The organism is Brevibacillus reuszeri (assembly GCF_002897295.1).
Taxonomy (GTDB): Bacteria; Bacillota; Bacilli; order Brevibacillales; family Brevibacillaceae; genus Brevibacillus; species Brevibacillus reuszeri_A.
In genome coordinates this window covers 55,234-112,904 of record NZ_BEXF01000011.1, presented here as the reverse complement: position 1 = coordinate 112,904, position 57,671 = coordinate 55,234, and the positions used below count along the sequence as shown (strand labels likewise).

Annotated in this window: 56 protein-coding genes (2 of these 56 only partly in view); 40 read left to right on the top strand and 16 right to left on the bottom strand. The window is 47.6% G+C overall.

Going from position 1 to position 57,671, the window contains the following annotated elements; translation table 11 throughout:
* The 17 genes from C3B52_RS18635 to speD form a co-directional block, all read left to right on the top strand.
* Positions 1-1,028: the 3' portion of a fatty acid desaturase gene (locus tag C3B52_RS18635; protein ID WP_103107902.1), read on the top strand. Its footprint begins 28 nt before the window's first position; 1,028 of the gene's 1,056 nt are visible here — the last part of the coding sequence; its start codon lies beyond the left edge, outside the window; its stop codon occupies positions 1,026-1,028.
* Between the two features lie 64 nt (positions 1,029-1,092).
* Positions 1,093-2,232 carry a sensor histidine kinase gene (locus tag C3B52_RS18630; RefSeq protein WP_103107901.1) on the top strand — a complete coding sequence of 380 codons (1,140 nt, stop codon included), beginning with the start codon at positions 1,093-1,095 and terminating at the stop codon, positions 2,230-2,232.
* On the top strand, positions 2,229-2,828 hold the full coding sequence (locus C3B52_RS18625; RefSeq protein ID WP_049736718.1) for a response regulator transcription factor: 600 nt from the start codon (positions 2,229-2,231) through the stop codon (positions 2,826-2,828). Before C3B52_RS18630 ends, C3B52_RS18625 begins: the two co-directional genes overlap by 4 nt.
* A 210-nt stretch (positions 2,829-3,038) precedes the next feature.
* On the top strand, positions 3,039-4,028 hold the full coding sequence (locus C3B52_RS18620) for an ROK family protein (protein ID WP_103107900.1): 990 nt from the start codon (positions 3,039-3,041) through the stop codon (positions 4,026-4,028).
* A gap of 103 nt (positions 4,029-4,131) precedes the next feature.
* On the top strand, positions 4,132-5,193 hold the full coding sequence (locus C3B52_RS18615; protein ID WP_103107899.1) for a Gfo/Idh/MocA family protein: 1,062 nt from the start codon (positions 4,132-4,134) through the stop codon (positions 5,191-5,193).
* A 73-nt stretch (positions 5,194-5,266) separates the two neighbouring features.
* Positions 5,267-6,868: a glutathione ABC transporter substrate-binding protein gene (locus C3B52_RS18610; protein ID WP_103107898.1), complete on the top strand. Its 1,602-nt coding sequence runs from the start codon at positions 5,267-5,269 to the stop codon at positions 6,866-6,868.
* A gap of 77 nt (positions 6,869-6,945) precedes the next feature.
* Positions 6,946-7,869: a nickel ABC transporter permease gene (gene nikB / locus C3B52_RS18605; RefSeq protein ID WP_103107897.1), complete on the top strand. Its 924-nt coding sequence runs from the start codon at positions 6,946-6,948 to the stop codon at positions 7,867-7,869.
* Positions 7,870-7,887: 18 nt separating this feature from the next.
* On the top strand, positions 7,888-8,781 hold the full coding sequence (locus C3B52_RS18600) for an ABC transporter permease subunit (protein ID WP_103107896.1): 894 nt from the start codon (positions 7,888-7,890) through the stop codon (positions 8,779-8,781).
* Positions 8,782-8,799: 18 nt separating this feature from the next.
* Complete coding sequence (locus tag C3B52_RS18595) at positions 8,800-9,792, top strand: ABC transporter ATP-binding protein (protein ID WP_103107895.1); 993 nt, start codon at positions 8,800-8,802, stop codon at positions 9,790-9,792.
* Positions 9,785-10,747 carry an ABC transporter ATP-binding protein gene (locus C3B52_RS18590; RefSeq protein WP_103107894.1) on the top strand — a complete coding sequence of 321 codons (963 nt, stop codon included), beginning with the start codon at positions 9,785-9,787 and terminating at the stop codon, positions 10,745-10,747. The genes C3B52_RS18595 and C3B52_RS18590 overlap by 8 nt, the downstream gene beginning before the upstream one ends.
* Before the next feature lie 72 nt (positions 10,748-10,819).
* Complete coding sequence (locus tag C3B52_RS18585) at positions 10,820-12,022, top strand: ROK family transcriptional regulator (RefSeq protein WP_103107893.1); 1,203 nt, start codon at positions 10,820-10,822, stop codon at positions 12,020-12,022.
* A gap of 41 nt (positions 12,023-12,063) precedes the next feature.
* Positions 12,064-13,008 (top strand): Gfo/Idh/MocA family protein, encoded by a 945-nt coding sequence (locus tag C3B52_RS18580; RefSeq protein ID WP_103107892.1) that lies wholly within the window; start codon positions 12,064-12,066, stop codon positions 13,006-13,008.
* Positions 13,005-13,997, top strand: a complete 993-nt coding sequence (locus C3B52_RS18575) for a Gfo/Idh/MocA family protein (RefSeq protein ID WP_103107891.1) — start codon at positions 13,005-13,007, stop codon at positions 13,995-13,997. Before C3B52_RS18580 ends, C3B52_RS18575 begins: the two co-directional genes overlap by 4 nt.
* A gap of 61 nt (positions 13,998-14,058) precedes the next feature.
* Positions 14,059-14,931, top strand: coding sequence for a sugar phosphate isomerase/epimerase family protein (locus C3B52_RS18570; protein WP_103107890.1), 873 nt, complete (start codon positions 14,059-14,061; stop codon positions 14,929-14,931).
* Positions 14,932-15,038: 107 nt separating this feature from the next.
* Positions 15,039-16,244: an MFS transporter gene (locus C3B52_RS18565; protein ID WP_103107889.1), complete on the top strand. Its 1,206-nt coding sequence runs from the start codon at positions 15,039-15,041 to the stop codon at positions 16,242-16,244.
* A gap of 112 nt (positions 16,245-16,356) precedes the next feature.
* Positions 16,357-16,728 (top strand): hypothetical protein, encoded by a 372-nt coding sequence (locus C3B52_RS18560; protein WP_103107888.1) that lies wholly within the window; start codon positions 16,357-16,359, stop codon positions 16,726-16,728.
* Between the two features lie 128 nt (positions 16,729-16,856).
* Entirely contained in the window at positions 16,857-17,669 is an 813-nt protein-coding gene (speD, locus tag C3B52_RS18555; RefSeq protein ID WP_103107887.1) for an adenosylmethionine decarboxylase, read from the top strand.
* A 67-nt stretch (positions 17,670-17,736) separates the two neighbouring features.
* On the opposite strand, the gene C3B52_RS18550 is transcribed toward speD, so the two are convergent.
* The 5 genes from C3B52_RS18550 to C3B52_RS18530 form a co-directional block, all read right to left on the bottom strand.
* Positions 17,737-18,606 carry a hypothetical protein gene (locus tag C3B52_RS18550; protein WP_103107886.1) on the bottom strand — a complete coding sequence of 290 codons (870 nt, stop codon included), beginning with the start codon at positions 18,604-18,606 and terminating at the stop codon, positions 17,737-17,739.
* A gap of 229 nt (positions 18,607-18,835) precedes the next feature.
* The gene (locus C3B52_RS18545; RefSeq protein WP_441299879.1) at positions 18,836-19,552 is read right to left on the bottom strand and encodes an ankyrin repeat domain-containing protein; all 717 of its coding nucleotides are present in this window, start codon (positions 19,550-19,552) and stop codon (positions 18,836-18,838) included.
* Between the two features lie 51 nt (positions 19,553-19,603).
* Entirely contained in the window at positions 19,604-21,085 is a 1,482-nt protein-coding gene (locus C3B52_RS18540) for an S-layer homology domain-containing protein (RefSeq protein ID WP_103107884.1), read from the bottom strand.
* 138 nt (positions 21,086-21,223) lie between these two features.
* On the bottom strand, positions 21,224-21,919 hold the full coding sequence (locus C3B52_RS18535) for a response regulator transcription factor (protein ID WP_103107883.1): 696 nt from the start codon (positions 21,917-21,919) through the stop codon (positions 21,224-21,226).
* Positions 21,894-23,396, bottom strand: a complete 1,503-nt coding sequence (locus C3B52_RS18530) for a sensor histidine kinase (RefSeq protein WP_103107882.1) — start codon at positions 23,394-23,396, stop codon at positions 21,894-21,896. Before C3B52_RS18530 ends, C3B52_RS18535 begins: the two co-directional genes overlap by 26 nt.
* A 47-nt stretch (positions 23,397-23,443) precedes the next feature.
* On the opposite strand from C3B52_RS18530, the gene C3B52_RS18525 reads away from it, so the two are divergent.
* From C3B52_RS18525 to C3B52_RS18515, 3 genes are all read left to right on the top strand, one after another.
* Positions 23,444-24,349, top strand: a complete 906-nt coding sequence (locus C3B52_RS18525) for a carbon-nitrogen hydrolase family protein (RefSeq protein WP_235615775.1) — start codon at positions 23,444-23,446, stop codon at positions 24,347-24,349.
* A gap of 183 nt (positions 24,350-24,532) precedes the next feature.
* Positions 24,533-24,781, top strand: a complete 249-nt coding sequence (locus C3B52_RS18520) for a hypothetical protein (protein ID WP_103107881.1) — start codon at positions 24,533-24,535, stop codon at positions 24,779-24,781.
* A 277-nt stretch (positions 24,782-25,058) separates the two neighbouring features.
* Positions 25,059-26,447 (top strand): L-cystine transporter, encoded by a 1,389-nt coding sequence (locus C3B52_RS18515; protein ID WP_103107880.1) that lies wholly within the window; start codon positions 25,059-25,061, stop codon positions 26,445-26,447.
* A gap of 65 nt (positions 26,448-26,512) precedes the next feature.
* Here C3B52_RS18515 and C3B52_RS18510 read toward each other — a convergent pair whose 3' ends face one another.
* The gene (locus C3B52_RS18510) at positions 26,513-28,162 is read right to left on the bottom strand and encodes a peptide ABC transporter substrate-binding protein (protein ID WP_103107879.1); all 1,650 of its coding nucleotides are present in this window, start codon (positions 28,160-28,162) and stop codon (positions 26,513-26,515) included.
* Between the two features lie 211 nt (positions 28,163-28,373).
* Between C3B52_RS18510 and C3B52_RS18505 the strand changes: the two genes are divergently transcribed.
* The 6 genes from C3B52_RS18505 to C3B52_RS18475 all read left to right on the top strand — a co-directional run bounded on the left by C3B52_RS18505 (position 28,374) and on the right by C3B52_RS18475 (position 35,939).
* The gene (locus C3B52_RS18505) at positions 28,374-28,829 is read left to right on the top strand and encodes a MarR family winged helix-turn-helix transcriptional regulator (RefSeq protein WP_103107878.1); all 456 of its coding nucleotides are present in this window, start codon (positions 28,374-28,376) and stop codon (positions 28,827-28,829) included.
* A gap of 64 nt (positions 28,830-28,893) precedes the next feature.
* Positions 28,894-29,706 (top strand): NAD(P)H-binding protein, encoded by an 813-nt coding sequence (locus tag C3B52_RS18500; protein WP_103107877.1) that lies wholly within the window; start codon positions 28,894-28,896, stop codon positions 29,704-29,706.
* A 127-nt stretch (positions 29,707-29,833) separates the two neighbouring features.
* Positions 29,834-31,138, top strand: coding sequence for a hypothetical protein (locus tag C3B52_RS18495; RefSeq protein ID WP_103107876.1), 1,305 nt, complete (start codon positions 29,834-29,836; stop codon positions 31,136-31,138).
* Between the two features lie 498 nt (positions 31,139-31,636).
* Positions 31,637-33,178: an AbgT family transporter gene (locus tag C3B52_RS18485; protein ID WP_201264911.1), complete on the top strand. Its 1,542-nt coding sequence runs from the start codon at positions 31,637-31,639 to the stop codon at positions 33,176-33,178.
* Between the two features lie 33 nt (positions 33,179-33,211).
* On the top strand, positions 33,212-34,471 hold the full coding sequence (locus tag C3B52_RS18480; RefSeq protein WP_103107874.1) for an amidohydrolase: 1,260 nt from the start codon (positions 33,212-33,214) through the stop codon (positions 34,469-34,471).
* 64 nt (positions 34,472-34,535) lie between these two features.
* Complete coding sequence (locus tag C3B52_RS18475; RefSeq protein ID WP_103107873.1) at positions 34,536-35,939, top strand: M20 family metallopeptidase; 1,404 nt, start codon at positions 34,536-34,538, stop codon at positions 35,937-35,939.
* Positions 35,940-36,005: 66 nt separating this feature from the next.
* Here C3B52_RS18475 and C3B52_RS18470 read toward each other — a convergent pair whose 3' ends face one another.
* Both C3B52_RS18470 and C3B52_RS18465 read right to left on the bottom strand, forming a co-directional pair.
* Positions 36,006-36,494, bottom strand: coding sequence for a hypothetical protein (locus tag C3B52_RS18470; protein WP_164684831.1), 489 nt, complete (start codon positions 36,492-36,494; stop codon positions 36,006-36,008).
* Between the two features lie 178 nt (positions 36,495-36,672).
* Positions 36,673-37,386, bottom strand: coding sequence for a hypothetical protein (locus C3B52_RS18465; protein WP_103107871.1), 714 nt, complete (start codon positions 37,384-37,386; stop codon positions 36,673-36,675).
* A 115-nt stretch (positions 37,387-37,501) separates the two neighbouring features.
* Between C3B52_RS18465 and C3B52_RS18460 the strand changes: the two genes are divergently transcribed.
* Entirely contained in the window at positions 37,502-38,374 is an 873-nt protein-coding gene (locus tag C3B52_RS18460; protein ID WP_103107870.1) for an AraC family transcriptional regulator, read from the top strand.
* Between the two features lie 90 nt (positions 38,375-38,464).
* Complete coding sequence (locus C3B52_RS18455) at positions 38,465-38,971, top strand: GNAT family N-acetyltransferase (protein WP_235615774.1); 507 nt, start codon at positions 38,465-38,467, stop codon at positions 38,969-38,971.
* A gap of 130 nt (positions 38,972-39,101) precedes the next feature.
* On the opposite strand, the gene C3B52_RS18450 is transcribed toward C3B52_RS18455, so the two are convergent.
* From C3B52_RS18450 to C3B52_RS18440, 3 genes are all read right to left on the bottom strand, one after another.
* Positions 39,102-40,460: a TrkH family potassium uptake protein gene (locus C3B52_RS18450; protein WP_103107869.1), complete on the bottom strand. Its 1,359-nt coding sequence runs from the start codon at positions 40,458-40,460 to the stop codon at positions 39,102-39,104.
* A gap of 138 nt (positions 40,461-40,598) precedes the next feature.
* Entirely contained in the window at positions 40,599-41,021 is a 423-nt protein-coding gene (locus C3B52_RS18445; protein ID WP_103107868.1) for a CHRD domain-containing protein, read from the bottom strand.
* Between the two features lie 196 nt (positions 41,022-41,217).
* Positions 41,218-42,048, bottom strand: a complete 831-nt coding sequence (locus C3B52_RS18440; protein ID WP_103107867.1) for an undecaprenyl-diphosphate phosphatase — start codon at positions 42,046-42,048, stop codon at positions 41,218-41,220.
* A gap of 190 nt (positions 42,049-42,238) precedes the next feature.
* Here C3B52_RS18440 and C3B52_RS18435 point away from each other — a divergent pair, with 190 nt between their 5' ends.
* The 3 genes from C3B52_RS18435 (at position 42,239) to C3B52_RS18425 (ending at position 44,314) form a co-directional block, all read left to right on the top strand.
* On the top strand, positions 42,239-42,565 hold the full coding sequence (locus C3B52_RS18435) for a DUF1904 family protein (RefSeq protein WP_103107866.1): 327 nt from the start codon (positions 42,239-42,241) through the stop codon (positions 42,563-42,565).
* A 221-nt stretch (positions 42,566-42,786) separates the two neighbouring features.
* Positions 42,787-43,359 (top strand): RNA polymerase sigma factor, encoded by a 573-nt coding sequence (locus C3B52_RS18430; RefSeq protein ID WP_103107865.1) that lies wholly within the window; start codon positions 42,787-42,789, stop codon positions 43,357-43,359.
* A complete protein-coding gene (locus tag C3B52_RS18425) occupies positions 43,340-44,314 on the top strand; it encodes a DUF4367 domain-containing protein (RefSeq protein ID WP_235615773.1) in 975 nt (324 codons plus the stop codon). Before C3B52_RS18430 ends, C3B52_RS18425 begins: the two co-directional genes overlap by 20 nt.
* Before the next feature lie 60 nt (positions 44,315-44,374).
* Here C3B52_RS18425 and thrC read toward each other — a convergent pair whose 3' ends face one another.
* The 3 genes from thrC to C3B52_RS18410 all read right to left on the bottom strand — a co-directional run bounded on the left by thrC (position 44,375) and on the right by C3B52_RS18410 (position 48,323).
* On the bottom strand, positions 44,375-45,643 hold the full coding sequence (gene thrC, locus C3B52_RS18420) for a threonine synthase (RefSeq protein ID WP_103107995.1): 1,269 nt from the start codon (positions 45,641-45,643) through the stop codon (positions 44,375-44,377).
* A gap of 208 nt (positions 45,644-45,851) precedes the next feature.
* On the bottom strand, positions 45,852-46,772 hold the full coding sequence (locus tag C3B52_RS18415) for an ABC transporter substrate-binding protein (RefSeq protein WP_103107863.1): 921 nt from the start codon (positions 46,770-46,772) through the stop codon (positions 45,852-45,854).
* An 84-nt stretch (positions 46,773-46,856) separates the two neighbouring features.
* Positions 46,857-48,323 (bottom strand): MFS transporter, encoded by a 1,467-nt coding sequence (locus C3B52_RS18410; RefSeq protein WP_201264910.1) that lies wholly within the window; start codon positions 48,321-48,323, stop codon positions 46,857-46,859.
* Positions 48,324-48,639: 316 nt separating this feature from the next.
* Between C3B52_RS18410 and C3B52_RS18405 the strand changes: the two genes are divergently transcribed.
* On the top strand, positions 48,640-49,275 hold the full coding sequence (locus C3B52_RS18405; RefSeq protein ID WP_103107862.1) for a GntR family transcriptional regulator: 636 nt from the start codon (positions 48,640-48,642) through the stop codon (positions 49,273-49,275).
* Between the two features lie 76 nt (positions 49,276-49,351).
* Here C3B52_RS18405 and rluF read toward each other — a convergent pair whose 3' ends face one another.
* Positions 49,352-50,038 carry a 23S rRNA pseudouridine(2604) synthase RluF gene (gene rluF, locus C3B52_RS18400; protein WP_103107861.1) on the bottom strand — a complete coding sequence of 229 codons (687 nt, stop codon included), beginning with the start codon at positions 50,036-50,038 and terminating at the stop codon, positions 49,352-49,354.
* 12 nt (positions 50,039-50,050) lie between these two features.
* A complete protein-coding gene (locus C3B52_RS18395; protein ID WP_235615772.1) occupies positions 50,051-50,698 on the bottom strand; it encodes an MOSC domain-containing protein in 648 nt (215 codons plus the stop codon).
* Between the two features lie 143 nt (positions 50,699-50,841).
* Between C3B52_RS18395 and C3B52_RS18390 the strand changes: the two genes are divergently transcribed.
* The 8 genes from C3B52_RS18390 to C3B52_RS18355 all read left to right on the top strand — a co-directional run.
* Positions 50,842-52,290 carry a nicotinate phosphoribosyltransferase gene (locus C3B52_RS18390; protein WP_103107860.1) on the top strand — a complete coding sequence of 483 codons (1,449 nt, stop codon included), beginning with the start codon at positions 50,842-50,844 and terminating at the stop codon, positions 52,288-52,290.
* Positions 52,291-52,407: 117 nt separating this feature from the next.
* Positions 52,408-52,707, top strand: a complete 300-nt coding sequence (locus tag C3B52_RS18385) for a hypothetical protein (RefSeq protein WP_103107859.1) — start codon at positions 52,408-52,410, stop codon at positions 52,705-52,707.
* 223 nt (positions 52,708-52,930) lie between these two features.
* Positions 52,931-53,848 carry a homoserine O-acetyltransferase MetA gene (metA, locus tag C3B52_RS18380; protein ID WP_103107858.1) on the top strand — a complete coding sequence of 306 codons (918 nt, stop codon included), beginning with the start codon at positions 52,931-52,933 and terminating at the stop codon, positions 53,846-53,848.
* 171 nt (positions 53,849-54,019) lie between these two features.
* Entirely contained in the window at positions 54,020-55,198 is a 1,179-nt protein-coding gene (locus C3B52_RS18375) for an ROK family transcriptional regulator (protein WP_103107857.1), read from the top strand.
* Between the two features lie 24 nt (positions 55,199-55,222).
* Positions 55,223-56,107 (top strand): LysR family transcriptional regulator, encoded by an 885-nt coding sequence (locus C3B52_RS18370; RefSeq protein WP_103107856.1) that lies wholly within the window; start codon positions 55,223-55,225, stop codon positions 56,105-56,107.
* A gap of 98 nt (positions 56,108-56,205) precedes the next feature.
* A complete protein-coding gene (locus C3B52_RS18365; protein ID WP_103107992.1) occupies positions 56,206-56,601 on the top strand; it encodes a CidA/LrgA family protein in 396 nt (131 codons plus the stop codon).
* A complete protein-coding gene (locus tag C3B52_RS18360; RefSeq protein WP_103107855.1) occupies positions 56,579-57,280 on the top strand; it encodes an LrgB family protein in 702 nt (233 codons plus the stop codon). The genes C3B52_RS18365 and C3B52_RS18360 overlap by 23 nt, the downstream gene beginning before the upstream one ends.
* Before the next feature lie 126 nt (positions 57,281-57,406).
* A protein-coding gene (locus tag C3B52_RS18355; RefSeq protein ID WP_103107854.1) for a GNAT family acetyltransferase crosses the window boundary here: on the top strand, positions 57,407-57,671 show its 5' portion. Its footprint extends 176 nt past the window's final position; the window shows 265 of its 441 coding nt (coding positions 1-265); its start codon is at positions 57,407-57,409; its stop codon lies off the right edge, out of view.

Genomic DNA, 57,671 nt, shown 5'->3' with positions numbered 1-57,671 from the left:
AAAAGAATGTAGCCCCCTTTGAAAAAACAGATACCAAATCGAGCATCAGACAGATCATCAACACGATGGTTCCGCTGCTTTTGCTTTGGTACGGTGCGTATTTGAGCTTGTCTGTTTCTTACTGGCTGGCATTTCCACTCACAGTCATCGCAGCTGGCTTCATGATTCGTACCTTCATTATTTTTCATGATTGCTGCCATCAGTCCTTTTTCAAAAGCCGTTTGGCAAACGATATACTCGGAATTATAACAGGTGTATTTACACTCGTTCCGTATGAGCAGTGGAAAAATGCGCATGCGATCCATCATGCAACGAGCAGCAACCTTGATAAGCGCGGAGTAGGCGATATTTGGATTATGACGGTAGATGAGTATTTGGCTGCTCCTGGGTGGCTAAAAATAGCGTACCGCATTTACCGCAACCCACTCGTGATGTTTGGACTTGGTCCGATCTATGTTTTCGTGTTTCAATACCGTTTTAACCGCAAAGGCGCACGTCGCCATGAGAAGCTGAACAACTATTTGATGAATGTACTGATCGTCGGAACTTACGGGTTCATGATCTGGTTGATTGGCTGGAAGGATTTCCTGTTGGTGCAAGGCCCGATCTTTTATCTTTCTGCTGTGTTTGGCATTTGGTTGTTTTATGTCCAGCATCAGTTTGAGGATTCTTATTTTGAAAATGAAGAGCAGTGGAGCTATGTGAAAGCAGCTGTAGAAGGCAGCTCCTATTACAAGCTACCGAAAGTACTCCAGTGGCTGACAGGCAATATTGGCTTCCACCATGTACACCATCTGAGTCCAAAAGTACCGAACTACAACCTGGAAAAAGCACATAATGAGACACCTCCCTTGCAGATGGCAACAACGATTACGTTTGCTACTAGCTTGGCCGCATTGCGCTTTCGCTTGTGGGATGAGCAGGGCAAAAGATTTATCAGCTTCAAAGAGTTAAAGCAGATGCCTGCTGAAAATGAGTCGATCATGGATGTACTTCATAGCCGCAAACCGAGCTTGGAAGGAAAATAACTCTGCCATAAACCCTTCGATTCCGCTACACTAAGGTGACAAGGTGTAAAAAAGGTGGGCAGCCATGCAAAAGTGGTATCACATTCTCCATAAAAATACGGGCCTTAGCCCTTATGTCTGGGTAGTTTTTTACATACTACCCTTCTATTTTATTTTCCGGTCGTCCTCGACTTATGAGATCGTCATCGGGATCGTCATGATCCTCGTGTTTTTTATTTGCTACGTGCTCTCCTTTCTTTCCAAAGGATGGCTGATTTACTTTTGGACGAGCTTGCAAATTATCATATCCATTGCCATGACTGTGCTGTTTGGCTATGTGTATTTCTCGCTCTTCCTCGCATTTTTCATCGGGAACATCCAAAACAAGATTGGCTTTATTACGCTATACACGATTCATCTGATCAGCACCGTCGTCACGATCAATATGGGCTTCATCGCGAAAAATTCGTCGTTTATCAACCAGCTGCCGTTTGTTCTCGTTAGTCTAATTGCCGTTATTTTGCTGCCAGTAACTACGTACAACTGGAACAAGCGGGAGAAGCTGCAAGGTGAGCTGGAGCATGCAAACAAGCGGATTTCAGAGCTGGTCAAGCTGGAGGAGAGGCAGCGGATTGCCCGTGACCTACATGATACGTTGGGGCAAAAGCTTTCTTTGATCGGACTCAAAACGGATCTAGCCAGCAAGCTGATCACGAAAAATCCGACCCAGGCTCAGACAGAGCTGCAGGAGATCAGACAAACAGCACGAATCGCCTTAAAAGAAGTACGGGAAATGGTCACACAGATGCGCGGCACGCGGCTAGAGGACGAGATCTTTCGGATCACACAAATCTTAAAGGCAGCTGAAATTGACTTCGTGCTGGAGGGCAATCCGAATCTGACCAATACCTCGCTAATGACAGAGAACGTACTCAGCATGTGCTTGAAGGAAGCGGTCACCAATGTGGTCAAACACAGCAGTGCCACCAGCTGCTCGATTTCAATCGAGCCATCGCGAACCGATCTGATTGTGCAGGTGAAAGACAATGGAATCGGGATGATCGAGGAAACGGTCTGCACGAAAGGAAACGGGCTGCGCGGGATGAAGGAGCGTCTGGAGTTTGTGAATGGCAGTATGGAGATCGTTTCATCGGAAAACGGAACTACCATCGTTATTCGCGTACCAAATGTCTTCAAACAACCGGAAAAGGAGGCGGGGGCATGATTCGCATAGTGATTGCAGAGGATCAGAGGATGCTGCTCGGTGCTCTGGCTTCCCTGCTCGATTTGGAAGAGGATATGAAGGTCGTCGGTAAAGCAAGTAATGGGGAAGACGCAGTGAAGCTGGTGCATTTGCACAAGCCGGACATCTGCATCATGGATATCGAGATGCCAGTCAAAAGCGGACTTGACGCTGCCGAGGAGCTAAAAGGCTGCGGCTGCAAGGTAATGATCCTGACGACTTTTGCCCGCCCGGGTTATTTTGAGCGTGCGCTAAAAGCGGGTGCCAACGGATATTTGCTCAAGGATAGTCCGAGTGAAGAGCTGGCGTCCTCTATTCGCAGCATCATGGCGGGGCGACGTATTTACGCTCCGGAGCTGGTAGATGAGGCGTACGGGCAGGAAAACCCGCTGACTGAGCGCGAAAAGGAAGTCCTTCTGCTGATTGCAGATGGCAAAAATACAAAGGAAATCGCAAGTCAGCTGTACATCACAACAGGCACTGTGCGCAACTACATTTCCGTCATTCTCGACAAGCTCGGTGTGAGCAACCGGATTGAGGCGATCATGCATTTCAAGGAAAAAGGCTGGTTTAAGTAAACAATTGAAGAGAAAGCGACGAACCCCACTTCTGTTTTCGGCAGAATAGGGGTTCTTATTTTTGGGCAAAATAGCGATTTTTTTCAGAATAATCTGGACGAAATCAGAATAGTGTGCTTAAAATAAAGCTACATGAGTTTATAAAACCATTGGAGAAAGTAACTCACCAAACAGCAATAGACAAAGAATGACCGGAAGGAGAGGTCGGCAATGGAAATGGACGAGTATGCGATTGGGCTAGACTTGGGTGGTACGAAAATCCTTGCGGGATTAGTAAATAGCGAAGGGCAAATGATCAGTCAGGCACAGCTCCCTACTGCTTCGGAGGATGGAGAAAAGGCAGTAATCGAGCGGGTACTGGCTGCCATTGAGTCAGTCATGGCAGGCAAAAACGTAAACCGCAGACGCGTACGCGGTGTAGGAATTGCCTCAGCAGGAGTGATCGACAGCAAAAAGAATGAAATCATCTTTGCAAGCAATCTGGGCTGGAGCAATGTCCCGATTGGCAAGCTGATCGAGGACAAGTTCAATCTCCCTGTTCGCCTGATGAACGATGCCAATGCTTCTGCGGTTGCAGAATGGATGTGGGGAGCAGGCAAAGGCACGGCAAACATGATCTATGTCACTGTCAGCACGGGTGTGGGAGCTGGCATTATTAGCGATGGCCGACTGTTGTCCGGAATTGATGGGAGCGCTGGTGAGTTCGGGCATATTTCGATTGATTGGAATGGACCGCTCTGCCTTTGCGGGAATCGAGGGTGTATAGAGAACTACTCGTCTGGCACAGCGATCGAAAATGCAGCGCGGATGGCATTTGCCAAGGGAGATCCAGCAATTTCTGGAAGCCTTTTGCAAGACAGCAAAGACCTGACGGCAAAGCAAATCGGGGAAGCAGCCCTGCGAGGGGATCGTTTTTCGATCGACATTTTAAAGCAGGCAGGGTTTTATTTGGGGGTAGGAGCGACAAGCTTGATCCATTTGTTCAACCCGGAGGTGATTGTTTTTGGTGGTGGAGTCATGAGTACAGCACCCATCCTTTTGCAAGAAATCGAAAAGAGTGTCCGCGAGCGCTGCATCCCGGGTATGGCGAGCCAGGTGCGCATAGAGCTGAACAGGTTAGGTACGGAATCGGGTGTTGTTGGGGCGGCAGGTCTCTTATTTTCGGAATGGGAGCACGAGCGAACACTGCAAATTTTATAGCGAAATGCTTATTGCAAAGATTAAGATTATTTTGTATCATTCAATTAATAACTCCACTGAAAAAACTAACTAACCAAGAAATTAGATAAGTAGGAGGCAAAGCATGAGCAAAGTAAAGGTTGCGGTAATCGGCGCCGGTTCTATTTCGGACATGCACTTGCAGTCGTATCAGCACAACGAACGAGTAGAGCTCCATGCCGTTGTTGATTTCAACGAAGAGCGAGCAAAGGAAAAGGCGCAAAAATTCAACGCCAAAACGTATTACAGCAATTTGGAGGATGTGTTTGCAGACAAAGAGGTAGAGGCCGTAAGCATTTGCACCTGGAACAACACGCATGCTGAAATCTCCATTGCAGCACTGAAGGCGGGCAAGCACGTACTGGTCGAGAAGCCTTTGTGCACTTCAATTGAAAGCGCTCTCCAAATCGAGGAAGCGGTAAAAGAAAGCGGCAAGGTCCTGCAAGTCGGGTTTGTTCGCCGCTACGATACGAATGCCCAATTGCTCAAGCAATTCATCGATGCAGGCGAGCTGGGAGAGATTTATTACGCCAAAGCATCCTGCTTGCGCCGGTTAGGAAATCCTGGCGGTTGGTTCGCAGATAAGGAAAGATCCGGCGGAGGACCACTGATCGATCTGGGCGTTCACGTCATCGATCTTTGCTGGTACTTGATGGGCTGTCCAAAAGTGAAGACAGTCAGCGGCAATACATACAACAAGCTGGGAAACCGCGCTAACGTCAAGAACCTCTCCTTTTACAAAGCAGCAGACTATGATCCATCTAAAAATACAGTGGAAGACATGGCTAACGCACTCATTCGTTTTGAAAACGGAGCATCGCTGATGGTAGATGTCAGCTTTACACTACACGCCAAAAAAGAAGAGCTGTCCGTCAAGCTGTATGGCGACAAGGGCGGTGCAGAGGTAGAGCCTGAGCTGTCGATCATATCTGAAAAACACGATACGATCCTGAACATCAGCCCACAGCTGGATAAGCTCTCCTTTGATTTTAAACAAGGCTTCCAAAACGAAATCGATCACTTCGTTGCATGTGTTCTCGGCGAGAAGGAGACTCTCAGCCCAGTACAGCACGGAGTAGAGATGATGAAAATTCTGTGTGGAATCTACGAATCAGCGCAAACCGGCAAAGAAGTCACATTTTCGTAAATAGCCGGGGAAAATGAGTCCAGGGACATCCAGATTGCATCTATCAGATAAAAATTGTAAGGGGGATTGGGTCATGAAAAAAGTGTCTTATTTGCGAGCAGCATCTGTATTCCTTTTTTCAGTAGCTTTACTATTTGGGTGTTCCAGTGGCAACAGTGGCACAGGAGGCAGCACAGGAGGTACTTCTGCTCCGCCAGCTGCCAACTCAGGTGAGACGCCAGCAAAACAAAAAGAGCAGCTGGTGGTGGCAGTCAACGAAAACTTCATTACGATGGACCCGCAAAATACAGGGGATGCCCTGTCAAGTGGGGTACAGACCTCCATGTTTGAGGGCCTATTGATTTACGACAAAGACTTGAAGCTTATACCAGGACTTTCGACTGAATATTCGGTGAATGATGATGCGACCGAATACACTTTCAAGCTGCGTCAAAACGTCAAGTTCCATGATGGTACGCCGTTCAATGCCCAAGCAGTCAAAATCAACTTCGACCGCATGAGCAATCAGGAAAACAATCTGCGTGCCTACCGCAACTACAAGTACATCAAAAGCACAGACGTCGTAGACGATTACACTGTAAAGGTGACGCTGAACCAACCGTTCAGTGCCATGATCAACAAATTCACGACGGGAATCATTAGCCCGCAAGCTCTTGAAAAATACGGCAAGGACATCGCGAAAAATCCGGTTGGTACTGGGCCGTACAAATTCGTGGAGTGGGTACAGGGCGATCACTTGACTGTCGAGCTGAATCAGGATCACTGGGATAAGGGTGCTGCCAAGGTTCAAAAAATCACCTACAAGCCAGTACCGGAAAATGGCTCCCGCGTAGCGATGCTCAAAACGGGAGAGGCTGACGTCATCTATCCGCTGCCAGAGCAACAAGTAGAAACTTTGAATGGCGCGGACGGAGTAAAAGTAGAGCGCACACCTTCTACGATCACCCGTTACGTCTCCATCAACATGCTGAAAAAGCCGTTTGATGATCCGCGTGTGAGACAAGCAATCAACTATGCGGTAGACAAGGATGCCTTCATCAAGGTTGTAAAAGCAGGATACGGAGCGAAGCTGGAATCCGTCATGTCTCCTACGATTGCACATTACGCCAAGCAGGGCGTCTATGAATACAACATTGAAAAAGCGAAAGAATTGCTCAAGGAAGCTGGCTACGAGAATGGCTTCACGACTGACATCTGGGGAAATACCAACTCCGATACGATGAAGGGTATGCAATTCATCCAGCAGCAATTGCAAAAGGTCGGCATCACGGTTGAAGTGAAGTCGATGGAAGAAGCGACACTGTCCGATGAGATTTACGGCATCAAATCGCCTGAGGAAGCAAAAATGAACATGTGGTATGTAAGCTGGTCGTCCGCAGACCCGGATAACGCGATGCGCTCTCTGTTCAGCAGCGAGAACTTCCCGCCGGCTGGAGCGAACACTGCATTCTACAAAAACGATCTGGTAGACAAGAGCATCAAGGAAGCGACTCAGTCCTCTGACCAAGCGAAGCAAAAAGAGCTGTATGGAGTCGTACAGGAAAATGTATTTAAAGAAGCACCGTGGATTTTCCTCGCTGTCGATGAAATCTTGTATGGAAAGCGCAGCAACGTAGAAGGTGTTTACATCACGCCAAGCGGCGGCATCTACGTAAGAGAAGCGGAATTTAAATAATACCAGAAAAGCAGCGTTGGGTCGTTGCCTGCTGCCCAGCGCTGCTTTACTTTTCTTATTTAGGAGGAACACAAAATATGTTCCGTTATATCGTGAAGAGGCTTATCGAGATCATTCCGATCATTTTCGTCGTGTCGCTGCTCATTTTCTTTTTTATTCACCTGGTCCCGGGTGATCCTGTCCGTCTGGCGGCGGGAAAGGACGCAACACTGGAAGAGATTACACGCGTTCGCGAAGAGCTGGGACTAGATAAACCGTTGTTGGTTCAATACGCCACGTATATGCAAAACTTGTTCACAGGCAATTTGGGTCATTCTCTAAAGACAGGACTTCCGATTAGCGATATGTTTGCGAATCGCTACATGATTACGATGAATTTGACATTTATGAGTTTAGGCTGGGCGCTAGTTCTGGGCTTGCTGATCGGGACCATTTCGGCTGTGTTCCGCAATAAATGGCCCGATTACGTAGGGATGCTGACAGCGATATCAGGCATCTCCTTACCTGGATTTTGGCTGGGACTCATTCTTATACAGATTTTTTCCGTGCAGCTCGGGTGGTTTCCGACAGGCGGGGCAGAAAGCTGGAAAAGCTACGTTCTCCCATCTCTTACATTAGGAGCGGGAATTATGTCGATGCTCGCCCGTTTTACGAGATCTTCGCTGCTCGAAACGTTAAAAGAGGATTTCATTCGAACTGGTCGGGCAAAAGGCTTGAAAGAATCCGTGGTGGTTCGCAAGCACGCCCTGAAAAACTCCATGATCCCTGTCGTTACGATCGCTGGCTTGCAGTTCGGCTTTTTGCTTGGCGGGTCAGTTGTGGTAGAAACAGTGTTCAGTATTCCGGGTATGGGGCGATTGTTGATCGACTCGATTGCTTTCCGTGACTATCCAGTTGTACAAGCGGTCATTCTGCTGTTCTCGCTGGAATTCATTCTGGTGAATCTCCTGGTTGATATTTTGTATAAAGCGCTAAATCCTAAGATTCGCTATGAAAGCTAAGTAGAGGAGGAGACTGTAATGGAAGCAGTAAAGGAAGTGAGCCATAGCTCGCAGGTCTCCATGGAAAAGAAAAGCTCCAGGATGAGTGAGTTTTGGACCAAGTGGAAGAAACAAAAAACGGCGTTTTGGGCTGGTTTTTTTATCCTCTTTCTACTTTTCATTGCGATATTTGGACCTTTGATTGCCCCGTATGATCCATATGAGCCTGACTATGATGCGATCCTGCAAACCCCTTCCGCCAAGCATTGGGCGGGAACAGATGAGTACGGCAGAGACATCCTGAGCCGAATCATCGTCGGAACCGGAATCTCGCTAAGTGTCAGCTTTACCTCGGTTTTGGTCGGAGCGGTGATCGGGACGATTTTGGGCTTGTGCAGCGGCTACTACGGTGGCTGGATGGATCGGCTCATTATGAGATCAAGTGACGTCATGTTTGCTTTCCCGGATCTGCTCTTGGCGATTGCCATCGTGGCGATTTTGGGACCAGGCTTAACGAATGTGGTCGTGGCGGTAGCCGTGTTCAGTATTCCGTCCTTTGCCCGACTGATTCGGGGGAACACACTGGCAGCCAAGGAAGCAGTATTTGTTGAAGCGGCGAGATCGATGGGGGCCAAAAGCAGTCGGATCATTTTCCGCCACATTTTTCCTGAAACAGTATCCAGCATGATTGTCTTCTTTTCCCTTCGTATTGGTACGTCGATTCTGGCTGCATCCAGCTTGAGCTTTCTCGGACTGGGAGCGAAGCCGGAAAGTCCCGACTGGGGAGCGATGCTAAGCATGGGGCGTGATTATCTGGCTACCTCGCCTCACGTTGTCATGATTCCTGGTTTGGCGATCTTCCTGTCGGTCCTCGCATTCAATCTGGTTGGCGATGGCCTCAGAGATATCCTGGACCCGAAAACAAAGAACTAATCGAGGGAGATGGGGCAGATGAGTGAAAACATCATCGAAGTAAAGCATCTGCAAACGCAGTTTACGAGAGATAACAAAAAGACTGTTGTTTTGGACAAGGTCAGCTTTCATATAAAAAAAGGGGAAGTGCTCGGGCTTGTCGGTGAATCAGGCTGTGGTAAGAGCGTGACCTCGCTTTCGATCATGCGCTTGTTCAAGGACACGACTGGCGAGATTACGAACGGTGAGATTACGTATAACGGAACCAACATCCTGAACATCTCTGAAAGCGAAATGCGCGGGATTCGTGGCAAAGAGATCGCGATGATTTTTCAGGAGCCGATGACTTCGCTCAATCCGGTCATGAAGATCGGCGAGCAGCTCATGGAGTCGATTCGGCTGCATCTGGGCTATTCCGATAAGCAGGCGAGAGAGCATGCGATTAGTATGCTGACCAAGGTCGGGATTCCAAGACCTCAAGAGATTATTAATGAGTATCCGCACCAGCTGTCTGGCGGGATGAGGCAGAGGATCATGATTGCGATGGCGATGTCGTGTCAGCCGAATTTACTGATTGCGGATGAGCCGACGACCGCTCTGGACGTGACGATCCAGGCGCAAATTCTCGATGTCATGAAGCAGCTTCAGGCCGATGAGCATATGTCGATGCTGCTGATCACGCATGATTTGGGTGTCGTAGCTGAGATGTGCAATCGCGTGGTCGTCATGTACGCAGGGCGAGTCGTAGAAGAGGCATCTGTCCTCGATTTGTTCGATGATCCGAAGCATCCGTATACAAAAGGCTTGATCGGCTCGGTTCCCAAGCTGGGTCAAAAGCGTTCCCGACTCGATTCGGTCCCAGGGAATGTGCCAAATCCGAATCAGATGCCAAAAGGCTGCAAGTTTGCTCCGCGCTGCAAAGATGTAATGCCCGTCTGCTGGGAGGAAGAGCCTGCGATCACCACTACAGGTCCAGAACGTTTTTGTCGCTGCTGGCTGTATCGCGAGGAAAGTAGGGATGTGCATGTCTAAGTCACTGGTAGTCGTTGACGGTATCAAAAAAACGTTTCCGATTGATAGTGGTTTTCTGGGGAGCAAGAAAAGCGTAAAAGCCGTTAACCGTGTTTCCTTTGAGATCAAAGAAGGCGAAACATTCAGTCTGGTCGGTGAGAGCGGCTGCGGGAAGTCAACCACAGGGCGGCTGGTTACACGTCTTTTGACCCCCGATGAAGGGAAAATCTGGATCAACAATGAAGAAATCTCGAAAATGAACGAAAATCGGCTGCGCGAGGTGCGCAAGCAGGTGCAGATGGTTTTCCAGGACCCGTATGCCTCGCTCAATCCCCGGATGAAAATTCGTGATGTAGTGGGGGAGCCGCTGATTATTCATACCAAGCTCTCCACGGCGGAAAGAGAAAAGCTCGTTTCTGAAATGCTGGAGGTCGTAGGTTTAAACAGCTACCATGCCGACAAGTTCGCCCATGAATTCAGCGGAGGTCAGCGGCAGCGGATCGGGATTGCACGTGCACTCATTTTGAAGCCAAAGCTGATTGTGGCGGATGAGCCGGTATCGGCATTAGACGTTTCGATTCAGTCACAAATTTTGAATCTGCTCAAGGATTTGCAGGAAGAGTTTCATTTGACGTATTTGTTTATATCCCATGACCTCAGTGTGGTTGAGCATATTAGCGATAAAATCGGCGTCATGTATTTAGGCTCACTGGTGGAATCAGGACCAAAGGAGTCGATCTTTGCGAATCCTCAGCATCCGTACACCAAGGCGCTGCTCTCATCGGTACCGATTCCTGATCCACGTGCAAAAAGGGAGCGGATTATTTTACAGGGAGATGTGCCAAGTCCGGTCAATCCACCATCGGGATGCGCGTTTCACACCCGTTGTCCGTACAAGATGGATATTTGTACAACAACAGCTCCACCGCTTAGGGAAAGTGCTGAAAGCGACCATTTCGTCGCGTGTCATCTGTAAAGAGCGCCATGCTTGCTTCCAAACATGACGAAAGTGGTTTTCATCAATCTACTCAGTAAAAGGAAGGGTTCCATGCGTAGGACGGGTGATTTAAAGCTAATTCAAGAGTTGAATCGGTCCATCATACTAGATACGATCCGTCATTACGGCCCCATTTCCCGGAGTGAAATAGCAAAGCGGCACAAGCTGAGTCCTACCACAGTGACGTCGGCTGTCAGCGAATTGATTCGTGATTCGCTCGTCAGCGAGGTGGGAACAGGAACGTCGAATGGGGGACGGAGACCGATTTTGCTTCAGTTCTCCCCCGATAGTCATTTTTTGATCGGAATCTCGATTAGTGGATCTAAAATTACGATCGCGGAAATGAACCTGGAAGCAAAGGTCCGTAAGAAGGAAGCTTATTCGATCAAGTCATATCAGGGTGACAGCGTCATTGCGTATTTGCTGCAAATCATTGAAGAGTTCGTTCGACCCTATGAGAATCTGGACAATTGTGTGGGCATTTCGATCGTCACACAAGGGATCGTGGATTCAGACAACGGGGTGATTCGCTACAATCCAAAGCTGAAATTAAAGGATACGCCAGTGCGAGAGATTGTAGAGAGCCGCTTTCAAATCAAAACCTGGCTCGACAACGATACGAACGCCTACTTGCTAGCAGAAAAAAGCATCGGTGATTTCAATCATTATCAAAACATGCTTTACGTAACCATTGGAGATGGTCTTGGTTCAAGCATATTGGTCAACGGCTCCATCTATCGGGGGTATGCCGGTGGTGCAGGCGAATTCGGGCATACCACGATTGATCGGGCTGGTGTTCGCTGTGATTGCGGGAATATTGGCTGTCTTGAAAATTATGTGAGCTGGCCGGCGATTTACTCCAAGCTGCTGTCAGGGCTGGCCAAAGGAAAGCAAAGCTGCATTATGGAGCTTGCTGGAAATGACATCAATCGCATCTCCTCCAAAACTTTTTGCCTGGCATTGGCGCAAAATGATCCTTTTGCAGAAAGCATTTTGGAAGAAACGGCTTCGTATTTGGCAACAGGCTTGGTCACTCTCGTTCATCTGTTTAACCCTGAGGTCATCATTCTTGGGGGAGACATTGCTTTAGAAAATTCACTGTTGATTTCCAAGGTCACGGAGTATGTCAACGAATATGCACACGGCATTTTGACGGAGGGACTTGCGATTCGTCCCAATTCACTCGGAGAAGACGTGGAAGTGGTTGGAGCGGCGGCAGTCTTGTTACAGGATCGATTTCACTTTTCACTATAAAAGGATCAAAACTTGTGTGATCAACGAAAGGTGGGAAGCTCATGGTGAAAGTAGTTGTGGCAGGGTCACAGGAAACTGGGAAAACATGCTGCGAGGCGTGGTCAGGGGTCAAGGCGGCAGAGGTAGTAGGCTATGCAGGCAGCTTAGAGAAGCTGCGGGAGCTTCTGCAGGAAAAGGAAGTCGATATTGTGGACATTCTTTCATCCGTAGAGGAATCTGCCGAATGGATTGCGCTCGCTGCCAAAGAAAAAAAGCATGTCATTTGCGGAGCGGGCGGGCAGCTCGGACAGATTGCCCTTCGCAAGGCCAACGAGCTGTGTGAGGCGCGAGAGGTAAAGCTGGTGCTCGGTAGCAGCTTGCGCTTTTCACCGGAATACGTGCAGGCGCGCGAGCAGGTCCGACAAGGTGCGATCGGAAACCCAGGCGTCATCCGTGTCCGCAGAAGTGCGCCTGCGCCCGAAGCAGGGAGTGCCAAAGGTTGTATTTTTCACGAGCTAGGCGTAGCGGAGTTTGATTGGCTGCGTTGGACATTTGGCGATGTTGTACGTGTCATGGCTAGACGAGTCAAGCATACGGACGATTCTGGTCAAGAGCTCGAATACGCACTGGTCATGCTGAGAATGGAAGATGGCACGATTGCACATGTAGAGCTTTCGTGGGCAGAAGCCTCTGAGCGAGCGGCTTTTGAAATAACGGGAGATGCCGGCATGATTCAGCATGACAGTCATGATAGTCAGCCGATCTTATGGCAAACGAATAAACGTCTGGAACAAAAAGTACTGGGCTGGGAGAGGTTTGCTCAATTGGCTCAACTGGAACGCGAGCGAAGCTTTAGAGAGCATGTGGTTTCGTGCCTATCCAAGCATGAAGCTCTGGCTATAGCTCCAGAAGATATTCTCCAGGCACAAAAAATCGCGCAGGCTACTAGGCAATCTGCTGAATCGGGACAACCGGTCCAGCTCATGGACGGAGGTGACTCCATATGAAGGTCGGAATCATCAGCTTTGCACATATGCATGCACATAGTTACGCGACTTATTTGCAAAAGCACCCTGATGCACGCCTCACCGCGATTTGGGATGGAGACGCAGAACGGGGACAAAAGACGGCAGCTGCTTATCAGGTCGATTACTACGAGGATCTGCAAGCCTTTTTGGAAACAGATATCGAAGCAGTCATCGTCTGTTCGGAAAATGCAAAGCACAAGGAGCACGTGATCGCCAGCGCCAAAGCAAAGAAGCATATTTTATGTGAAAAACCGATTGCGACGGAAGTAGCGGATGCAGAGGAAATGATCCGTACATGCAAGGAAGAAGGAGTCATTTTGCAGGTCGCTTATCCTGTCCGCTTCGCACCAGTGATGGAACAAGTGAAGCAGATGCTAGATGACAAGGCAATTGGAGAGGTAATCGCCATCAATGGTACGAATCATGGGCAAATGCCTGGCGGATGGTTTATTGACAAAGAACTGTCCGGGGGCGGAGCGGCTACGGATCATATCGTGCATCTAATGGATCTCGTTCGCTGGATGCTTCGGGATGAAGTGAAAAGTGTATACGCTGAGCTGGATACCCGCTTTTATGATATCGATGTAGAAGATTGCGGGATGGTATCTCTGGAATTGGAGTCGGGAGTCATCGTGACGATCGATCCGAGCTGGTCGAGACCAAAGACATTCCCTACATGGGGCGATGTGACCATGCATATTATCGGAACAAAAGGAACGCTGTGGATCGACGTGTTTAAGCAGCACGCCCTCTACTATAATGATCGCGGCAATAAATGGCAGCATCTGCCTTGGGCAGTAGATATGGATGAACGGCTGATCGCAGATTTTGTTCAATGCGTTCAGGATGGGCGCGCTCCTTCGATTACTGGAGAGGACGGGCTGCGTACCCTGGAGGTTGTCAAAGCCGCCTATGAGTCCAATCATGCAAAACAAGCTGTAACAATCACGAGGCTGCCTCTCTCTTAAGCCATCCCGAGAGATCGAGTCGAGAACTATTCACAACAAAACAAATAATGAGGTGGATGAAATGAAAATTGGACTAAGCACGTATAGCTTGTTGACTGCAATCAGAGCAGGTGAGATGGACGTACTGGATGTTGTACAATGGATTGCTGACAATGGCGGCGAGCATATGGAAATCGTGCCGTACGGCTTCACACTGGTCGATAACTACGATTTGGCTGATGCTGTTCGTGATAAGGCCAAGGCGGTAGGGATTGAGCTGTCCAACTACTCGATGCCAACCAACTTCATTCAGGAGAGCGAGGAAGCTTTCGAGGCAGAGGTAGCACGTGTGAAGACGCATGTGGACCTTTTGAACCGTATGGGCATCAAGCACATGCGCCACGACGTTTCTACTTTTACCGTTCCTGTGGAGCAAACAACGATCGAGTATTTTGAAAACAATCTGGACGTCATGGTCGAAGGAAGCCGTCAAATTGCCGATTACGCTGCGCAGTTCGGAATTACGACGACGATTGAAAACCATGGCTGGCTCGTCCAGGCGAGCGACCGTGTGCAGCGTGTACTCCAGGCGGTGAACCGTCCGAATTTCAAAACGACTGTAGATATTGGAAACTTTATGTGTGTCGATGAAGATTCGCTTGTTGGTGTGAAGAAAAATCTGCCGTACGCGTCGCTTGTTCACTTCAAGGATTTTTACTTCCGTCCTTATTACAATGAGCCAGGTGGCGGAAAATGGTTCAAGACCGTTAACGGCAATTACTTGCGCGGGGCGATCGTGGGCCAAGGGGATATCAATATTCGCGAAGTCGTCAAGCTGGTCAAACAGTCTGGCTACGACGGCTATATCACTGTTGAATTCGAAGGAATGGAAGACTGCCGGGAAGGCTCTAAAATCGGCATGGATAACCTCCGACGTTTTTGGGATGAAGTGTAGTTAGATGATCGGGAGAAGCATTGCGATAGCAGTTCGCGATGCTTCCTTTTCTATTTTGTTTGCATCAAAAAATGCCGGTTTTGCAGGAAAGAAGGTATTGTACAGCCATGTCGTTCTCCTGGAAAAGAAATCTCGCCGTACTGTGGATCGGTGTATTTTTCTGTAGTACCGCTTACTCTCTGTCGATCCCATTTTTGCCGCTATTCCTGTATAACACGTTGGGTGTTCAGGAAAATTTGGAAGCATGGTCGGGCATTTCCTTTGGGATCACATTCTTGACCGGAGCGTTCATCGCTCCGTACTGGGGATCGCTTGCAGATCGGTACGGGCGCAAGCTGATGATGATTCGGGCGGGCTTTTGTCTTGTTCTGATTTATACGTTGTACTATCTGGTTACTGACCCATATGTCTTTTTAGGTGTTCGTATGCTAGAGGGGCTATTGGCTGGCTTCGTTCCCTCTGCCATCGCGCTGGTCGCTACCAATACGCCAGAGGAACATGCTGGCTATGCCTTGGGAATTATGGCGACAAGCGGCGCGACAGGTGGCATAGTCGGACCGCTGGTGGGTGGGGTTGTCAGCCATTTGTGGGGCAATCGCGAGGCCTTTCTTTTTTCCGCGTTGCTCGTTTTGATTGCTGCACTGATTGCTACCTTTTTCGTTCGGGAGGTACATGTCCGATTGAAAAAACGCTCTTCGGTACGAGAAGACTTGCGGGTGGCGCGAATGAACCGCCCTTTTATGATGGTGCTCGGACTCAGTATGATGGTGACTGTATCCGTGATGCTGCTGGAGCCACTGCTAACCGTGTACGTTCTTCAGCTGGGTGCTTCAGAGCAGGATGCTTCGCTTAGCTCTGGAATTATTTTTTCGGCAATCGGGATTGCGACGGTCATCGCTGCTCCGCGCTGGGGGCGAGTAGGGAGCAAAATCGGCTACACAAAGATTTTGTTTTTCGGATTGCTGGGTGGCGGGATTGGCAGTGTGCTGCAGTTCTTTTTTACAAATCTGTACGGGTTTGGTATCTTGCGTTTTTTATACGGCTTGTTTTTTGCGGCTGTCTATCCGGCGATCAATGCCCTGATTGTCAAAGTAATCGAGCCCGATTTTCGCGGGAGAGCGTTTGGGTTAAATCAATCTGCTATGCAGTTTGCCAATATGATTGGCCCGGTTTTGGGCGGGTTTCTCGGTGGAATGATCCCGATTCGTGTCATTTTCATCATCAATGGTGTGGCCCTGCTTTTGACGGCGTTCTTTATTAAGGTGAAAAAGCTGGATGAGACGGCCTTCCGCAAAAAAAGCATCGAGGGATAGGCTGGAAATTGCAAATTTGTACACTTGCCTACGGGACTCCTATCTATAGGTACATATACTGTAGGGTACCTACTGGAGAATACCTCAAGCTAAAAAGAAGGAGAGGTTACCCGTGGCAATTGGACAAATGACGAGGGTAAGCTTGCCGTATCCCTCGACCTGGGAAGTACAGGCTAGATTTGGCGGTAGACCTGCGTCTCTTGGAACACTCGTCATTCATAGCGTCAGTGGCAACAGGGTAAGTGGTGCAGTCAGCTTTCGCAGAGATTTTATTCCGATCCAAGGCTTTTGGGATGAGAGAACGAGACAGCTGTCATTTGAATCGCCGTATGCTACATTCGTCGGCACGCTAGCTTTTCGAGATGATCCGCAAATCAGTCTTCGCCACTATGTGCTGCATGGAAACGTGCGGATGAAGCCACCCTCTATACGAGCAGGCGAGACAGGTACGTGGACGGCTACAACCAATACGCGAATGTGCTAGCACGAAAGGTCTCATCCGAGAGGGGATGGGGCTTTTTTGTTTTTGACCATGAGTTTTATCACAGCAATTGGGAAATGATGAAAAAGGAACTGTCGCTTCGACCATCATCAAAACAGGGGGAAACTCGCTTGGAATGGACACCGAATCAACATATTACGCTGCATGGCTTTAATAACCTGACCAAATCGCTGAGCTTTAATATGTACGATATTTGTTATACAAAAACAAAAGAAGAGCGGGAAGCGTATCTCGAATACATAGATGAGCAGTACAATGCGGAGCGCTTGACCCATATTCTCAAAAATGTATCGGATATTATTGGGGCACACGTCCTCAATGTTGCCCAGCAAGACTATGTGCCACAAGGGGCAAGTGTTACTTTCCTAGTGTCGGAGGGTCCTGTGGTTGAGGTGCCGACGGAGTCTTATGAAGAGTCGCCAGGGCCTTTGCCAGACAATGTGGTCATGCAATTGGACAAGAGTCATATTACGGTTCATACGTATCCGGAGTACCATCCCAATGTGGAAATCAGTACATTTCGTGCAGATATTGATGTATCAACCTGTGGGGAGATTTCACCGCTCAAGGCGCTGAATTATTTAATCCGTTCCTTTGATACGGACATGATGACGATTGATTATCGTGTGCGTGGCTTTACCCGCGATATTTATGGTCATAAGCTATTTATTGACCACGACATCAGCTCGATCCAAAATTACATTCCAGATGAAGTGAAGGACTTGTTTCATATGATTGACGTGAATGTGTACCAAGAAAACATTTTTCATACGAAGTGCAAGCTGAGGCAGTTTGATCTGAACAATTATTTGTTTGGTTATACAAAGGATAAGCTCACCCCGGAGGAGCAGAGTGAAATAACAGAGCGCTTGCACATGGAGATGGACGAGATATACTACGGAAAAAATATGGATCGGAGCTAAGAGACTTCCTGAGAGGGAGTCTTTTTTGTTTACGATCTGCGCTCCGGTCTTCACCCTGCAAATTGAACTATAGATTTCGAGTCATCTCCGTGCTTGTTTTTTTGCGGAGCAGAAGCACTACAGGCATGAAGGCGACGAGGAAACTACAGGCGGCGAGAAGTGGGAGCACAGACCATTCCAAAACGGCATGTCCGAGGAACGTTTGCCAACCGATTGCCACTAAACCGATCAAGTATGCGATACCTGTCAAATGAATGAGTCGATGGCAAGAAGCATACAGGTGTTTTTTGCGTTCACATAACCAAGCGACAAAAGGAACGGCTTGCAGAGCGTGAAAACCAACCCCGTGGAGCCAAATGATATTCCCATGCTGCCCAACAACTCGCCCGGCGTTGAATGAAATCCAGACGCCCGCCGCAAAAGAAAGCATGATTGCAATCATGGCATAGCGGATGCCCATCACGAGCTTTGGCTGTAGTGTATAAGCTTTTTTGCGGAAATACTGAACGGCGAGAAATCCGTAAAAAAGAACCAGAAGAAGGGCAACAAAAGTAAAAATGGAGCCAACCGCAACATCAAAAGGGGTGCCATTTTTGACGAACCTTGGATCGACTCCGCGAAAGTTTTGCATAGTCTCTGCTCCGTAGGAGTAAAGGGCAAGCAAAATATAAGACCAGCGAAAGAAAGCCCTACTTCTCTTTCCTAGTGAAGAAAACGGAATGATTGCAGCTGTAGACAGTAGAAATACGCCAAGAGCGGCATTGAACGAAAACGCTTTCGATACATCGCCTTTTGGAGCGACGAAGCCTCCATACAGCATTACCCATATCGCGCATACGCCCGCAAGCATGAAGCCGAGAAGCCCGGTAAGCACTAACCATTTTTCACCCTGAAAAAATTTGATGGGCGGATGTCCAGCCAAGGATTGATTCTTCAAGTAAGTTTCCCCTCTCTATAAAGTTTTGGTATTCCCACTCTCACTTTACAGGGAGGAAGCATAGGTAAAAACAGGCAGCAGATTGAACTCAAATTCGGTCCGTGGACGGATTTGTACTCTGACCGCGGAGGGAAGAATTCCGCAGCGTTCTAGCCACATAATTCGCACCTGACATGCAAAAAGGATAGAGCCGCAGAGATAATCTGACGACTCTATCCTTTTTCATTCATTAATTCCCGCCAGCACTAGTCAAAGCATCAATCATTTCCCGATAGCCACGTTTTTTGGCGTGTTGGAGAGGGGTGACTCCGTCGTTATCCGCCAAATTTACGTCAGCTCCGTGTTCGATCAAAAGCTTGACGATAGCCTGATGATTTTTTCCGCCGTCTCCCAAAATGACGGCTTCAAGCAATGCGGTCCAGCCAAGGTTGTTTACATGGTTTACATTTACGTCAGAGGTGGTTAGAAGCTCCCTGACAATCTCCACGTGCCCGCGATCAGCGGCAGGGATGAGGGCGGTCCCGCCAAAACGGTTCGTAACGGTCGTGTCCGCGCCTGCGGCAATCGCTGCTTTTACAAAGTCGAGCTTGCCTTCTGCTCCCGAGTAGAGCAGTGGATTATCCAAGCGGTTGTCTCTGATGTTGATATTCGCACCGTGCTCTACTAAAAGGTTAAACAGCTCCAGTTGGTTCGTGTGTACAGCGATCATGGCAGAGGTACGGCCTCTTTCATCTGTTGCATCAATATCCGCACCATCCGTGAGCAGCTTGGTGATCGTTTCCTTGTCTCCTTGATTTGCAGCTGTTAACAAAGCGTGGTTCATCTCGTTCATTTCTTTGTTCACCGCTTGGGTTGCTTGCTGCTCCGAGTTTGATAGAAAAGTATCCATATTGAACTCACATCCAGCCAGAGCGAAAGCGAAGGCCAATAGGCTAACGCGCAGCAAAGCGAACCAACACCTTTCTCGTAGATTCAAAAGCCGCATTTACTTATAGGGTTATTCTACAGTCAGCTCGATTTGGGACTTTCCAGCCCAATCGCCAACTGGAGTTACCGTATAAGTAGTACCTTCTGTCAGTTTACCATTTTGAGTCAGATCAAACACTCCCACAGCACCTTTGCGGCTGGAGAATTTATAGGTAGCGATCAGCTTCTGACCGTCTGCACTAGTCAATTCTACACTGCGACCAGAGAACAGCTCATCGCCTGGGTCCTCGGACAAAGTCACGCTGATAGAGGTTTCGCTAAGTGTTTCTGCTCCGGTCAATTCCAATGGAGCGATTTTCTCGGCTACGAATGTTGGTTTAGCAATTTCTGCCCAATCGGAAGTTACGGTGTACGTAACGCCTGGAGTCAGTACTTGGCCCTCAGGCAGGCGGAATTTCGGTTCTTGCTTGCCGTCAGTCGATTGTGTGAATGGCACGTATTTAGCAATGATTGGCTGACCGCCAGCAGGTGTGATCGTTACTTGACGCGCTTGGCCAGAAGAGATGATTTGATAGGTCTTGCCGTCCGCACGGTTGTTGTCGTCGAGAACAAATGCATCGGCTCCACGTCCACCACTGTATGCGGCGATGACATATCCGTAGTCAACTACGCCATTTTCTTGCAGCGATTCCAGCTCGAATGTATCATAGGAAACTTGTCTTGCTTCTGTCATCGCTAGCTTGGTTGCATTGCCTACAAATGTGCCAGCTTTTTGACCTTTATAGGTCAGGGTGTAGGTGGTTCCTGGTGTTTGGACAGATGTAGGAACGATATACGTATTAGTCGAGCCTGTTTTTAGGCGAGGCATGTTGGTCAAAGTCAGTCCATTCGTAAACACGAAGTCTTCTTTTGCTTTGGCAAACACTTCATTCTCAGCTGTCAACGGAGCGTCGAACGTCACAATCAATGTAATGTCGTTAATTGCACGAACGCTTTTGATTTTTGCGTTTGCGGAAGGGATTGCTTTGTGAGCCGTTTTCAACAGGAATGCGACTTCACCGCGAGTAGCGTTGCTATCTGCTGCATAAAAGCGCTCCATCCAGTAGTTAACGGATTTTACATCACGCTTCAACGCTTTAGATACGACCTGTACCAGCTCAGCATCTGTTACGGTTCCGCTAGGGTCAAAGTTACCGCCGTCAGCCTGCACGATGTCTTGTCCGACCAGCTCAGCTGCATATTTGTAGTACCATGCATTCTGGTTTACATCAGAAAAGGTAGGGAGCTTCTCTGCTTTGCCTTGCAAGCCGAATGTCAGGACGACCATTTTGGCCAGCTCTGCACGAGTGATTTGATTGTGAATTCCCATGGAGCGATCCTGATAGCCTTGGAGCACACGAAGCTGGGAAAGCTCGCTTACAGCTTGCTGAATTTCTTGTGCGGTCAGTGGCGCTCCTGCAGCGGATACGTTTTGGGCTGCCAAAGGAAGAGATACTGTACCCAGTACTGTTGCGAGCATCAGTGTAGCTAGTTTATTCGAAACTTTATTCATCAAAAAAGCCTCCTTATGATCATACAGGTATGGTAGTTGCTTGCCTTACCTGTATGATAAAGGAGACTGCTAAACTCCCAAGAAACCTGGGCTTAAAAGATTCTAAAATAGATATTAACAAATTATTAAATACAAGGATTACACCGTAAACCGGTATCCGGCGCCCCAGACTGTCTCAATATATTGAGGGTTAGAAGGATCGATCTCTATCTTTTCCCGCAGCTTGCGCACATGAACCGTTACCGTTGCGATATCCCCGCTGGAATCCATCCCCCAAATTCGTTCAAACAGCTCGTTTTTGCTAAAAACCCGATTCGGATGGCTTGCCAAAAATTCAAGCAGACTAAACTCGCGTGTCGTGAAAATGACTTCCTGATTACGGACATAAACCCTGTGGGCGACTTTATCGATGACTAGCCCGCGAATAGAAATCTCTGACTTTTGAGCCGGCTCTTTTTTTCCCAGCAGCCGCTCGTATCTCGTCAGGTGAGCTTTGGCTCTCGCTACCAATTCGCTAGGACTGAATGGCTTGGTAATATAATCGTCAGCACCGAGATTAAAGGCGCGGATTTTATCAATCTCTTCCTTTTTGGCTGAGACGATCAGGATCGGAACTTCCTTGGTCTGCCGAATTTGGCTGCACAAATCAAACCCGTTCATACCGGGAAGCTGCAAATCGACAATAATCAGGCTGTAGTCCCCATGCAGGGCGAGCTGCAAGCCTTCATCGCCTGTATGACATAAATCAACGAGAAATCCATTCAGCTCAAAATAGTCCCGCTCCAGCTGAGCGATGGTAGTCTCGTCCTCAATGATGAGGATGCGCGTCGTCATGGGAATCTGTCCCTCCTTGGTTGGTTGTCCGTTTTAGCGTAAAGAACAGGCTTGTACCGGCGCCAAGCTCGCTCTTTACCCATACCCTGCCTCCGTGTCCCTCGATGATTTGACTCGCGATGGAGAGTCCGAGTCCGCTGCCGCCCGTAGAAGAATTGCGAGACTGCTCCGCACGATAAAAGCGCTCGAAAATATGCGGAATGGCTTCAGGAGCGATGCCCATCCCGTTGTCTCTGATTTCGACTGTGACCCATTCCGGTGATTCTTGCACGGAGACACGAATTCTTTTCTCTTCTTTGTCCATAAAATTTTGGGCATTTCCTATGATATTAAGCACGGTTCGCTTTAATTTTTCCAGATCGGCGATGACTTCCATGCTTAAGCCTGGACGCTCGTCCCACTCAAGTGTGATACCTTTTTCCTCCAGAACGTAGTGGAGCTCATCAATACAATCATCGAGGAAGCGGACGATATCTACATGCTCAAATTGAAACGGCACCTGCTTTAAATCCAGCTTGGAGTAAAGAAACAGCTCGTCTACCAGTTTATCCAGATCGACTGCTTTGGAATAAATGATGTTGACGTACTTGTCCATTTTCTCTGGTGTGTCAGCGACCCCGTCACGAATTCCTTCGATGTAGCCTTTAATGTTCGTGATGGGTGTGCGCAAATCATGAGAGATGTTCGAAATGAGCTCTTTACGGTTCTCCTCGTCCTGCAAGCGGAGCTGTACGGATTCCTGCAATCTTTTGCGCATATTCTCGAACGCTTCGTTCAATTGACCGATTTCGTCCTTGGAGTGCAGATCGAGGGAGAACTGCAGATTGCCTTCTTTGATGTGCTCTGCAGAATTTCGCAGCAAATCAAGCGGCTTGACGACACTTCGGGTGATCCAGCGGTATAACAGTACATTTGCAATCACGATGACCCCGAGGAGAATAAAGATGAGGATCGGTAGCAGCCTGCGGGTGACTTCCCCGAAAGGACTGCGTTCACGGATGACAAAGACACTGCCTTTGGCCCCATCGGAAAACCGGAAATCGAATTTAGCGTAGGCATAAAAACGTTCTCCGATGTTGAATGTATTGCGTATTTGATTGTTATTCAGATCGTAAGGGGGCAAATTCGCCTCTAATTCGGGCTGATTAAATGTATGGGATTCAAATACTTGATTGCTTTCACGGCGGACATAGAGACCTGCCCGTTCTGTTTTCAGCTTGAAATCGTAGTCGAGCAACAGCTGTTGGTTTTGCAGCTCATCCGGCTCGTTTTTGGCGAGATATTTTAATTCGAGAAAAATAGATTCCTCTTGTTCCGTCAGCGGGTTCAGCTGATAGTGAACCTTATAGAAATCACGAAAGCTGTGGATGTCGCCGGTAGCAGCAATCGTGAACAAGCTGGCAGTCAATACAAATACCAGTAAGCTGATGACAAGCATGCCCGTGTAGGACAGCAGTAGTTTAATGCGGATAGACATACGCTCACCTCACTTCAAAAAGGGGAATAAGGATACCATAGTATGACATGTCCATTATATACAAGCAAAATCATCATCGACAAAAGAAAATCAGTTATACTGAGTGGTATGGAAAGCAGATGAATCAGGAAAAGACCGGGAAGGGTGGAGGAGCCATGAAAGTAGCAATCGCACAGCTAACGGCTACGATGGATAAAGCAATCAATCTGCAAAAAGCAGAAGAGTATATTGCCAAAGCAAAGGCAGCAGGAGCTGATTTTGTCATTTTGCCGGAAATGTACAGTGCGCCGGCAACACCGAAGTCGGGAGTCACGCCTGCGGAAGTAGCGGAACCAATGGACGGTCCGTTTGTCTCTGGCTTGGCCAAGGCAGCGAAGGAGCATGGCGTCTACGTTGTATGTGGTGTGTTTGAGAGCATCGAGGGCGACGAAAACCGCGCCTATAATACAACCGTTTTCCTCAATCGCGCAGGAGAGCTGATTCATGCCTACCGCAAGACACATCTGTATGATGCCTTTTCCTACAAAGAGTCGGACTATATCGCCCAAGGGGATAATCCGTATCAAGTGGTGGACACCGAGTTTGGCAAAATCGGGCTGATGGTTTGCTATGAAGTCAGATTCCCGGAAATTGCTAGACAGTTTGCGCTGCAAGGGGCGGATATCTTGTTCGTGCCAGCAGGCTGGGTAGCGGGTGCGATGAAGGAAGATCATTGGGAGACACTGGTCCGGGCGCGCGCAATCGAAAATACAATGTTCATTTGTGCGGCAGATCAGGTGGGCAACATTTTTGCGGGACGCAGCATGATCGTCGACCCGATGGGAGTTGTCATGGCAAGCGCTGGAGAAGAAGAGGCATTGGTAGTAGCCGAGCTGGACCCAGAGCGTATCTCGCGTGTACGCGGCAAGCTGCCAAGTGTAGCGAATCGTCGACCGGAGATGTACACGAATTAGATAGGCAGTCCGAAGCGTCTGTAACCTCGCGTAAGAAGCGGGGAGCAGGCGCTTTTTTCTGGTTCAAACAGGCTAGGGCACAGGCACACATTCACCCGATTTCAATATGATAATAGCAGATAAATATAATTCATTAAGGTCCTTATGAAAGCGTCACCATCATGCGAAGGGAAGTGTTTCCTTATGTTTTGGGTTGTATGGGCAATCGTAGGTGTAGTCGTTTGGTGGGCCATGAATATGCTGATGACAGGAAAAGCAGGTGGAACAGGCTGGTGGGCTTCGCTCATCGTCGCGCTTTTGGGCAGCTGGCTGGGCGACCTCATTCTGGGCAATTGGCTGTGGATGTGGGCAGGCTTCAACGTTCTTGCTGGGGCAATCGGCGCGATCGTGCTGACCTGGCTGTGGAATTTGATGAGCAAGCAATTGAAGTAAGCATATGAATATAGCAGTGGGACACCAGGGAGCGCCTTACCAGCGCACCCTGGTTTTTTATTTTTACCTTTTTATCCGCACCAATTTACTTGGTTTTGATTAAAATTGGAAAAAGGGAAATGCGAAGAGCTCTGGGAGCAGGAAAAAGGGTTATTTTTATCCAAGTGCAGTTATAATAAATTCGCACTTGACCAGTAGGGATTATTGGTAATATAGTATGCTTATTCTCATTACTTATTTTCTAACTTACTTCTCAGGTGAAACGGAGGGAAATCAAGTGTCGACATTATTGACGGTTGTTAACATTGTTGTATTACTTGCTATCATTATTGGATTGTATGCGATGCAGAAGAAGCACATTTCGTTTTCCAAACGGGTGTTTGTCGGTCTAGGAGTCGGGATTTTGCTTGGTCTAGTCCTGCAATACATTTACGGAACCAAATCCGACGTCTTAAAAGCGACCATCGACTGGTACAACATCGTCGGAAAAGGGTACGTAAAGCTGCTACAAATGATCGTAATGCCATTGGTTTTCATTTCGATTATTTCTGCGTTTACCAAAATGAAACTCACCAATAACATTGGAAAAATCAGCACGTTGATTATCGGATTGCTGGTGGGAACAACGGCAGTAGCTGCAGCGATTGGTATTGCTTCTACCTTGGCCTTTAATCTGGATGGAGCACAGTTCCAGCAGGGAGAGGCAGAAACAGCTCGTATTGGTCAGGTGGAGCAGCGTTTGGGTGATATCCAAAGCATGACCCTGCCACAAAAAGTGCTGGAGCTTCTGCCAGCGAATCCGTTCCTCGATTTGACAGGGGATCGCGCGACATCAACGATCGCAGTTGTTATTTTTGCAGCCTTTATTGGAATTGCTTATTTAGGGGTCAAAAAGAAAACACCAGAGCATGCTGAGCTGTTTGCTAAAATCGTAGATGCATTCCACGCTATCATCATGCGTGTGGTTACGATTATTTTGCGCCTGACTCCATACGGGGTACTGGCGATTATGACGAGAGTTGCCGCAACCAGTGATTACAATGCGATTTGGCAGCTGGGCAAATTCGTGGTTGCTTCGTATGTCGCACTCGCGATCATGTTTATCGTTCACTTGCTGCTCCTGGCTTTTGCAGGACTCAATCCGATTACGTACGTGAAAAAGGCATTCCCTGTACTTACCTTTGCGTTCACTTCTCGTACGAGTGCGGGTGCATTACCACTGAACGTCAAAACACAAACACAGGATTTGGGCGTTCCCGAGGGAATTGCCAACTTCGCCGGATCTTTTGGTCTTTCGATTGGTCAAAATGGATGCGCGGGTACGTATCCAGCTATGCTCGCTGTGATGGTAGCACCACTTGCGGGGATTGATCCGCTGTCTCCTTCCTTTATTCTGACACTGATCGCAGTGGTCGCGCTCAGCTCGTTTGGGGTAGCGGGTGTGGGTGGAGGAGCAACCTTTGCAGCTCTGCTTGTACTGTCTACCATGAATCTGCCGATTGCCATCGTAGGCTTGCTGATTTCCGTAGAGCCATTGATCGATATGGGACGTACAGCGCTGAATGTGAGCGGAAGCATGACGGCTGGCGTACTGACGAGCAAAGCAACAAAGGAACTGGATACAAATACGTTTAATGATACAAAGCCACAGTCTGTAACGGTTTAATAAAGGAAATAAAGAACCCGGCTGCACCGTCGAGATGACAAGTGCAGCCGGGTTTTTCATACCGTTTATTTTGTTACAGACGTAAACTTGAAGTAAGCACCGCCAAGTGGGAAGATGACAAAATCCTTCACTTTGTCATTTTTCACATAAGGGCTTCCACGGAAGTTGATTGGAGCAAGCGGCATTTCATCCATCAGGATGGTTTCTGCATCTAGCAGGATTTGCTTGCGCTTGTCCAGATCTGGCTCGTGATAGCTTTGATCGATCAGCTCTTTGAACTTCGGATTTTCCCAGTCAGGATGGTTGTTTCCACCTGTCTTGTCGCGGAACATTTCCAGGAAGTTGATTGGATCGTTGAAGTCTGCGCCCCACTGGAAGCGGATCATGTCAAAGTTCGCTTGCGATCTCATGTCGCGGTATACCTTTAGCTCTGCTGTATAGAGCTTTACATCGACACCTAGTGCTTTTTTCCATTGGTCTTGGAGCGCTTCTGCTACTTTTTTGTTCGTATCGGTTGTATCAAATGTGTAGGTGACGGACGGGAATGTAGTCAGACCCAGCTCCTTCATACCTTCTTGCAGCAATTGCTTCGCTTTTTCTTTATCCTCTTTAAAGTAACCGTCTTTGTTCAGCCCCATGGAGGTAGGTACCCATCCATATGCGGCAGGAACACCTGTCTGCAAAATGTTGTCGATGAGCTCCTGACGATCAATTGCATAAGCAAAGGCTTGTCTGATCTTTTTGTTGTTAAACGGCGGCTTGTTCGTATTGAACACGACAGATTGCGTACCAGGGTTGTCAGCTACCATCAGCTTGCCTGCGTCCTTGAGAGACTGGATCGCATCGGTCGGCAGTGTGGAGGCTGGATATCCGCCCCAGTCGATATCACCGTTTTCAAACATGGAGAATGCTGTGTTGTTGTCTTCGATCATGACGATCTCGAGACGATCCAGCTTGACATTGTCTTTATCCCAGTAATTCGGGTTTTTTGTGAAGATGATTTTGCTTTTGTGCTCCCATGTATCCATGATGAATGGACCGTTACCAACGATTGTTTTTGCTTCATTTGCCCATTTCGGGTTGCCTTCAACTGTTTTTTGGTGCAACGGGAAAAGGGTTGGGAAGAAGGTCAGCTCACGGAAAAACGGCGTAGGAGACTTCAGGTTGAACTCAACGGTATAGTCATCGAGGGCTTTTACGCCTACGTCTTCAGGCTTTCCTTTGCCAGTATTGTATTCCTCTCCGCCTTTAATGTAGTAAAGCTGATAGGCGTACTCGGACGCTGTTTTCGGATCGAGATTGCGTTTGATCGCATAGACGAAGTCGTGGGCGGTAACAGGATCGCCGTTGCTCCACTTCGCGTCCTTGCGAATTTTAAACGTATAGGTGGTGTAGTCTGGAGAGTTGGTAAAGCTCTCAGCGGTTGCATTTGTCAGCTGTCCATTCAGATCGTAGTTTGTCAAGCCTTCAAAAGCAGCGTAAATCATGTCGAACGAGTCAGCGTCGACTGCAATACCTGGGTCCATGGAAGGTGGTTCGCTATTGATACTCCAATGCAACACCATTGGTTCTGCCTTTGTACCTTCTGCTGGTGTTGTAGCGGGCTGTGAGGTTTGCCCCGCTGGTTGTGCAGGTGCTGGTTGAGAGCTGGAACAGCCAGTTATTACCCCGAAAAGCAAGGTAAAACAGGTCGCCAGTGCAAGACCCTTTTTCATTGAAATCCCCCTAGATAATAGTAAACACGCATACGTATATTCAGAATATTCGTTTATGTTTTTAAAGGCAATGAAATTTTTAAATTTCTCGACAAAAAATTTCTTTATAGGCGAAATATGACGATTTGTCTGAACATAAAATTGACAATAGCAAAAGAGCTATGTAATATTCTAAGTGATTAAGCGCTTAACTACTTTGGTAGGTGATTACATGGCAGATATGATAGAAGCATTTGTAAAGCAGCCACCTTTGCCTACACAAGCTTTTTTTGCCTTAGTGGATGCGACGGCAGAGCTTGTGGGCATCTCAGAAAAATATTGGCAGTCGAAAGGTATTAACGGTGCGCGCATTCGGATTTTGGTGGAAATCGCCAAGGAAGGCGGGCGGATTCTCCCCTCCCTGTTAGCTCAAAACATCGGTGTGACCAAAGCAAATATTAGCCTCTTGTTAACTCCTTTGGAGCAGGACGGCTTGATTAGTCGGGCCAGTCATCCGGAAGACGGCAGAAAAAGCGTCTTATCGCTTACAGCAGAGGGACAAAAGCTTTTATTCAAGCATCTTCCTGATAATCGTCAGGTAATTGCTGAGGCGCTAGCGGGTTTAAGTGAGCAGGAGCTAAATCAATTGCTATTTTTGCTTGGAAAAATAAAACGAAGAGAGGGATGATTTTTTTTGTGCATATAGTTAAGTGCTTAACTATATGAATGCCAATTAGAAGGGGTGCAAGCATATGTCCATCGCAGTTACAGGTGCTACTGGCAAATTAGGGAGTCTTATCGTCCAACAGCTTTTGGAAAAGGTCGAAGCCAGCAAAGTCACTCTTTGTGTGCGTGATCCGCAAAGGGCATGGTCACAAAAAGAGCAGAGGGTTGAGCTGCGCCAGATTGATTACGATCGCCCCGAATCGTTGCAAGATGCGTTCGCTGATACATCGAAGCTACTGTTCATCTCCAGTCCCCACATGGACGATACGGTTCGGATGCGGCAGCATAGCCACGTCATCGAAGCAGCCAAAAAGTCAAAAGTTGAGCAAATTATTTATACCAGCTTTGCCTTTCCCGACAAAGGCTACATTTCATTGACCCATCTGCATTTGGCGACAGAGCATGCCATTCGTACAACAGGGATTGCCTATACGTTTCTGCGAAATGCTCTCTATACGGATTTTATCGCTCAGCTCGGCTTGGAGCAAGCTATTCGGACTGGGGAATTAATCACGTACCCTGGTGTAGACGGCTTCAATAGCGTGACTCGCCAAGACCTGGCTTTGGCAGCAGTGAGTGTCGTCACAAATCGTGGCCACGAGAATCAAACCTATGAGCTAACGGCATCGCGCCCTTGGTATTTTGCAGATCTTGTTCAGGCTTTGAGCGAGTTAACGGGAGTAGCGGTTACTCATCGCGAGGACCCCAGCTCGGATAACTGGCTATACCGATTTTTGAGCCGGATCGATACGACGAGCACGACGAAAGATTTGGAGGGCCTCATCCAGAGGCCAGCTATACCGCTTTACGAAGCAGTCCAGCAAATCCTGGCTGACTGAAGAGACTAGCGGCCAAGTATGATCGTAAATGGCAGGGAGTAGCAAATGAACTGGATTAGGCCACTGATTCCGTATAATATAAATGTAGCTAGTGTGTCTATCAAAACAGGTAGGAGTTAATATACGCATGTATAGAATTGGTGTTGTGGGACCGCCCCCTTCTGTTGAGCGGATATTGGCGATTGCCAATGAGTTTGAGCATGAAATCGAATTTGTCCCATTTACGTATGAGGACGCAAGAGAAGTGAGCAAAATCGTTCAGGAGCATAATGCAGAGTGCAATGGCTGGTTTTGTTCCGGACCGATCCCTTATACGATTGCCAAAAATGCTGTGGGGCCAGATGCCAATATTGTGTATTGCCCGCCGACTGGTTCGAATTTGTACCGCTGTTTCATCCAGATGTCGATTGATCATAATGAAGTAGTGAAGAGTGTCTCTGTTGATATGATTGATACCGAGGGACCCAATTTGCGGGAAGCCATGAGTGAGCTGGATCTAAACGACGAGAAAATGTATTTGCATACGTATGACGAGCACTACGACCCTGAGATCATTACCAACTACCATGTTTCTCTTTGGCGGGAAGGAAAAACTCAAGGCGCATTTACGACGCTGTCATCTGTCGAGCGCGCACTGAAGGAGGAAGGAATTCCTGTTTATCGCGTCTTGATTACCAAAATGGAAATCAGACAGGCCATGAAAATCGTTATCGAGAGAGCGAGAAGTACGTACTTCAAGGACACACAGATCGGTGTTGAATTTATCGAGCTGGAGCAGTTCGACAAAATTCCGGAGCGCTCGCAAACTCGCTACCACTTGCAGCAGCTGGAGTTAAAAATCAGGCAGATTCTGCTGCTTCTCTGCGAAAGAATGGACGGCTCTCTCATTGCAAACGGGAATGGACGCTATCAGATTTTCAGTACACGCGGAGCGATCCAGCGAGAGATTGAAATGCTGCGCCATACCGTTGCACAGCTGTCATTGGAGGCAGATGTTCCCGTAGCAGTAGGGGTCGGATTTGGCGAGACAGCCTTTTCTGCTGAAAACAATGCGAGAAAAGCGATCCAGCACGCAAAGGAAAGACCGGAGTTCGGAATTGTCATTGTGCAGGATGACGGGGTTATGATCGAGTCAGTTGGCGAGAGCGAGCAGCTGACGTATTCGTACCGCTCCAGTGATCGCGAGCTTTTGGACCTGTTAAACAAGGCCAATATTAGCGTCAAAACCTACAACAAGATCAAGGCACTCGTACAGCGCATGGGCTGGAGTACATTTACCACGACAGATATCGCATCGTATTTGTCGATGACGGTGCGCAACGCTCAGCGCATCCTGGGCAGCTTGTGCGAATACGGTCTCGCTGAGCTAAAAGGCGAAGAGCAACAGGCCGTTCGTGGAAGGCCGAAGAAAATGTATGCGTTAAAAATGTGAAGAACGAAGCGAGAGCGCAAACGCCCGATGATGTCGGGTGTTTTTTTATTTGCGGCAGAAAAAGCTGGCGAGAGGAATCCGGAGAAAAAGGGGAAACTATAACCAATTTTCAGGCGTGACAAACTTAATAAAAATGCAGGAGTATCAAGGTTTCATGCGACTCGAATTAATTATGGAAGCTTTTCTATTTTGCAAGAAGTCAAACAACTCTATTGAAAAAATGTTAATCTAGCTATATAATTTATTTAAACGAAATTGTCTCTTTCTATTCGCTAAATTAAGAGCTTGGACCGAATATATCGAAAGGAGTATTCATTTCATCACGAAGCAACATCTCGGTTTTGAATGATTGGTGAACGTTGAAGTTAAATTGAAAGGGCTTTCACTTTAATGCCAACAACCAGACTGATCACTCATTCAGAACGCCTTTGTTTCGATCCTGAAACATTCGGAATGATGATTATCACGTAAAAAGATACGGCCTAAGGGGGATGCCAGATGAGTGCACGTCAAGCAAACACAGACCATTATGAGCAAGCGTCGCAAGGAATGGGCTTGGTAAAGTGGGTCGAGCGGGTTGGGAACAAGCTGCCGAATCCATTCATGCTGTTCCTATATCTGATCGCGGCTCTAATGATTATCACTGCCATATTGTCTATTTTTCATGTAACGGCAATCGATCCGATTAAAAACGAAGAGATTCAAGTGAAAAACCTGCTTAGCCAGGAAGGGCTGCAATGGCTTTTGCCCAACATCATCAAGAACTTCTCAGGATTCCTGCCTTTGGGCTCAATCCTGACGCTGATGCTTGGTGTAGGGCTGGCTGAAAAGGTTGGACTTTTGGAAGCGGTTATTCGCAAAATGTCTCTACGTGTAAGTGCACGCTACGCCAGCTACCTGGTAGCATTTATCGCGTTTTTCAGCCACGTATCCTCTGATGCGGCTTTCGTAATCATGCCGCCACTCGGAGCCTTGATCTTTTTGGCAGTCGGACGTCACCCGGTTGCTGGTTTGCTGGCTGCAATCGCTGGTGTTGGTTCCGGTTTTTCCGCCAACATCCTGATTGTAACGACAGACGTACTGCTTTCCGGTATCAGCTCGGAGATCTCCAAATCGGTTGACCCGAATGTTACTGTAAGCGTTCTCGACAACTGGTTCTTTATGTCCGTATCTGTTTTGCTTTTGTCAGCTGTCATCGGTTTTATCACTGACAAGTTTGTAGAACCGAAGCTTGGCGTCTACAAGGGGGATAACAGCAAGAGACTCGAAGACTTATCTGACGTGCAAAAGAAGGGCCTGCGTGCAGCAGGTATTGCAGCGCTTGTTTTCATCGCGGTTCTGGCTGCTCTGGTTGTACCTGCGAACGGTATCCTGCGTGATCCTAAGCTGGGTACCATCGTACCGTCGCCATTCATTTCGGGTATCGTCCCTGTCATCCTGATTTTCTTCTTTACCGTAGCGATTACGTACGGGATCAAGGTAGGGGTGATCAAAAAGCAAAATGACATTCCGGCGCTGTTGACTGATCCGATTAAAGGCATGGCTGGCTTTATCGTGATGATCTTCCCGCTTTCTCAATTTGTAGCGATGTTCAACTGGAGCAACATGGGAAGCTTCCTCGCGCTGTCCATTACAGATGTGCTCGAGCAAATGAATATGACTGGTGCACCAGTCTTTATCGGCTTGATGTTCCTGTCTGCGTTTCTCTGTATGTTTATCGCCAGCGGCTCTGCGATCTGGTCGCTCCTGGCACCTGTATTTGTTCCGATGTTCATGGCACTTGGCTTCCACCCGGCATTTGCGCAAGTGGCATTCCGTGTCGCTGACTCGTCCGTGATTCCATTTGCGATCGTCTCGCCGTTTATCCCGCTGTTCCTGAACTTTTTGCAGGAATATAAAAAGGATGCCAAGCTGGGTACGTACTATTCATTGATTTTGCCGTATCCGATTGCGATCTTCGTACTTTGGACACTGTTACTTGTGGTATGGTATTTCTTGGGCTTACCAATTGGTCCTGGAGTATATCCAGTTTTGAAATAGTGATTGCTCCAGAGATAACAGGAGGAATTGATGATGTTGGATCTGGTTACGCTGCGAAGAGATTTTCATATGCATCCGGAAGTGGGTTTTACGGAGTTTCGTACGGCTACTAAGGTAGTTGAAATATTGACTTCACTCGGATTTGACGTAATTTATGGGCAAGATGCTATGGATGGCGACTCCCGTCGGGGGTTGCCTTCCGAGGCGGTATTGGAAAAAGCATATGAACGAGCGTTGAGTGATGGTGCAAACCCGACGATTGTAGAAAAAATGCGTGGCGGGTACACAGCCGTTATCGGTGTGAAAAAAGGAAAGTCTGCGGGACCTACTGTTGCTTTCCGTTTTGACATGGATGCCTTGCCAGTCCTAGAAAGCAAGGATGGAGACCATTTTCCACAAGCGAATGGCTTTCGCTCGCACTACGAAGGAAACATGCACGCATGTGCGCATGACGGTCATACCACGATTGGTTTGGGACTGGCAGAAAAACTGGCAGATGGAGATTTTTCCGGTACAGTAAAGCTGATTTTTCAACCGGCTGAAGAGGGTGTACGCGGGGCGTATTCGATCGTGCAAAAAGGGATTGTCGATGACGTGGACTACATTTTCTGCCACCATCTAGGTGTCGGTGTACCACTCGGTGAAATACATGGCGGCTCTCATGGCTTTTTGGCAACGACCAAAATGCTGGCTCATTTCCACGGTGTTTCCTCCCATGCCGGTGCTTCGCCTGAGCAAGGGAAAAACGCATTACTCGGAGCAGCAACTGCTTTATTGAACATTCATGCGATTCCACGTTTTAGCACTGGCTCCACTCGTATCAATGTAGGGGTTCTGGAGGGCGGTACAGCAGCCAACATCATTCCGGCATACGCCAAAATGGTGGTGGAAACCCGCTCCGTATCAGAAGAGGTCAATGCAGAGCTGGAGCAGCGTGTACGCAATATTATCGCGCACAGTGCTGCGATGCATGAGCTGGAGCATGAGATCGAGGTAGTCGGCGGAGCTATTCCGATCAACTATGACGTCGATATGGCTGAGCTTGCTCTCGAAGAAGCAAAACAAGTAGAGGGCTTTCACTCCTTTGTGAACGGTGCATATAACGCGATGGGAAGCGAGGACGCGAGCTTTTTGATCAAGCGCGTGCAGGATCGCGGCGGAAAAGGAACCTATATGTCTATCGGTACTGATATTCCGGCGCCTCACCATCATCCAAAATTTGATATTCAAGAGGAAATTTTACCGCGCAGCGTAGAGCTTTTGAATCGCATTGCAAGACGGCTTCTGACATAGGGAAACCCCTTCTATTGGTCAAACTCCAATCTGCCAAACAACGACATAGAGAGGATGTTTCTTCATGCATACCAAACAGATTGCAGAAATGATTGAGAACAAACGAGATTCGTTTATCAAAGTGAGCGACCGTATCTGGGAATTCGCGGAGACGCGTTTCGAAGAGTACCAATCGGCTGAATTGCTCGCCGAGACATTGGAAAGCGAAGGCTTCCAGGTTGAGAGAGGTGTAGGCGGTATCCAGACAGCCTTCATTGGGAGCTTTGGTAGTGGAAGTCCGGTAGTGGCGATTTTGGGTGAGTTCGACGCTCTCTCCGGAATGAGCCAGAAAAAAGGACAAGCAAAAGAAGAACCATTGGTGCCAGGGGCAAATGGACATGGATGTGGCCACAACCTGCTAGGTACCGCTTCTCTGGCGGCAGCAGTTGCAGTGAAGCAATATATGGAAGAGAATAACATGTCCGGTACGGTTCGCTATTACGGATGCCCTGGTGAAGAAGGCGGCTCCGGCAAAACGTTTATGGCAAGAGCAGGTCTGTTTGACGACGTAGATTTCGCGCTTTGCTGGCATCCGATGGGCTACAACAGCATCATGGCGGTCGAATCGCTCGCGAACTACCAGGTATACTTCAAGTTCAGAGGCAAGAGTGCCCATGCCGCAGCAAGTCCACACTTGGGACGCAGCGCGCTGGATGCAGTCGAGCTGATGAATGTCGGGGTCAACTACCTGCGTGAGCATATCATTACGGATGCCCGTGTGCACTATGCCATTACAAACTCCGGCGGCTTGTCTCCAAACGTCGTGCAGCCGTATGCAGAGGTGCTTTACCTGGTACGTGCGCCGAAGGTCGATCAAGTACAGGAAATCTACGAGCGCGTATGCAAGATTGCCAAAGGTGCCGCGCTCATGACCGAAACCGAAGTAGAGATCGTATTCGACAAAGCTTGCTCCAATGTGGTGCAAAATGAAACGATCGAACAAGTGATGTATAAAAACTTCCAGGAGCTGGGCGTTCCAGTACATGACGAGGAAGAGCTGAAGCTCGCCAAAGCCGTACGTGCGACATTGACCGAACAAGAGAGACAAACAGCAGAAAGACTGTCTGCGGATACACCTGATCCGGACATGGTTTCCTGGATCAATCCGTACACAGGTGCTACCATTCCGCTCAATGGCTCTACTGACGTAGGGGATGTCAGCTGGATTACACCGACAGCCCAATGTACGACTGCTTGCTTCATCAATGGATCTACCCTGCACTCCTGGCAGTGGGTTACACTTGGTGCCACTTCCATGGCGCACAAAGGCATGCTCCATGCGGGTAAAGTCATGGCTTCTACTGCAGTAGACATGCTCAAAAACCCAGAGCTGATCGAAAAAGCGAAAGCTGAGCTGAAGCAACGTCTGGGCAATACCACCTATGTAAACCCAATTCCTGAGGGTGTCATGCCTTCTGTGAAAAAATAACAAAAAACGAAAAAAAGCCAACAGTTCCGACTCGTGGAATTGTTGGCTTTTTTTGAAATCCGTAAGCTAACAACCTAGCTCAGCTAACATGCGATTCCATTGCTTAAATGGAAAATGACTGTCGGCAGAGCTTCGCAAGGAGTAGGCGTCATTTCCTTCAAACACCCATCCAAAAGGTTCTTGATAGCTCCATTTTCGATCACAGCTATCCCAAAAGTTTTCATGATCCTGTTTACTTTTTTCAAACCATGCTTGCAATTCGACTTCCGTAAACAAACCTGATGCTTTTCGCATCTCCAATTCCCATGCCGAAATCGTTTGGAGCTCGGAAAAGCTCTCAATGCCTACAAATCTTCTTAACAGCAGGGCTGGAATCCATTTTTCCAGGTTATGCACCGCAGCTATTGTATCCACCATTACTTGAAATTCGTGAAATCTCAAAACAAATGGATGGAAATGAGCTTCATCATCCCATGCTATTTCTAGCTCGTCTTCAGCCTTATATTGAAAAGAGAGCGAGATGTAGGCTAAGTCTTCACCTGGATCAAGCAGCAAAGTATGGTTCTCAGTCAAATGAAAGCAAATGGGGTTATCTCCAAGAATTTCGTAGGAGAACTCATCATGAAGATTCCAAAAGTAGCGATCCCAAAACTTTTTGGAGAAAAAGAGCTCCTTTTGTATCAAAAATATCACATCCTTTTATGAGCTTTGTTAGTCGAACGGTATACATTCCTTACGAACGCCCCGTCAGCTCTCTCGCCAAAGCAACCATCTGCTTCTGAACATTCTCGTCAGGCTTGTTGCCGTTGATATGATAGCCAATGTGATACAGGATGCCGTCGTCATAAAAATCGATTTCATTTGCGGCTGTCGTTACCAGATGAGCGACACGGTTTTCTTCGTTATAGTCGTAATAGCTGTACGTATAGGAGCTGTTTGTCTGGATGATATGATGAATCATAGGCACGCCTTCCTGCAGCTGCTCGACTTTGGCAATATTGCCGAATGTATCTAACGCCTCCAAAGACGGAGCAAGCGGTGGCAGTGGGTTTTCTTCCGTCTGCGTCATGCGGATCACGAAAAAGTTGTTGTCAGCCTGGTCCTGTTTGTACAACAATTGCAATTGATGATGTGGTTCTTGATCAGAGCCATAGTCAAAAGCAACGAGATTTGCTGCTTCCCTGTCTACAGAAAAAGGGAGCTTGCTCTTGTCGATCGTGCGAAAGCGTTCAGCCAATGCTTCCGGTAAAAGCGGTTTAATATCCTGAAAAGCCATCGGGCGGTAATGAACCACTTCTTTTACTTCGCGAGAAAGCTTATGATATTCACTTTGGGCAAAGCCAGATCCACTTGTTTTTACAAGCGCTGGCGCTGAGGAACAGCCCCAGAGTGATATGACGATACCGATCAATAACAGCATCGGCAAAACGATTTTACTTGGTTTCACTGTCAGTCATCCTCCTAAACTAGGACATTTTCCCATTGTATAGCACGAATGATCAAAAAAACAATCTCGATCTCCTACATAATGAAGAAAAATATATCAGGTAAAGGAAGCGATCATGGACCATTACATGCGTATTCAAGCGGCGATTAACTATGTGGAGCAGCATCTGACAGAAGAATTGCCAATTACTGAAATTGCAGCACAGGCACATTTTTCTGCTTTTCATTTTCAACGCTTGTTTCAAGCAATTTGCGGGATTGGCGTGCAAGAATACGTTCGCAAACGAAGACTGTCAGAAGCAGCAATTTTATTGAAGGAAACTGGCATGAACATACTCGACATAGCGATTACGTTTCAATATCAATCCCAGGAAGCTTTTACGCGCGCATTCGAAAAGCATTTTGGAATGACGCCAGGAAAGTTTCGCAAGTCAGACCCGCCAATTGTCTACCAGACGAAAATGGACTTTTTGACGTTCCGCCTGAAAAACAAGGGAGAGATGAAGATGAACAAGCCGACAATCATAATGCTAGACGAGATTCGCATTATGGGACGCTCACACAAGACGAGCCTGCATGATGAAAAGTACTATGAGGAAATACCGGGATTTTATCAGGCATTTGGTGTCAATCAAGATTTCATGCGGATTCCTGATAAAGCAGCCCCAGACATGTCATATGGCATATCGTGTGATTTTGAAAATGACGGGAGCTTTTCCTTTGTCGTAGGGGAGGCTGTGAATTCGTTTCCAGAAGCTATCCCGAACGGCTTTGTGACGATGACACTGCCAGCAGGCAAATATGCAGAATTCAAAGTGGATGGTCCTGTTGATCAGGTCCAGAATACACGCAGATACATTTATGGTACGTGGCTGCCTAGCTCCAATTACGAGCGCAAAGAAGGACCAGATTTCGAGGTAACAGATGTATGCAATTCCAGATACCCCAATCAAATGAAAATGAGCATCTACATACCGTTGAAATCATAATTTTACAATCCGTTCATACGCCATCCATCTTCTCTTTAAACCTGTTTGTTAGAGTAAAGGAGTAGGGAATTTGAATTTGGAGGCGGAAATATGATGGACGTACAAATTGAACGTGCCAAGCGAGATGACTTTGCCGAAATGATAACGCTTGCGGATGTGACGCTTCCGGATCGAATGAACCTGCATGAGTTGAAAAAGTATATGGAGCTGTTTCCCGAATTGATTTTCAAGGCGACGTGTAACAATCTGCTCATCGGGTTCAGCTGCGCCGGGATTGATATGTACCAATCCACAGGATGGCTGTTGTTCAGCAACGTACGTAAAGAGTTCCAGGGCCAAGGCATTGGCAAACGATTTATCGAGGCAAGATTGCAAGCACTGCGCCAGTTTCCGACCCTTCGCACGGTTCGGGTCACGGTGAGCGAAACGAACATGCCGTCTATTCGCGCATTGGAGGCGTTCGGATTCCGTCTCGCACAGGCGGAACAAGACTACTACGGACCGGGAAAGCATCGGAACGTAATGGAATTGCCTATCCTGACTGTGGCGACTACCGCAAGCCCTCAGATTGTTATCCCTGTCGAGCCTATTCTGTAGACAAAGGAACTCAAAAGTAAACTACCGACCAGGCTGTTGCCCCCATACAGGGAGACAACGGCCTTTTTGTATACAAAGCAACACAAAAAAGCCTGTGCAGACGCGATGGCTGTCGCACAGGCTTTTTCCATTACTGTCCAATTATAACCCGTTCTTTTGGATGACGGTAGCGCATCATGCGGTCCTTGCGTTTCAAGAAGAGCAGCAGATTGATGATTCCGATCCGCCCAATGACCATAGTTACGATTAGAATGATTTTGCCTGCCGCACTCATATTGGCGGTAATTCCTGTCGATAAGCCAGTAGTACCAAAGGCAGAACAAACCTCAAACAAGATGTGCTGGAACGGCAAATCCTCCAGCCAGACAAGTAGAATCACCGCAGTAAAAACCATGATGATCGCAATAAAAAATACGACAAATGAACGCATAATGTCATCTTCCACTAATTCGCGACCAAATACTTTAACATCTTTAAAGCCGCGCATGTTGGCAAAAACAGTGGCGACGAGAACGAAGAATGTCGTCGTCCGTATACCACCCCCAACGCTGCTCGGAGATGCTCCGATAAACATCATGCCAGAGAGCATGAGGAGCGATGGTGTGGAGAGCAAGCTGATATCCATGGTCGCCAAGCCGCCGCTTCGCGAAGATACCGAGTGAAACAAGGAAAAAAATAACGCATCGATCCACGATTGGCCTGCAAATGATTTATTGTGTTCGAACAAAAACAAAAGCACAGCACCTATGACGATCAGCGAAAAGAAGGTCAGGGTCGTAATTTTCGTAAACAAGGAAAAGGTGAAGCGCATCTTGGCCCGTTTATACGATAAATACGTACGCAGCTCCACAAGAACGGGAAAACCGATGGCCCCGCAAATGATCAGGAGCATGACGATTGACTGAAACACGTAGTCATGGGTAAAGTCCATCATAGAGTTTCCATAAAGGTCGAATCCGGCATTCGTAAAGGAACTGACAGCTGCAAAATACCCGTGATAATAAGCGGAATACCACTCTGTATAATACCCTGCAAGCATAAAATGAGTTCCCAATAGAATGGTTCCTACCAGCTCAATCATGATGGCGATCACGAGAATATTGCGCATCAAATCAACTAGTCCGGACAACGTGGGACGATTATGGTCCGTAGCAATCCACATACGGTGCTCCAACCCAATTTTTTGTCCCATCAGGAGCCAGAAAAAGGTTCCGAGCGTCATAATTCCAATCCCGCCAACCTGGAAAAGCAAGGTCAAAAATAGAATGCCCCACTGGTTGAACACCTCATGGATCGTAATGACGGTCAGCCCTGTCACGCTAATCGCGCTCGCTGCAGTGAACAAGGAGTCAATATACGTAAGATGCACACCCGGATTATGAAAAAAGGGCAACAGCAATAGAAACGATGAGATCAAAATCAGTCCCACGTAAAAAAATACAATGATTTGCACAGAAGTCAAACGACGTTTCTGGTTGGACGTTAACAAAATAAATGGCCTCCTGAATAAACTTCATAAGGGTTATCATACCAAAAAAAGTTAGCTAGCAAAATGCAGAGTCATCATTCCATAAAAATAACCTTGGACAGCGGTAAAGACCAGCTACCAAGGCTATAGGCATTTCCATTATCGTCTGCGAGAAATCGTGCGTCTGATTTGACCGCGTATTTCTCCATTCGGATTTTGGGTCGTATGTGCGTTTACATACGTCATCCCGCTATTCATTAGTCGAACCAATTCTGCCAGAGATCTTCCTTGAAGCGGACCGACTAGGTCATCTCGCGTGATCGTTCCCATCACTACTCCGCGATTTACACTGATACCGCGAGTTACCGGCCCAAACAGGAATACAACCACAGGTCCATTTACACCTCTGGCGCCAATATGAATATGGGCTTGGGTGAAATTGCGCAATTGATTGACGACCAGGCGAAATTCAAGTCTTTGCCCATCATCGCTTAATCGAAACAGGGTATTCCCTGTTGCATTTGTTCTTACTCGAGGTACCTCTTCCGAACCTCGCAATAAAGCTTGGAATCTTTTTGCCATCGTAACACCTCCCTCGAGCTTCTTACTACATACTTTATTGGCGAGGGGGATTGATGGCTTGTATGATTGTCCACTCGGGCAATCCAAGCAGAAAAGAAAAGGTATTTTCACTATAATAAAAAAACTGCCCTCCATGGATGAAAGGAAGGGCAGCTTTGTGTAAATCTAGGTTAATAGAGCGGATGACGGCGGTCCTTTACATGATGAAGGAGTAAATGATAGCAGCCAATGCGATCCGGTAAAGGGCAAACGGAACCAGCTTGATTTTGTTAATCAGCTTCAGGAAAAAGCGAATCGCCAATAGAGCAAAGACGAACGCGCTGATAAACCCGACGATAAAGAAGGGCAAGGACTCGATGGTGATATACTGCCAGTGTTTCAATAAAGACAGGAGGCTGGCACCTGCCATGACAGGAACAGCCATGATAAACGTAAAGTCTGATGCAGCTCTGTGGCTCAATCCTAGCAATACCCCACCAGAGATGGTTGAGCCAGAACGGGAGAAGCCTGGCCATAGGGCGATACATTGAAATAATCCGATAATGAGTGCTTGCTTGTACGAAATTTGGTCAACAGTGGCCACTTTGGGGCGTCCTGGCCTGAACCAGTCTGCAGCGATCATGAGAAGGGCACCAGCAACGAGCCCGATCAGCACTGTGTTGATGGAAAAGAGATACTCATCAATGTAGTCGTTAAACAGCAGTCCCAATACAGCGGCAGGTAGAAGCCCTACAATTACCTGAGTCAGGCGCAGCTTGTGTCCGGGACCATTGCCATCAGGTGAAAGCTTTTTTAGCCCCAGTAAACTGAGGAAACGGTCTTTAAAAACGATGACAGCAGCCAAAATCGATCCGAGCTGAATAACCACCTTGAAGGTATTTGCAAATTCCTGTGTAAACAATTCTTTTGAATGTAACCACATATCGTCGACGATAATCATGTGCCCGGTAGAAGAGACAGGAGCGAATTCTGTAAGTCCTTCTACTAAACCTAGCACGAATGCAACAAAAATTTCCCAAAGGTTCATGCTTACTCACCTTTCCAAATAACGTGCTTTCCTCATACACTTTAATACAAAAAGCGGGAAATAGTAAGCACTTCATATAACATTTACATCTTTGTTACTCGTTTGTAATCAGCTATTTTGACCTACCCAGAATACCCCCTTGGACGGTATGATGGTAAAAACCGATTTTTCATAAAAAGGAGATAAAATCATGCCACATCTCATCGTTCGAGGTATCAAAGCAGAACAAATGGCAACAATCAGTGAACCGCTGGCAGTCGAGCTGGCTGCATTGTGCAATTGCGGCACAGATAATTTCACAATCGAATGCTTGCAGACGACAGGTGTTTTTGCAGGAAAGATTGTGGAGTCGTTTCCATTTATTGAGGTAGCTTGGTTCGAGCGCGGCCAAGAGGTTCGTGACCAGTTTGCCAAAATCGTGACCAAGCACGTTCTTTCCCTTGATATTCCGGAGGTAGAAATGGCGTTTGTAGCCTACCAAAAGGAAAGCTACTATGCTAATGGAGAGCATTTCTAAAGGGAGACGACAGGCGTTGTCGATTTCCCGGGAAAGAATAAAAACTGATTCGACAAGTGGACATTGTCGATGACATTTTAATTAGTTCTGTAATTCTACTTTACTAATAAAGGCGTTCTATCTGTCTTTACGAGACGTATGGAACAGCCTTTTTGTTTTTGGAAAAAGGTGTCACATTTGATCGGCGTCGGTTGTTATTCATAGTGAGAGGAGGGGCAACCGTGGATGAAACAGAGATTGCGCGTCTGCTAAAAGAGATAAAAGCAGGTGCTCTCGAACAATACGAAGTGATTATTGACCACTATCAGCAGCCTATCTTTACATACTGCTATCATATGCTCGGTCACCGTCAGGATGCCGAAGATGCGGTTCAGGAAGTATTGTTCCGTGCTTATGAGCGTCTTGATCAGTATACGTACTCGTTGTCGTTTGCCGCGTGGCTTTATCGAATCGCCTACAATCATTGTGCAAATGTTTTGAAGCGTAGGAAGTTGAGCCGTCTGCTGCCCTATTTATACAACCGGGATCAGGATGGACGCAACTACGTAGAGGATCAGTTTGATCGTGGTTACTTTGGGGAGCCTTTGGAACGCATTTGGAGACGATTGTCCGCCGAGGAGCGAACACTCATGATTTTACGGGTGCTGGAGGAAAAAGAGTACGAGGAAATCGCGAGTCTCGTTGATAAAAAACCTGCGGCACTTCGCAAGCAGTTCGAGCGTCTCCTGAAAAAGTGTCAACGTTATTTTCCAACGATGAAAGGGGTGGCAGATAATGGACAAAAATCGGTTTAATCGTATGCGAGAGATGCTCTTATCAAAGCCAATCCCTAAAGTCGATGTGAAAGATAAAGTCATGGCAGCAGTTTATGCCAAGAAAAAACAGGAGGAAAAAGTCGTGAAAAAGAAAATTGGGTTGTTACTCACAGTTGGATTACTGGCAGGAGCTTCGTCCGTCTGGGCGGGAATGGAAATCGTCCAGTTGAAAAATGAGAAGGGTGAAGTTGTGTTAGAGATTGAAAAGATGAGTGAGGTACAACAGCAGCAATTAAAGCAGCAACTAACACCCGCACAAAAGGATAGCATCACTAATAGAAGTGAAGAGCTGATGAGACAGCTAGATATTGGGGAGCAAATTATTGAAGGATTAAATCCTGGCGATGCTATTGCCATCTATTGGCCACTGACAGAGTTTCAGTTGCAAGCGAATCCATACAGCAAGCCTTTCATTGATGTTCGAGCCAAGCCTTTCACTTATTCAACCTTGGAGGAAATGGAGCAAAAGGTCGGTCATCTGTTCAAGATCCCGGTAGAGATAGGGACTGATTTCAAGTTTACAAAAGGGAAAGTAAGCTACGAGCCTAGTGACAAATACGATGAGGAAGCAATGAAGGCAGAATTAAAAAACACTCAAAAAGAATACGTGGTAAAACAGATTCCGTTATCAGATAAGTTCAGGAATGCTGAGGTTGAATACCAGGGACAAAAAGGGAGTACTTTTTTAGATGTTTCTATCCTAAATGACGAGAAGGCAAGTGTAGGTGCAATAGATTCGACCATTGAGAAGGTCATGATTGGCAACAATGAAGCTGTCTATTTCCATCCATCATCTAATAATGGAGAATCCTTTCACTCTTTGCAATGGGTGAAAAATGGCACAAAGGTGCGCTATAACCTAAGAATACAGATGGGGGCAGGCACGAAAGAAGAATTGATCAAGATGGCAGAACAAATCAATCAGTTGAAATAAAAGAGTGACAAAAAAAGACCAGGAAAGCCTGGTCTTTTTTCTTTTTCACGAAGACGATAACTATGAAAGCATCGCGTCGATCTCTTCAAACGTAAGCTTGGCAGGAACAATTTTATTTGCGTACCCAGCTGTCGTGGATTCGCCCAAATGATACTCGTGTAGCGCATCCGTATCCTTCAGCATATTTCCGGTTAGAATGCACACGGCTGTCTCGTCCTTATCGATCACTTGCTGCGAGATCAGCTTGCGCAGTCCTGCGACAGTAGCAGCAGAGGCAGGCTCGCAGCCAATGCCGCTTTTGTCTACCCATGCCTTGGCATCCAAAATCTCCTGATCAGTCACGGAGCAAGTGACGCCGTTCGTTTCCTCCAAGGTACGAAGCGCTTTTTTCCAGCTTGGCGGATTTCCGATATTCAGAGCGGAGGCGCGGGTATACGGGTTAGGTTCTGGAACGAGCTCAGCATGTCCCCCTGCCACCATTCGGTGAAACGGACTGGCACCTTCAGCTTGTACGAGCGCAACGCGAGGCAGCTTGTCGATGAAGCCGAGATTTTTCAAATCCTGCAAGCCTTTTCCCAAAGCAGTCACATTGCTCAGGGCACCGCCAGGAATCACGACCCAGTCAGGCAAAGTCCAGTTTAGGTATTGAGCAATTTCAAAGACGATACTCTTTTGCCCTTCGATGCGGAATGGATTGATCGAATTGCAAATATACAGACCAAGCTCCTTACTGTGCTGCTCATAGAAACGGATACCGTCGTCGTAGGTGCCGTCAAAGCTGATGACGTTTGCCCCGTAGGCGAGGGTTTGCAGCACTTTATTTAACGAAATATTTTTATTCGGTACAAATACATACGATTCATGGTGTGCCAAAGACGCGTACATGGCAAGAGACGAGGAAGTATTCCCGGTAGATGTGCAGGTGAAGCGCTTATAGCCGAGAGAGCGACCGTGTGATACCGCTACGGTCATCCCGTTGTCTTTAAACGAGCCGCTCGGGTTCTCACTTTGCGCTTTCAGCAAGACCTTGTGATTGCTGCCGGTATACGCTTGGATTTGTTCGGAAGCATAGAGCCCGGTATTTCCTTCGTATTTAGTAGTGATGTACTCGTCTGCAAGCTCAGGAAAAATGAGCTCCTTGTAGCGCCAAACACCGCTGGCATAAGGGGTCATGCGCTCCGAAAGACGATCATGAAAGATGCGCTTTAAAAACTCTGCATCAACGTGAGAGGTGTCGTGAACGATGTCAAACAAACCCCCACACGTACATTGATAGTCAAACAGGTCAGCCGATACTTCTTTGTTGCAGTCTACACAAACCAATTTCATTGCCATGAGATCCACCCGAAAAAGAGCATGGGAGAATCTCTCCACCTCTTTTCTCTATATTTGTCTGCCGTCTGGCAGTCGACTATGCCCTTTATAGTAATAGGAGAAGTGGGGGATGTAAATCATACTTTGCTATAAATGCGAAATATTCACAAAACACATGTACAAAACCCCCTCTCTTCCATTCACCAAGAGTGGGGGTTCGTTATTAGCGAAGTACGGTTGCCGCAAAATCGTAGGGCCTCGTATCGATTACCTCATCATACCGAAGCGGTCTATCAACCAAGCCGGCATCCGCGATGATCTCCTGCCAACCGTTGAGTGGTTGTGGCTCTACCTGGACTGTCTCTGCCCACATTCCGTTAGCCCGGAAGAAATCAATAATCGTGATGACCAGATCCGTGTCGGTATTCGGCCAGTATTTACGTACAACCTCACGCGCGTCTTCTGCTTTGTGTTCACGAAGCCATGTGGTGGCACGTTGAATCGCGGACGTGAATCGGCCAACCAGATTGTCATCTCGTTCAATCACCTCTGGCAGCGTGTAGTAAACGCTCCAAGGGATGGCACCGCCAATCTCAGCCAAGCTCGCGGCGTGATAGCCGACACCTTTGCGGACCAGAAGCGCAGCTGTAATCGGATCGGCTACGAGTGCATCCCCCATGCCTCCAGCAAAAAGCTCCGACAGCATGGGCGATGAGAGATCGTGTACAAACTTTACCCGGCTTACGTCAAATCCGGCTCGCTTGAGCAGGCCATCGAAAAACAGAAACGGGCTTGCCCCATTGCCACCGGGTACCAAAATAATTTTATCCTCCAAGCATCTCCATTCAAACGACTCCGACTCTATTGGATCTCGTGTAATCAGAGCCAGGGGACAACGAGCGGATATTTGCGCGAATGCGTAGTAATCCCGCACACGAGAGCGATACATCGATGGTACCCAAATGCCGCCAAGAGCAGCCTGAGCTGTACCTGTATTCAAGTCATTGAGTACGCGTGTCCACATCTGCGGAACGTCGGCTGTCACCTCCAGCTTCACATCCGCGTAGTATCCGAGTTCTCTGGCCAGGTACTCTGGAAAGTAATTGACCGCATGTCCTGTCGAGGAAATATGAAATTTGTCCATGTAAAACGACTCCTTTTCCTTTGGTATGGTGACCTCTTCTTGACCAAGCGATGGAGGGGAGCAGCTATATCGACTGTGCAAAATCTACGAGGCAGTTACCGAGCCCGAGCCTGAGCCTGAAGACTCTGCTGCCTGATCCCTTTCATCCTCATGCAGCTCTTCAAGTGAGCGTCCATGTGTCTCGGGCGCAAACAAGATCGAGATGGCGAACAGAGCGTACATCCCCGCAACGAGGGAGAAGACTCCTACAATACCCGATTGATCAAACATGAACCCGGCAACCAAAGGCATGACTGCACCAGCAGCGGTACCGATCGCCGTGATAAATGCCGTGCCAAAAGCGCGAATCCGAGTTGGATAAAGCTCAGGCGCATAAATCCAAATCGTTGTATTCAGCAGCAAGACGAAAAACTGGAATGTGGCACCAAGTAACAGGATGAGGAAGATGCTCTTGGACAGTAGGCCAAAGGCAAGCCCAGCACCACATGCTAGCATGGACCCTACAATGAGAACCTTGCGCCGACGAACGTGATAACCAAACCAGGATGCTGCAAGTGCACCGAGCAAGCTGCCTACGTTCATCACCATGGTAAACATCAAGCTTTTGACGATGGAAAAGCCTTGCTCTACTAAAATCGTTGGCATAAGCACGAGGATCGAGATTTGTGCACCAACGGTCATCCACTCAGCAATACCGACTGTGAGCGTGGGACGGAGCAGCTTGCCACGGAAAATGTCGCCAAACGGTACCTTTTTTCGCTTGAGCTCTACGCGATCATCAGCGGAGAGGTAAGGCGTTACAGTCAGATTTTTCGATGCTAGCTTACCAGAGGCAAGAATCGAGAGTACCCGATTGGCTTCGTCCACTTTTCCTTGAGCGAGCAGATAACGCGGCGACTCCGGGAGGTAGCGACGGAAAAATACAATCAAAATAGCGGGCAGCACGAGTAGACCAAACAGCCAGCGCCAACCGACATTAGGATCAGTTCCAAACAGAGCGAAAACAAGGACACCAAAACCAGGAGCCAATAAATTCCCAAATCCGCCCGCTCCGACGTTCAACAAAGCAACCGCGGAGCCGCGAAATTTCGTTGGACTGACCTCAGCGAGCATCGTAATGGCGCTCGACAGCTCACCACCCAGGCCGAAGCCAACGATGATGCGCCCAATGGCAAGAATAAAATAGCTGGGCGCAACAGCACAAATGATTGCGCCAAAGGTAAACAATGCGAGATTAAAGCTGATGGCAAACTTGCGGCCATACTTGTCGGCGATAACCCCTGCGAGCAGTCTGCCGAGAGCCATCGCGGCAAAGGTGACGCTGTTCAGCATAGCCATCTCGGCAGTGGTCAAATTCCAAAGCTGCTTCAGTGATGGACCCGCAAGTGAAACGGTGTGCTGCTCAAGAACATCGAAAAAGGCGCCCAATAGAATCAGACTGATGATCAAATGGTGGGCACGGGTGACCCCAATTCGGTCTAGTGAGTCAGCGAGTTTGCGATTTAGACCTGTACTTTTGTCCCCCGACATACTTTCCTCAGTTACGTGCATTTGTGTATATCCCCCTTTTTTGAGTGATTTCGGCAAGGAGACATGCAGCGAGTGACGGGGTATGTCTATCGCTACGGAGGTACTGTGGCGATAGCGCTTTCACAATTCGAATAGTTTAGGAAGCAGATGTAGACATGAAGATGGTGGAGCATAACAAATCACCTCCTGAACACAAGTTGTATACAAGTGATATGTTAGTATGTCGGCTTTTCATGTGTCAAGAACTATTCTTAATTTTTTGAATAATTTAATTTGTGTTGATATTTGCGGATGTTGGGATTAAAATACGAGTTGTATACAATTGAGGTGATGCTTTGTGAGTAAGCAGTTTTTGAAAGATATCGCATATGAAAAAATAAAAGAGCGCATCCTTCAGGGGTATTATGAAGAAGGAAGCACGTCCGAGAACGAGCTGGTCAAAGAGCTGCAAATGAGTCGTACTCCAATCAGAGAGGCATTGCAGCGACTTCAGTACGATGGCTTGGTCAAAATTTATTCGAATCAGGGCGTTTTCTTTCAAGATTTGTCGGTCAAGCAAGTGAATGATTTGTTTGACATGCGCATTGCGATCGAGACGTTTTCATTGCGAAAGGCTGTATCGAGCATTACTTCGGGGCAGCTGGAGAAGCTGGAACAGGAGCTGGTCAAGCAGCAAAAAGCACTTGATGAACAAGACCCGATGGCGTTCATGAAAAATGATGCCGCATTTCATTCGTACCTCATTGGGCTTGCGGACAATCAGTTTATTGATCCCGCATTTAAAAACATCAGAGAAAGACTGTTCCATCACGGCAGTCTCGTTTATAAGAAAAATCCCGATCTTTTGCGCCAGTCGTTGCAGGAGCATCGGAGTATTGTAGAGGCAATCCAAGCCAATGATGTGAAGGCTGCTACTTGGGCGATGGAAACCCATTTGGAAAACAGCAAAAAGATTGAGCTCAGCTGTGTTTGATCTATGATCATGAAAAAGGTACTCCAGCTACTAATGGCCGTGGAGTACCTTTTATGTTCCATACGGGTTTGGGGAGCTAAAAGTTTTTTTCCAGATCGCTCAGCTCTTTGCTGGTAAGATTGCGCCATTGCCCGATCTTCAGATTCCCCAAGGTAATGTTCATAATCCGCACACGTTGAAGCTGTCGCACTTGATAGCCAAACGCCTGACACATGCGTCTAATTTGGCGATTGAGCCCCTGTGTCAAAATGATCGTAAAGACACGGTCGCTGACTTTGGTCACTTTGCAATGCTTGGTGACTGTCCCGAGAATTCTCACGCCGTTTGCCATGCCGTGTAAAAAGTTTGCAGTGATCGGCTTGTCTACGGTGACGATGTACTCTTTTTCGTGGTTGTGCTCCGCGCGCAAAATTTTGTTCACGATATCCCCGTTATTAGTAAGCAGAATGAGCCCTTGGGAATCCTTGTCCAGCCGTCCAATGGGAAAAATACGCTCCGGGTGGTTCACAAAGTCGATAATGTTTCCTTTGACATGCAATTCGGTTGTACAAGTAATGCCTACCGGCTTGTTCAAGACGATATAAACATCCTTTTTTTTCGCCCCGAGCGGATTTCCGTCGATTCGCACGTCATCGCCGTTTTGAACCGTGCTGCCCAGCTCCGCCTTCATTCCGTTAATCGTGACACGCCCTGCGTCAATGAGCTTGTCTGCTTCTCTGCGTGAACAAATGCCGGTTTCACTAATAAATTTATTGATTCGCATGGATGGTTCCTTTCATAATTTCTGCTGTTTTTCTAGTAGCTTTTTGCGCCATGGCAAAGCAAGCTCTTCTATCTCAAGCATCCGTTCGAGCGTTTTTGGATCAGGTGATTTGTCATGGAAATACAGGTGATGGATCTGGGCGACCGTCACTTGCGAGGGGTGCGCTGATAGCTGCGTAATGGTAGAATCGCTCGAAATAGTTCCTTCCTGCAAAACGCGGAAAAAATAGCCGGTATAGCCCATTTCGACAACAGCCTTGAGCAGTAGATTGTTGTTATTTCGTTTGTTAATGGTCGCACAGGGATAACGTCCCTGGCTCACTTGGAGAATTGCTCCTCCGATTTGATAAACATCCCCGATGCATACCTGATCTTCTCTCATATTTACGACGGTCAGATTTTCTCCAAAAGCCGCCCTAGTTAATTGCTGTCCAAATTGCTTTTCCCAATGGGCATAGTGTTCATAAGGATATGCACAAACGACGCGATCAGGGCCACCATGGTATGCTGGGTTTGCGACGTCATCCTCATCAATTTTTATGGAGCGAACAACGAGTGTATCTGCTTGTTCTTTCCAAATTCCGGAGACGAATTCCTGTCCGTTATAGAGGCTGCTTTTCGGTAAGCCCTTACTTATGTAAGCAATTTTTCTATCCAGCATTTTATCCACTCCCACGATGTGCGCTTCATTCCAATTTACTACATACTATAGCATATCCCTTATATTCCTACACCGCTGATGGGACAGAAACGAATGGTTCTGGTATGATGATGGAAAGGGAAGACACAGGAGGCTTATGTGACATGCAATCATCGGGTGTGGTTTTGCACACGGATAAATATCAAATCAATATGATGTACGCCCACTGGGTAAACGGGACACATAATCGGAAGGTCGTTTTTGAAGCGTATTTCCGCAAGCTCCCGTTTGGTAATGGGTACGCTGTTTCAGCAGGCTTGGAACGCATCATCGCTTATATAAAAAACCTTCGTTTTGAAGAGAGCGATCTGGAATATTTGCGGCAGCAGGAAGAGAACTATGATCCAGCCTTCTTGGAGGAGCTGCGCGCGCTGCGGTTTACAGGCTCGCTCTATTCGGTAAAAGAAGGTACTTTGGTATTCCCGAACGAACCGCTGATTCGCGTAGAAGGGCGTGTCATAGAAGCACAGCTGGTAGAGACAGCACTGTTGAACTACATGAACTATCAGACACTGATCGCAACCAAAGCCTCGCGCATTAAAAATGTGGCGGGCAATGATATATTGATGGAGTTTGGAACAAGACGTGCACAGGAAGCAGATGCGGCCTTGTGGGGAACTCGTGCAGCTTATTTGGCTGGATTTGATGCGACGTCCAACATGCTGGCCGGAAAAATGTTTGGAATTCCGACCAAGGGCACACATGCGCACTCGTGGGTACAGAGCTTTGAGAGTGAGGAAGAAGCGTTCGAACGCTTTGCCGAAGCGCTGCCAGGTCAAGTAACCCTGTTGGTAGACACGTACGATACGCTGAAAAGCGGTGTTCCGCATGCGATCTCAGTAGGCAAACGACTTGAGGAGCACGGAATCAAGCTATCTGCGGTGCGACTAGATAGCGGAGACCTGGCGTATTTGTCCAGCAAAACTCGTGAGATGCTGGATCTGGCTGGTATGCAAGAAGTGAAAATCGTGGCGTCCAATGATCTGGACGAACACACCATCATGAACCTCAAGGTACAGGGGGCACGTGTCGATAGCTGGGGCGTCGGTACACAGCTGATTACGGCAGCTGACCAGCCAACGCTCGGTGGTGTTTACAAGCTGGTAGCGCGTGAAGACGAAGATGGCACGTTCAAGCCAACCATCAAGATTTCGGCCAACCCGGAAAAAGTGACGACACCCGGAATCAAGGATATGTACAGGCTGATTGACCCGAAAACGGGCAAAGCGATTGCAGATTACCTCTGCTACCCAGAAGAACAGCAGGTGGTAGAAGGAGCACCAGTGCATTTGGTTAATCCTAGCCATCCGTATTTGAATAAGCAGCTGGAAAACTACAAGGCTGAATCGTTGTTGATTCCAGTCTTTGTGGATGGGGAGCAAGTATATGAGCTCCCTACGCTGGAGCAAATCCGCGACTACCACAAGGAACAACTGAAGCTGTTCTGGCCGGAATATTTGCGTATGCTCAATCCAGAGCACTATCGACTGTATATCAGTGAAGAGCTGTGGGAGACAAAAACGCAATTGATGAAAGCGTATATGAAGAAGTAAGGCTCGAGGTTTGACCCGGTGTGTCTGCGAGATGCATCGGGTCTTTGTTATTTTTTTCACTTACAAATAATGTTAAAGGTGGTAATCTGGGTGTGAGTGGTTGGAGGGAGTGATAACATGCGAAAGATGAAGGTATGGGAGTATATCGTAATAGCAATTACAGTTCTGTGGGTTCTCATGGTGGAAACGGTTCCCAGCGATGAAGAATATCACAAATGGCTGGAAGCCCAATATAAGATCAAAAGAAATTGCGATTCAAGTGGATGTATCGATTACTATTCAGAAGGAATTACAATGCTACCCTTTCTCATGATAGCAGAAACCAATACTTCTGAAAGTCCAAAACGATCAATAAAAGTATTGGGAGTTTATAATACGTTTTTTGTCCTGGAAAATAATTTGAATGCTGCTTCATGATCGAGAACTTCATAAAAAGATTTCCAATCAAGAGAAAGACCTGCTGTTTTTCACAGAATACGAGTATAATGGATGGAAAAATAAGAGGCAGAATATTGAAACGGTTTCACTATAATTTTATCATTCAAATTAAATCCCTAGCAGGAAGGTAAGAATTTTTGTCGAATTTGTCGGATTATTGTTTTTCTACCTGTCTTGCACAAGGATGGAAAGGGGGATTCACATGCCAATTAAACTGCCAGACGAGCTGCCAGCAACGGAAATATTAGCCCAGGAGAACATCTTCGTCATGAAGGACAGCAGAGCCTTCACACAAGATATCCGACCGTTGCGCATCGTCATACTCAACCTCATGCCTGTAAAAGAAACGACGGAAACACAGCTGCTTCGCCTCCTGGGGAATACGCCTCTGCAGGTGGAAATCGTGCTGTTGCATATGTCCAGCCACACGTCCAAGAATACGTCAGAAGAGCACTTATCCATGTTTTACAAGACGTTTGATGAGATCAAGGATCAACGGTTCGACGGCATGATTATCACAGGGGCACCTGTGGAGCAGCTCGATTTCACAGAGGTCAATTACTGGCCTGAGCTGCAGGAAATACTCGATTGGAAAATGGAGAATGTGACCTCGACGCTGCACATCTGTTGGGGGGCACAAGCTGCACTCTATCATCATTATGGCGTTCCTAAGCATCCGCTGCCAGAAAAGATGTTCGGAATCTTCCCACACACCTTGAACAAGCAAAACGTCAAGCTGCTGCGCGGTTTTGACAACTACTTCTGTATCCCGCATTCTCGCCATACGGAAAATCGCCGGGAGGACATCGAAAAGGTGCCGGAGCTGGAGATTTTGTCAGAGTCCGAGGAGGCAGGAGTTTACCTTGTAGCGACTCGGGACGGTCGTCAAATTTTTGTAACCGGACATTCGGAATACGACCCGACGACATTGCAGGATGAATATCAACGGGACGTGAACAAGGGCTTGGATATTGCCGTTCCGAGGAATTACTATCCAAAGGACGATCCGACCCGTCAGCCGATCGTCACATGGCGTGCCCATGCCAATCTGATGTTTTCCAACTGGCTGAACTATTACGTTTACCAGGAGACACCGTACGATTTGAACCACAAAAAATAACATCAAATTGGCAACCATCCGAGCTGATCGGGTGGTTTTTTCTTTGAAAAAGCTTTGGAAGCATCCAAGCTGGCATCGTTACCGTTGACGAAAAGAGAGCTGGCAGGTAGTGTGAGGATAAAATAGATAGTGAGTGTACGTAGAAAGATAAATGTAAGAGGGGTTATTTGCATGAAAAAAATTGTGAAGCAGGATCAGGATGTAATCAAGCAGCACAACAAGCTGATGATTCTCGACATTATTAAAAAGCAGCGGCCTATCTCGCGCGCTGAAATTACGAAAATTACAGGAATGAGTGCGACTTCTATTGGTAGGTTTGTCAGTGAGCTTTGCGAGGAAGGGGTCATTCGCGAGACGGAGCTTACCTCTTCCGGGGTAGGCAGAAAAGCGATCATGCTCGATATTGAGCCAGGTGCGATCTATACCATTGGTGTGGATATTGAGAAAAAGCGGATCAGTTTTGGCATTATGGATTTTAGCGAAAGCATCATTGTGTACCACAGGATCGACTATCAGGCGCAAAAGGCGAATCCAGAAGAAACAGCAGACCTGATCTGTCGGGAGATTCGCGGGCTGATTGAAAGACAAGGAATTCCGTACGAAAAAGTGATTGGTGTCGGCATTGGTGTCCCAGGCGTCATTGACTATGAGAACGGAGTCGTCCAGCTTTCTACCACATTCGGCTGGAAGGGTGTTGCGTTTGCTGACCTGATCGAACGGGAGCTGCGGATCAAAACCGTGATCGATAACGATTTGAAAGTGAAAATTCTCTCGGAGTATTTGTACGGCTCAGCCAAAGGCTCAAACAAGACAGCTCTGATCGGAATCGGAACAGGAATCGGTTCAGCGCTCATCATTAACGGAGAAGTTTTTAGGGGCGGCTCCAACAGTGCGGGCGAGCTGGGACATACTACACTCGATCCAAACGGAAATCTATGCGAATGTGGCAAGCGTGGTTGTCTGCAAACATACATAGACGAAAACTCGCTCATTTTGGAGGCGCGCCGAGTGACGGATATCTCGGATGTACGACAAGTGTTCGCAGCAGCCAGAAACGATGAACGCTGGGCAAAAGAGATCGTCTCCCGTACAGCGCTTTACATCGGCATTACGATTAACAATATCGTCTGCATGTACAATCCGGATACGGTCATCTTGAGTGGCGATTTGGTGGAAAATTTCCGGGAGATTGTTGATTTGGTCGATCAGCATAGCGAGCAAGTCATCTGGGAGCCGTTCAAAGGCAAATTTAAGGTCATTCCTTCCGAGCTGAGGGGAGACGCGATTGTGATGGGAGCGGGTGCATTGGCCATGCAGCATTTTGCTCCATTGGCAGGGAGCTGGACGTAAGAATAAGCAACGGGGGAAATCAAAATGGACATCCGGCAACTGCACTATTTTGTAGAAGTGGCAAGGCAAAAAAGCTTTACGAAGGCCGCGCATACTCTGCATGTTTCTCAGCCTTCCATTAGCAAAATGCTTAAGGCACTGGAAGAAGAGCTGGGTGTGACCCTGTTGGATCGGACAGAACGGAAAATGGATCTGACGGATGCAGGCGAGCTCGTATTTGAGCATGCAACAAAGGTGCTGCAGCTGATGGACAGCATGTCTTCGTCAATCGCGGAAATGAGGAATGTGCAGCGTGGACGCGTCAAAATGGGGATGATGCCCACGGTTGGCTCCTTCTTGCTGCCAAATGCCATTGCTTTGTTCAAAAAGCAGTATCCGGGTATTGATATTGAAATGAAGGAATACAGTGCGAGGCCTCTGGAGCTTCAGGTGGAGCAGGGCAAGATTGATGTAGGACTGACAGTTCTTCCCGTGGATACGACGAAATTTACTGCTGTTCCACTTGTCGCAGAGGACTTGGTTGCTATCGTCTATCAGGAGCATTGGCTGGCAGACCAAGAAGAGGTAAGACTGGAGGCACTAAAGGACGAAGCATTCATTTTGTTCACAGAGGAATACGCCATTCATGATGTCGTCAAGCAGGCTTGCATGCGCTCCGGGTTTGAGCCACGTGTCGCGTATATGAGCTCTCTATGGGATTTTGTAGGAGAGATGGTCGCAACACAGCAGGGGATATCTCTTGTCCCACGCTCGATTGTTCGCCGACTGAACAACAGTAATCTGCATACCGTCAACATTTCGTCTCCTGTCATCGACTGGCAGTACGCCTTGATCTATCGCAAAGAAGGTTATCTTTCACATGCCGTTCGCGCCTTTATCGCCTTTATCGATAAACAGTTATCTTCATAACCAAATGGAATAGACTTTATGATGATTATGTATTTTACGAATGGAAACGAGACCGATTAGAATGAAGGTATCAACTAGAAGGAACCGGAGTGGTCTCGATGAAAAAATGGCTGTCTGTTCTTTTGCAGATTGGACTTCTGCTAGGGTTTACTTGGCTGGGAAAAGGCGTAGCCTATGCTTTGCACCTTCCGATCCCCGGCAGCTTGCTTGGACTTCTTTTGCTGTTTTTATGCTTGCACATGGGCTGGGTCCGCTTACAGTGGGTAGAGGCTGGAGCAACGCTTCTGTTTTCCCAGATAATCTTATTTTTTGTACCATCGCTTGTAGGCATCATGCAGTACCCGTGGTTATTTGGGATCAAAGGCTTGCTGGTTCTCATCGTCGTCGTAAGCGGTTCTGCGCTTGTGATGGTTTCGACAGGCGCTGTTGCTGAGCGGGTGTTCAATTCCAAGCGTGGCGAGGTGAAGCAGAGTGATCCTGTTGAAAACGTGTAGCTTTCTCCTGACGATTGTCTTTTTCTATGCGGCAAAAAAGCTGAACAAAAAGAAGCCAGGAATGCTATTTTCCCCGGCGATTGTGGCACCAGCGGGATTGATTCTGCTGCTGCTTCTTACAGATATTCCGTATCAGGCTTACAGCGAGGGAACCTCCGCGATTAGCGAAATGATGGGGGTCGTTACTGTAGCATTTGCGGTGCCATTGTACCGGAATTGGTCCGTTTTGATGGCTCACCGACGCATGATAATTTATAGCCTAGCTACAGGCTCGTTAATTGCAATCGTCGCTGGCGTCTCCACAACCATGCTTCTCGGATTGGGAAAAGCGGCAGCGATCAGCGTAATTCCGCGCTCGATCACACTCCCTGTCGCCGTCAGCGTGTCCGAGGCGATTGGTGGAATGCCGACCATGACAGCTGTATTCGGGATGCTCACCAGCTTTGCGGGTGTCTTTTTGGCTCCAACCATTATCAAACGGCTCAAGCTGCGCCAGCCTGTTTCCATCGGCTTGATGTATGGCATGGGCGCTCATGCCTTGGGGATGGTCAAGTCCTTTGAAAGAGGCGAGCTGGAAGGCAGCAGCTCAACACTCGCCGTCATCGCGGGTGCCATCATTACTGTGATTTGGGCGTTTACCTTAATGCCAGTCATAACAACGTGGCTCGCTGCTGTATAACAAGCGGCCAGGCTTGAGAAAGGAGGGGCTTCTAGAATTTCTAGAAAGTCTCTTTTTTCTTTACAAACAAACGAATAAATATACAATACAATTAATAAAAATACATTAAATCTGGAGTGAGACGTCATGCAAATTCACCCATTCTCTTTGCACCAATACGCTGAAGTCATCGACCTGTGGCTACGAGCAGGCTTGCAATTATCACGATCCGATACCGTCGAGGGACTCCGTCAAAAGCTGGAGCGTGACCCCGAGTTGTTTTTAGTCGCTACTACTGAAGCAGGTAATATAGTCGGCGCTGTCATGGGCAGCTACGATGGTCGCCGTGGCTGGGTAAACCATTTGGCAGTCGACCCAGGCTATCAGGGACAAGACCTGGGAAGTCGTTTGA

Bases quoted from the DNA above. Each gene is read 5' to 3' on its own strand.
- C3B52_RS18630 (WP_103107901.1), top strand. From the start codon at position 1,093: ATGCAAAAGTGGTATCACATTCTCCATAAAAATACGGGCCTTAGCCCT.
- C3B52_RS18625 (WP_049736718.1), top strand. From the start codon at position 2,229: ATGATTCGCATAGTGATTGCAGAGGATCAGAGGATGCTGCTCGGTGCT.
- C3B52_RS18620 (WP_103107900.1), top strand. From the start codon at position 3,039: ATGGAAATGGACGAGTATGCGATTGGGCTAGACTTGGGTGGTACGAAA.
- C3B52_RS18615 (WP_103107899.1), top strand. From the start codon at position 4,132: ATGAGCAAAGTAAAGGTTGCGGTAATCGGCGCCGGTTCTATTTCGGAC.
- C3B52_RS18610 (WP_103107898.1), top strand. From the start codon at position 5,267: ATGAAAAAAGTGTCTTATTTGCGAGCAGCATCTGTATTCCTTTTTTCA.
- nikB (WP_103107897.1), top strand. From the start codon at position 6,946: ATGTTCCGTTATATCGTGAAGAGGCTTATCGAGATCATTCCGATCATT.
- C3B52_RS18600 (WP_103107896.1), top strand. From the start codon at position 7,888: ATGGAAGCAGTAAAGGAAGTGAGCCATAGCTCGCAGGTCTCCATGGAA.
- C3B52_RS18595 (WP_103107895.1), top strand. From the start codon at position 8,800: ATGAGTGAAAACATCATCGAAGTAAAGCATCTGCAAACGCAGTTTACG.
- C3B52_RS18590 (WP_103107894.1), top strand. From the start codon at position 9,785: ATGTCTAAGTCACTGGTAGTCGTTGACGGTATCAAAAAAACGTTTCCG.
- C3B52_RS18585 (WP_103107893.1), top strand. From the start codon at position 10,820: ATGCGTAGGACGGGTGATTTAAAGCTAATTCAAGAGTTGAATCGGTCC.
- C3B52_RS18580 (WP_103107892.1), top strand. From the start codon at position 12,064: ATGGTGAAAGTAGTTGTGGCAGGGTCACAGGAAACTGGGAAAACATGC.
- C3B52_RS18575 (WP_103107891.1), top strand. From the start codon at position 13,005: ATGAAGGTCGGAATCATCAGCTTTGCACATATGCATGCACATAGTTAC.
- C3B52_RS18570 (WP_103107890.1), top strand. From the start codon at position 14,059: ATGAAAATTGGACTAAGCACGTATAGCTTGTTGACTGCAATCAGAGCA.
- C3B52_RS18565 (WP_103107889.1), top strand. From the start codon at position 15,039: ATGTCGTTCTCCTGGAAAAGAAATCTCGCCGTACTGTGGATCGGTGTA.
- C3B52_RS18540 (WP_103107884.1), bottom strand. From the start codon at position 21,085: ATGAATAAAGTTTCGAATAAACTAGCTACACTGATGCTCGCAACAGTA.
- C3B52_RS18535 (WP_103107883.1), bottom strand. From the start codon at position 21,919: ATGACGACGCGCATCCTCATCATTGAGGACGAGACTACCATCGCTCAG.
- C3B52_RS18530 (WP_103107882.1), bottom strand. From the start codon at position 23,396: ATGTCTATCCGCATTAAACTACTGCTGTCCTACACGGGCATGCTTGTC.
- C3B52_RS18525 (WP_235615775.1), top strand. From the start codon at position 23,444: ATGTCCATTATATACAAGCAAAATCATCATCGACAAAAGAAAATCAGT.
- C3B52_RS18520 (WP_103107881.1), top strand. From the start codon at position 24,533: ATGTTTTGGGTTGTATGGGCAATCGTAGGTGTAGTCGTTTGGTGGGCC.
- C3B52_RS18510 (WP_103107879.1), bottom strand. From the start codon at position 28,162: ATGAAAAAGGGTCTTGCACTGGCGACCTGTTTTACCTTGCTTTTCGGG.
- C3B52_RS18505 (WP_103107878.1), top strand. From the start codon at position 28,374: ATGGCAGATATGATAGAAGCATTTGTAAAGCAGCCACCTTTGCCTACA.
- C3B52_RS18500 (WP_103107877.1), top strand. From the start codon at position 28,894: ATGTCCATCGCAGTTACAGGTGCTACTGGCAAATTAGGGAGTCTTATC.
- C3B52_RS18495 (WP_103107876.1), top strand. From the start codon at position 29,834: ATGTATAGAATTGGTGTTGTGGGACCGCCCCCTTCTGTTGAGCGGATA.
- C3B52_RS18485 (WP_201264911.1), top strand. From the start codon at position 31,637: ATGAGTGCACGTCAAGCAAACACAGACCATTATGAGCAAGCGTCGCAA.
- C3B52_RS18480 (WP_103107874.1), top strand. From the start codon at position 33,212: ATGTTGGATCTGGTTACGCTGCGAAGAGATTTTCATATGCATCCGGAA.
- C3B52_RS18475 (WP_103107873.1), top strand. From the start codon at position 34,536: ATGCATACCAAACAGATTGCAGAAATGATTGAGAACAAACGAGATTCG.
- C3B52_RS18460 (WP_103107870.1), top strand. From the start codon at position 37,502: ATGGACCATTACATGCGTATTCAAGCGGCGATTAACTATGTGGAGCAG.
- C3B52_RS18455 (WP_235615774.1), top strand. From the start codon at position 38,465: ATGATGGACGTACAAATTGAACGTGCCAAGCGAGATGACTTTGCCGAA.
- C3B52_RS18445 (WP_103107868.1), bottom strand. From the start codon at position 41,021: ATGGCAAAAAGATTCCAAGCTTTATTGCGAGGTTCGGAAGAGGTACCT.
- C3B52_RS18440 (WP_103107867.1), bottom strand. From the start codon at position 42,048: ATGAACCTTTGGGAAATTTTTGTTGCATTCGTGCTAGGTTTAGTAGAA.
- C3B52_RS18435 (WP_103107866.1), top strand. From the start codon at position 42,239: ATGCCACATCTCATCGTTCGAGGTATCAAAGCAGAACAAATGGCAACA.
- C3B52_RS18425 (WP_235615773.1), top strand. From the start codon at position 43,340: ATGGACAAAAATCGGTTTAATCGTATGCGAGAGATGCTCTTATCAAAG.
- thrC (WP_103107995.1), bottom strand. From the start codon at position 45,643: ATGAAATTGGTTTGTGTAGACTGCAACAAAGAAGTATCGGCTGACCTG.
- C3B52_RS18415 (WP_103107863.1), bottom strand. From the start codon at position 46,772: ATGGACAAATTTCATATTTCCTCGACAGGACATGCGGTCAATTACTTT.
- C3B52_RS18410 (WP_201264910.1), bottom strand. From the start codon at position 48,323: ATGCACGTAACTGAGGAAAGTATGTCGGGGGACAAAAGTACAGGTCTA.
- rluF (WP_103107861.1), bottom strand. From the start codon at position 50,038: ATGCGAATCAATAAATTTATTAGTGAAACCGGCATTTGTTCACGCAGA.
- C3B52_RS18395 (WP_235615772.1), bottom strand. From the start codon at position 50,698: ATGCTGGATAGAAAAATTGCTTACATAAGTAAGGGCTTACCGAAAAGC.
- C3B52_RS18390 (WP_103107860.1), top strand. From the start codon at position 50,842: ATGCAATCATCGGGTGTGGTTTTGCACACGGATAAATATCAAATCAAT.
- C3B52_RS18385 (WP_103107859.1), top strand. From the start codon at position 52,408: ATGCGAAAGATGAAGGTATGGGAGTATATCGTAATAGCAATTACAGTT.
- metA (WP_103107858.1), top strand. From the start codon at position 52,931: ATGCCAATTAAACTGCCAGACGAGCTGCCAGCAACGGAAATATTAGCC.
- C3B52_RS18375 (WP_103107857.1), top strand. From the start codon at position 54,020: ATGAAAAAAATTGTGAAGCAGGATCAGGATGTAATCAAGCAGCACAAC.
- C3B52_RS18370 (WP_103107856.1), top strand. From the start codon at position 55,223: ATGGACATCCGGCAACTGCACTATTTTGTAGAAGTGGCAAGGCAAAAA.
- C3B52_RS18365 (WP_103107992.1), top strand. From the start codon at position 56,206: ATGAAAAAATGGCTGTCTGTTCTTTTGCAGATTGGACTTCTGCTAGGG.